This window comes from Herbihabitans rhizosphaerae (assembly GCF_004216555.1).
Taxonomy (GTDB): Bacteria; Actinomycetota; Actinomycetes; order Mycobacteriales; family Pseudonocardiaceae; genus Herbihabitans; species Herbihabitans rhizosphaerae.
Genome location: NZ_SGWQ01000004.1, coordinates 448,953 through 506,623, shown reverse-complemented (window position 1 = coordinate 506,623; position 57,671 = coordinate 448,953). Strand labels below are relative to the sequence as shown.

The 57,671-nt window shown below is 69.8% G+C and carries 55 protein-coding genes (2 of these 55 cut by a window edge); 16 read left to right on the top strand and 39 right to left on the bottom strand.

Annotated elements, in window-relative coordinates; genetic code table 11:
• Window positions 1–66 carry the 3' end of a hypothetical protein gene (locus EV193_RS15840; protein WP_130344868.1) on the top strand. The gene continues 444 nt to the left of window position 1, outside the view, so the window shows 66 of its 510 coding nt (coding positions 445–510); its start codon lies beyond the left edge, outside the window; the stop codon is at window positions 64–66.
• Window positions 63–773: a CAP domain-containing protein gene (locus tag EV193_RS15835; RefSeq protein ID WP_130344867.1), complete on the top strand. Its 711-nt coding sequence runs from the start codon at window positions 63–65 to the stop codon at window positions 771–773. Before EV193_RS15840 ends, EV193_RS15835 begins: the two co-directional genes overlap by 4 nt.
• 86 nt (window positions 774–859) lie before the next feature.
• On the opposite strand, the gene EV193_RS15830 is transcribed toward EV193_RS15835, so the two are convergent.
• The 15 genes from EV193_RS15830 to EV193_RS15760 all read right to left on the bottom strand — a co-directional run bounded on the left by EV193_RS15830 (window position 860) and on the right by EV193_RS15760 (window position 14,883).
• Entirely contained in the window at window positions 860–1,543 is a 684-nt protein-coding gene (locus tag EV193_RS15830; protein WP_130344866.1) for a response regulator, read from the bottom strand.
• Window positions 1,540–4,080 carry a sensor histidine kinase gene (locus EV193_RS15825; RefSeq protein WP_207222652.1) on the bottom strand — a complete coding sequence of 847 codons (2,541 nt, stop codon included), beginning with the start codon at window positions 4,078–4,080 and terminating at the stop codon, window positions 1,540–1,542. The genes EV193_RS15830 and EV193_RS15825 overlap by 4 nt, the downstream gene beginning before the upstream one ends.
• 21 nt (window positions 4,081–4,101) lie before the next feature.
• On the bottom strand, window positions 4,102–4,695 hold the full coding sequence (locus EV193_RS15820; protein WP_130344864.1) for a potassium-transporting ATPase subunit C: 594 nt from the start codon (window positions 4,693–4,695) through the stop codon (window positions 4,102–4,104).
• A 5-nt stretch (window positions 4,696–4,700) separates the two neighbouring features.
• The gene (gene kdpB / locus EV193_RS15815) at window positions 4,701–6,776 is read right to left on the bottom strand and encodes a potassium-transporting ATPase subunit KdpB (RefSeq protein ID WP_130344863.1); all 2,076 of its coding nucleotides are present in this window, start codon (window positions 6,774–6,776) and stop codon (window positions 4,701–4,703) included.
• On the bottom strand, window positions 6,773–8,434 hold the full coding sequence (gene kdpA / locus EV193_RS15810) for a potassium-transporting ATPase subunit KdpA (protein ID WP_130344862.1): 1,662 nt from the start codon (window positions 8,432–8,434) through the stop codon (window positions 6,773–6,775). Before kdpA ends, kdpB begins: the two co-directional genes overlap by 4 nt.
• Entirely contained in the window at window positions 8,434–8,535 is a 102-nt protein-coding gene (gene kdpF, locus EV193_RS33315; RefSeq protein WP_165401366.1) for a K(+)-transporting ATPase subunit F, read from the bottom strand. Before kdpF ends, kdpA begins: the two co-directional genes overlap by 1 nt.
• Before the next feature lie 236 nt (window positions 8,536–8,771).
• Entirely contained in the window at window positions 8,772–9,329 is a 558-nt protein-coding gene (locus EV193_RS15800; RefSeq protein WP_130344861.1) for a GNAT family N-acetyltransferase, read from the bottom strand.
• A 218-nt stretch (window positions 9,330–9,547) separates the two neighbouring features.
• On the bottom strand, window positions 9,548–10,654 hold the full coding sequence (locus EV193_RS15795; protein ID WP_130344860.1) for a DUF1700 domain-containing protein: 1,107 nt from the start codon (window positions 10,652–10,654) through the stop codon (window positions 9,548–9,550).
• A complete protein-coding gene (locus EV193_RS15790; RefSeq protein WP_130344859.1) occupies window positions 10,651–10,974 on the bottom strand; it encodes a PadR family transcriptional regulator in 324 nt (107 codons plus the stop codon). Before EV193_RS15790 ends, EV193_RS15795 begins: the two co-directional genes overlap by 4 nt.
• Before the next feature lie 96 nt (window positions 10,975–11,070).
• Window positions 11,071–11,931: a bifunctional DNA-formamidopyrimidine glycosylase/DNA-(apurinic or apyrimidinic site) lyase gene (gene mutM, locus EV193_RS15785; RefSeq protein WP_130344858.1), complete on the bottom strand. Its 861-nt coding sequence runs from the start codon at window positions 11,929–11,931 to the stop codon at window positions 11,071–11,073.
• 33 nt (window positions 11,932–11,964) lie between these two features.
• On the bottom strand, window positions 11,965–12,717 hold the full coding sequence (rnc, locus tag EV193_RS15780) for a ribonuclease III (RefSeq protein ID WP_130344857.1): 753 nt from the start codon (window positions 12,715–12,717) through the stop codon (window positions 11,965–11,967).
• A gap of 10 nt (window positions 12,718–12,727) precedes the next feature.
• Window positions 12,728–12,910, bottom strand: coding sequence for a 50S ribosomal protein L32 (rpmF, locus tag EV193_RS15775; RefSeq protein WP_130344856.1), 183 nt, complete (start codon window positions 12,908–12,910; stop codon window positions 12,728–12,730).
• Window positions 12,911–12,912: 2 nt separating this feature from the next.
• On the bottom strand, window positions 12,913–13,500 hold the full coding sequence (locus tag EV193_RS15770) for a YceD family protein (RefSeq protein ID WP_130344855.1): 588 nt from the start codon (window positions 13,498–13,500) through the stop codon (window positions 12,913–12,915).
• Window positions 13,501–13,608: 108 nt separating this feature from the next.
• Window positions 13,609–14,334, bottom strand: a complete 726-nt coding sequence (locus tag EV193_RS15765; RefSeq protein WP_130344854.1) for an SPFH domain-containing protein — start codon at window positions 14,332–14,334, stop codon at window positions 13,609–13,611.
• 123 nt (window positions 14,335–14,457) lie between these two features.
• Window positions 14,458–14,883 carry a guanyl-specific ribonuclease gene (locus tag EV193_RS15760; protein WP_130344853.1) on the bottom strand — a complete coding sequence of 142 codons (426 nt, stop codon included), beginning with the start codon at window positions 14,881–14,883 and terminating at the stop codon, window positions 14,458–14,460.
• A gap of 88 nt (window positions 14,884–14,971) precedes the next feature.
• Between EV193_RS15760 and EV193_RS15755 the strand changes: the two genes are divergently transcribed.
• A complete protein-coding gene (locus EV193_RS15755) occupies window positions 14,972–15,433 on the top strand; it encodes a GNAT family N-acetyltransferase (protein ID WP_130344852.1) in 462 nt (153 codons plus the stop codon).
• Here the strand turns inward: EV193_RS15755 and coaD are convergent.
• From coaD to EV193_RS15740, 3 genes are read right to left on the bottom strand one after another with little or no spacing between them, the layout of a single operon-like run.
• Complete coding sequence (gene coaD / locus EV193_RS15750; protein ID WP_130344851.1) at window positions 15,428–15,925, bottom strand: pantetheine-phosphate adenylyltransferase; 498 nt, start codon at window positions 15,923–15,925, stop codon at window positions 15,428–15,430. The genes EV193_RS15755 and coaD overlap by 6 nt on opposite strands.
• Before the next feature lie 53 nt (window positions 15,926–15,978).
• A complete protein-coding gene (gene rsmD / locus EV193_RS15745; RefSeq protein ID WP_130344850.1) occupies window positions 15,979–16,557 on the bottom strand; it encodes a 16S rRNA (guanine(966)-N(2))-methyltransferase RsmD in 579 nt (192 codons plus the stop codon).
• Between the two features lie 23 nt (window positions 16,558–16,580).
• Window positions 16,581–17,291, bottom strand: coding sequence for an SDR family oxidoreductase (locus EV193_RS15740; protein WP_130344849.1), 711 nt, complete (start codon window positions 17,289–17,291; stop codon window positions 16,581–16,583).
• Window positions 17,292–17,405: 114 nt separating this feature from the next.
• On the opposite strand from EV193_RS15740, the gene EV193_RS15735 reads away from it, so the two are divergent.
• The gene (locus EV193_RS15735; RefSeq protein ID WP_130344848.1) at window positions 17,406–19,526 is read left to right on the top strand and encodes a HelD family protein; all 2,121 of its coding nucleotides are present in this window, start codon (window positions 17,406–17,408) and stop codon (window positions 19,524–19,526) included.
• A 109-nt stretch (window positions 19,527–19,635) separates the two neighbouring features.
• Here the strand turns inward: EV193_RS15735 and EV193_RS15730 are convergent, their stop codons facing one another.
• The 6 genes from EV193_RS15730 to EV193_RS15705 all read right to left on the bottom strand — a co-directional run bounded on the left by EV193_RS15730 (window position 19,636) and on the right by EV193_RS15705 (window position 29,093).
• Window positions 19,636–21,177, bottom strand: a complete 1,542-nt coding sequence (locus tag EV193_RS15730; RefSeq protein WP_242613408.1) for an adenylate/guanylate cyclase domain-containing protein — start codon at window positions 21,175–21,177, stop codon at window positions 19,636–19,638.
• A complete protein-coding gene (locus EV193_RS15725; RefSeq protein ID WP_130344846.1) occupies window positions 21,174–21,995 on the bottom strand; it encodes an arginase family protein in 822 nt (273 codons plus the stop codon). Before EV193_RS15725 ends, EV193_RS15730 begins: the two co-directional genes overlap by 4 nt.
• Window positions 21,996–22,070: 75 nt before the next feature.
• Window positions 22,071–23,504 (bottom strand): S8 family peptidase, encoded by a 1,434-nt coding sequence (locus EV193_RS15720; protein WP_207222651.1) that lies wholly within the window; start codon window positions 23,502–23,504, stop codon window positions 22,071–22,073.
• A 381-nt stretch (window positions 23,505–23,885) separates the two neighbouring features.
• Complete coding sequence (locus EV193_RS15715) at window positions 23,886–24,443, bottom strand: GNAT family N-acetyltransferase (RefSeq protein WP_130344844.1); 558 nt, start codon at window positions 24,441–24,443, stop codon at window positions 23,886–23,888.
• Window positions 24,444–24,471: 28 nt separating this feature from the next.
• Window positions 24,472–27,849 carry a pyruvate carboxylase gene (locus EV193_RS15710; RefSeq protein ID WP_130344843.1) on the bottom strand — a complete coding sequence of 1,126 codons (3,378 nt, stop codon included), beginning with the start codon at window positions 27,847–27,849 and terminating at the stop codon, window positions 24,472–24,474.
• Between the two features lie 122 nt (window positions 27,850–27,971).
• Complete coding sequence (locus EV193_RS15705) at window positions 27,972–29,093, bottom strand: hypothetical protein (protein WP_130344842.1); 1,122 nt, start codon at window positions 29,091–29,093, stop codon at window positions 27,972–27,974.
• Window positions 29,094–29,225: 132 nt separating this feature from the next.
• Between EV193_RS15705 and EV193_RS15700 the strand changes: the two genes are divergently transcribed.
• From EV193_RS15700 to EV193_RS15685, 4 genes are all read left to right on the top strand, one after another.
• Window positions 29,226–30,689, top strand: coding sequence for a serine/threonine-protein kinase (locus EV193_RS15700; protein ID WP_165401365.1), 1,464 nt, complete (start codon window positions 29,226–29,228; stop codon window positions 30,687–30,689).
• Between the two features lie 174 nt (window positions 30,690–30,863).
• Window positions 30,864–32,075, top strand: a complete 1,212-nt coding sequence (locus tag EV193_RS15695; RefSeq protein ID WP_130344840.1) for an HNH endonuclease signature motif containing protein — start codon at window positions 30,864–30,866, stop codon at window positions 32,073–32,075.
• A 201-nt stretch (window positions 32,076–32,276) separates the two neighbouring features.
• On the top strand, window positions 32,277–34,541 hold the full coding sequence (locus EV193_RS15690) for an MMPL family transporter (protein ID WP_130344839.1): 2,265 nt from the start codon (window positions 32,277–32,279) through the stop codon (window positions 34,539–34,541).
• A 110-nt stretch (window positions 34,542–34,651) separates the two neighbouring features.
• Complete coding sequence (locus EV193_RS15685; RefSeq protein WP_130344838.1) at window positions 34,652–36,181, top strand: coiled-coil domain-containing protein; 1,530 nt, start codon at window positions 34,652–34,654, stop codon at window positions 36,179–36,181.
• Between the two features lie 17 nt (window positions 36,182–36,198).
• Here the strand turns inward: EV193_RS15685 and recG are convergent, their stop codons facing one another.
• Both recG and EV193_RS15675 read right to left on the bottom strand, forming a co-directional pair.
• On the bottom strand, window positions 36,199–38,388 hold the full coding sequence (gene recG / locus EV193_RS15680; RefSeq protein ID WP_130344837.1) for an ATP-dependent DNA helicase RecG: 2,190 nt from the start codon (window positions 38,386–38,388) through the stop codon (window positions 36,199–36,201).
• A gap of 1 nt (window position 38,389) precedes the next feature.
• Window positions 38,390–40,024, bottom strand: a complete 1,635-nt coding sequence (locus EV193_RS15675; RefSeq protein WP_341273165.1) for a DAK2 domain-containing protein — start codon at window positions 40,022–40,024, stop codon at window positions 38,390–38,392.
• A 174-nt stretch (window positions 40,025–40,198) separates the two neighbouring features.
• Between EV193_RS15675 and rpmB the strand changes: the two genes are divergently transcribed.
• Entirely contained in the window at window positions 40,199–40,390 is a 192-nt protein-coding gene (rpmB, locus tag EV193_RS15670) for a 50S ribosomal protein L28 (protein ID WP_130344836.1), read from the top strand.
• Window positions 40,391–40,451: 61 nt separating this feature from the next.
• Here rpmB and EV193_RS15665 read toward each other — a convergent pair whose 3' ends face one another.
• From EV193_RS15665 to EV193_RS15655, 3 genes are all read right to left on the bottom strand, one after another.
• Window positions 40,452–40,904: a luciferase domain-containing protein gene (locus EV193_RS15665; RefSeq protein ID WP_130344835.1), complete on the bottom strand. Its 453-nt coding sequence runs from the start codon at window positions 40,902–40,904 to the stop codon at window positions 40,452–40,454.
• A 110-nt stretch (window positions 40,905–41,014) separates the two neighbouring features.
• Window positions 41,015–41,692, bottom strand: coding sequence for a uracil-DNA glycosylase (locus EV193_RS15660; protein WP_130344834.1), 678 nt, complete (start codon window positions 41,690–41,692; stop codon window positions 41,015–41,017).
• A gap of 9 nt (window positions 41,693–41,701) precedes the next feature.
• Window positions 41,702–42,223 (bottom strand): gamma carbonic anhydrase family protein, encoded by a 522-nt coding sequence (locus EV193_RS15655; protein WP_130344833.1) that lies wholly within the window; start codon window positions 42,221–42,223, stop codon window positions 41,702–41,704.
• 98 nt (window positions 42,224–42,321) lie between these two features.
• Here EV193_RS15655 and EV193_RS15650 point away from each other — a divergent pair, with 98 nt between their 5' ends.
• Both EV193_RS15650 and EV193_RS15645 read left to right on the top strand, forming a co-directional pair.
• Window positions 42,322–43,275 (top strand): M28 family metallopeptidase, encoded by a 954-nt coding sequence (locus EV193_RS15650; RefSeq protein WP_130344832.1) that lies wholly within the window; start codon window positions 42,322–42,324, stop codon window positions 43,273–43,275.
• Between the two features lie 4 nt (window positions 43,276–43,279).
• Window positions 43,280–44,233, top strand: a complete 954-nt coding sequence (locus EV193_RS15645) for a M28 family metallopeptidase (RefSeq protein ID WP_130344831.1) — start codon at window positions 43,280–43,282, stop codon at window positions 44,231–44,233.
• On the opposite strand, the gene EV193_RS15640 is transcribed toward EV193_RS15645, so the two are convergent.
• Entirely contained in the window at window positions 44,206–44,709 is a 504-nt protein-coding gene (locus EV193_RS15640) for a GNAT family N-acetyltransferase (protein ID WP_130344830.1), read from the bottom strand. The two genes, EV193_RS15645 and EV193_RS15640, sit on opposite strands and share 28 nt — an antisense overlap.
• Window positions 44,710–44,739: 30 nt before the next feature.
• On the bottom strand, window positions 44,740–45,705 hold the full coding sequence (locus EV193_RS15635; RefSeq protein ID WP_242613407.1) for a thiamine-phosphate kinase: 966 nt from the start codon (window positions 45,703–45,705) through the stop codon (window positions 44,740–44,742).
• A gap of 107 nt (window positions 45,706–45,812) precedes the next feature.
• On the opposite strand from EV193_RS15635, the gene EV193_RS15630 reads away from it, so the two are divergent.
• Window positions 45,813–46,046 (top strand): Lrp/AsnC family transcriptional regulator, encoded by a 234-nt coding sequence (locus EV193_RS15630; protein ID WP_130344828.1) that lies wholly within the window; start codon window positions 45,813–45,815, stop codon window positions 46,044–46,046.
• Between the two features lie 19 nt (window positions 46,047–46,065).
• Window positions 46,066–46,626 carry a DUF3515 domain-containing protein gene (locus tag EV193_RS15625; RefSeq protein WP_130344827.1) on the top strand — a complete coding sequence of 187 codons (561 nt, stop codon included), beginning with the start codon at window positions 46,066–46,068 and terminating at the stop codon, window positions 46,624–46,626.
• A 13-nt stretch (window positions 46,627–46,639) separates the two neighbouring features.
• On the opposite strand, the gene EV193_RS15620 is transcribed toward EV193_RS15625, so the two are convergent.
• Together EV193_RS15620 and pdxR are read right to left on the bottom strand one after the other, a co-directional pair.
• The gene (locus EV193_RS15620; RefSeq protein WP_130344826.1) at window positions 46,640–47,740 is read right to left on the bottom strand and encodes a D-alanine--D-alanine ligase family protein; all 1,101 of its coding nucleotides are present in this window, start codon (window positions 47,738–47,740) and stop codon (window positions 46,640–46,642) included.
• Window positions 47,741–47,751: 11 nt separating this feature from the next.
• Entirely contained in the window at window positions 47,752–49,134 is a 1,383-nt protein-coding gene (pdxR, locus tag EV193_RS15615) for a MocR-like pyridoxine biosynthesis transcription factor PdxR (protein WP_341273164.1), read from the bottom strand.
• Window positions 49,135–49,239: 105 nt separating this feature from the next.
• On the opposite strand from pdxR, the gene EV193_RS15610 reads away from it, so the two are divergent.
• Window positions 49,240–49,899, top strand: coding sequence for a pyridoxamine 5'-phosphate oxidase family protein (locus EV193_RS15610; RefSeq protein WP_130344824.1), 660 nt, complete (start codon window positions 49,240–49,242; stop codon window positions 49,897–49,899).
• Window positions 49,900–50,094: 195 nt separating this feature from the next.
• On the opposite strand, the gene EV193_RS15605 is transcribed toward EV193_RS15610, so the two are convergent.
• The 4 genes from EV193_RS15605 to EV193_RS15590 all read right to left on the bottom strand — a co-directional run bounded on the left by EV193_RS15605 (window position 50,095) and on the right by EV193_RS15590 (window position 52,875).
• A complete protein-coding gene (locus tag EV193_RS15605) occupies window positions 50,095–50,559 on the bottom strand; it encodes a cysteine dioxygenase (protein ID WP_130344823.1) in 465 nt (154 codons plus the stop codon).
• A 271-nt stretch (window positions 50,560–50,830) separates the two neighbouring features.
• Window positions 50,831–51,049 (bottom strand): hypothetical protein, encoded by a 219-nt coding sequence (locus EV193_RS15600; RefSeq protein ID WP_130344822.1) that lies wholly within the window; start codon window positions 51,047–51,049, stop codon window positions 50,831–50,833.
• A gap of 95 nt (window positions 51,050–51,144) precedes the next feature.
• Complete coding sequence (locus EV193_RS15595; protein ID WP_130344948.1) at window positions 51,145–52,146, bottom strand: NAD(P)H-dependent glycerol-3-phosphate dehydrogenase; 1,002 nt, start codon at window positions 52,144–52,146, stop codon at window positions 51,145–51,147.
• Window positions 52,147–52,152: 6 nt separating this feature from the next.
• Entirely contained in the window at window positions 52,153–52,875 is a 723-nt protein-coding gene (locus EV193_RS15590; protein WP_130344821.1) for a lysophospholipid acyltransferase family protein, read from the bottom strand.
• Window positions 52,876–52,973: 98 nt separating this feature from the next.
• Here EV193_RS15590 and cofC point away from each other — a divergent pair, with 98 nt between their 5' ends.
• Entirely contained in the window at window positions 52,974–53,609 is a 636-nt protein-coding gene (gene cofC, locus EV193_RS15585) for a 2-phospho-L-lactate guanylyltransferase (RefSeq protein WP_130344820.1), read from the top strand.
• A gap of 323 nt (window positions 53,610–53,932) precedes the next feature.
• Here cofC and EV193_RS15580 read toward each other — a convergent pair whose 3' ends face one another.
• Together EV193_RS15580 and EV193_RS15575 are read right to left on the bottom strand one after the other, a co-directional pair.
• Window positions 53,933–54,808, bottom strand: a complete 876-nt coding sequence (locus tag EV193_RS15580) for a DUF222 domain-containing protein (protein WP_130344819.1) — start codon at window positions 54,806–54,808, stop codon at window positions 53,933–53,935.
• A 185-nt stretch (window positions 54,809–54,993) separates the two neighbouring features.
• The gene (locus EV193_RS15575; protein ID WP_165401364.1) at window positions 54,994–56,580 is read right to left on the bottom strand and encodes an LVIVD repeat-containing protein; all 1,587 of its coding nucleotides are present in this window, start codon (window positions 56,578–56,580) and stop codon (window positions 54,994–54,996) included.
• 240 nt (window positions 56,581–56,820) lie between these two features.
• Here EV193_RS15575 and EV193_RS15570 point away from each other — a divergent pair, with 240 nt between their 5' ends.
• A protein-coding gene (locus tag EV193_RS15570; protein ID WP_242613424.1) for an RNA degradosome polyphosphate kinase crosses the window boundary here: on the top strand, window positions 56,821–57,671 show its 5' portion. The gene runs 1,258 nt beyond the window's last position; only the first 851 of its 2,109 coding nucleotides appear in the window; the start codon lies at window positions 56,821–56,823; its stop codon lies beyond the right edge, outside the window.

The following is a 57,671-nucleotide window of genomic DNA, read 5'->3' as shown; positions in this document are numbered from 1 at the left end:
ACCAACCCGCCGACGACCAACAGCCTCACCACCAACAGCGGCACCACCAGCGGCGGAACTGAGTGAGCGGGTTACGGCCGCGCCACGCCTCGACCATCGCCGTCCTGATCGCCGCGCTCGGCGGTGCGGCCGTCGCCGCGACGGCCACCGCTGTCTCCGGCCCCGCCAGGCCGGTCGCCGTCGCCGGAATCGCCACGCCGGACCAGATCGTCGTGACCACGCCCCGGCCGAGTCCACGGCAGGCCGACCCGCCACCGACGCCCGCGACCACCGCGCTGCCCACCACGACAAGCCAGCCGACCACCAGCGCGCCGCCGCCTCCCAGCACGACCACGCCGACGCTCACCACCACGACCGGCACACCACCGCCGACGACCACCGCGACGAAGCCGCCACCCGGCCCGACGGGGATCGCCGCCCAGGTCCTCGACCTGGTCAACGCGGAGCGATCGCGAGCGGGCTGCGCGGCCGCACGGCTCGAATCGCGGCTCGTCGACGCGGCGGCGGGGCACAGCGGCGACATGGCCCGGCGCGGCTACCTCTCGCACACGACTCCCGAAGGCGTCACGTTCGACGTGCGGATCCGGCAGGCCGGCTACCCGAAGCCGGGCGCGGAGAACATCGCGCGCGGTCAGCGCACCGCCGAGCAGGTCATGAACAGCTGGATGAACTCGCCCGGCCACCGGCGCAACATCCTGGACTGCTCGCTCATCGCGATGGGAATCGCGTTGGACACCAACGGGTTCTACTGGACGCAGACCTTCGGCCGCTGAGCACCCGTTGGGGTTCGCCGGTCTTCAAGACCCACAAACCCCGGCCCGAGACGTCCACAACGACGGCAAACCGGTCGGGTGCACCGTCACAGCTCGAAGCGGTAGCCCATGCCCGGCTCGGTGAGCAGGTGCCTCGGCCGCGCGGGGGCGCGTTCCAGCTTGCGGCGCAACTGGGCCAGGTACACCCGGAGATAGTGCGTCTCGTCCGCGTAGGCGGGCCCCCACACGTCCTGTAGGAGCTGCTTCTGCGCGACCAGCTTGCCCCGGTTGCGCACGAGCACCTCGAGCACGCCCCACTCGGTCGGCGTCAGGTGCACTTCCTCGTTGTCCCGCAACACCTTCTTGGCCGACAGGTCCACGGTGAACGACTCGGTCTCGATCACCGCTTCCTCGTCGCCCGGCGCGGACACGATAGCCCTGCGCACGGCGGCGCGCAGCCGCGCGAGCAGCTCGTCCATGCCGAACGGCTTGGTCACGTAGTCGTCGGCGCCGGCGTCCAGCGCGCGCACCTTGTCCGGCGAGTCCACCCGCGCGGACAGCACGATGATCGGCACCGACGTCCAGCCGCGCAGGCCCTCGATCACCTCGGTGCCGTCGATGTCGGGCAGCCCGAGGTCCAGCACCACCACGTCCGGCTTGGTCTCCGCGGCCGCCCGCAGCGCGGAACCGCCGTCGTGCGCGGTGACCACGTCGTAGTCGCGCGCGGCCAGGTTGATCCGCAGCGCGCGCACGATCTGCGGCTCGTCGTCCACCACGAGCACTCTCGTCACCGCATACTCCCGTCCTCGGTGGGCAGCGAGATCACCACGGTGAGCCCACCGCCCGGCGTGTCCTCGGCACGAATCGTGCCACCCATCGCGTCGGTGAACCCTTTGGCGACCGACAGTCCGAGCCCGACCCCGCTGGTGGCGTCCCGGTCGCCGAGCCGCTGGAACGGCGCGAACGCCGACTCCGCCGTGCCCTTCGGCAGCCCCTTGCCGTTGTCCACCACTCGCAGCTCCACCTGGTCGGCGTGCGCCGACGCGCGCAGCGCCACCGGCGGCTCCCGCGGGTCGGATTTCCGTGCCACACCGGCGACTCCGTGCCGCAGCGCGTTGTCCACGACGTTGGCCACCACCCGTTCGAGCAGGCCGGCGTCGGCCAGCACGCGGGGCAGCGCCTCGTCCACGTCCACCGAGATCCGGTCCCGACCGTCCACACCGGACAGTGCGCGGGCCACCACCTCGTCATAGCCGACCGGCTTCACCCGGGGCGCCACCGCACCGGTGGCCAGCCTCGACGAGTCCAGCAAATTGTCGATCAGCCCGGCGAGCCGGTCGGTGGACTCCTCGATCGTCTCCAGCAGTTCCGCTTCGTCCTCTGTGGACAGTGAGATGTCCGGCGCGCGCAACGTGCCCAGCGCGGCCTTGATCGACGTCAACGGGGTGCGCAGATCGTGCCCGACGGCCGACAGCAGTGCGGTGCGCAACTCGGTCGCCTCCGCGTGCCGGCGCGCCTCGGCCGCGTCGGCCGCCATTCGCTGCTGCCGCAACGCCATCAGCGCCTGACCGGCGGCCGCCTCCAGTACCGTGCGGTCCGCCGCCGGCAGGGCGCGCCCGCGCAGCGCCAGGTGCACGTCCGGGGTCACCGCCACGTCGACGTCCGCCTCGTCGGGCTCCCGGCACGGCGTCGCGCCGACCCACGTCACCATGGCCCACGCGCCCTTGCGCCGCTCCAGCAGCGCCACCGAGGTGAGCCCGAAGTTCTCGCGCACCTTCTCGAGCAGCCGGTCCAACGGTTCCGGATGGGTGAGCACCGTGCGCGCGTAGGAGGCCAGCAGCGCCGCCTCGGTGCGCGCCCTCGCCGCCTGCTCCGCCCGGCGCGCCGCGCGGTCCACCACGAGGGCGACCGCGACGCCGACCACCACCATCGCGATCAGCGTCACCACGTTCTGCTGCGCGTCCACCGACAGCGTGTACAGCGGCTCGGTGAAGAAGTAGTTCAGCAGCAGCGCGGACAGCAGCGACGCGACCAGTGCCGGCCCGAGCCCGCCGACCAGTGCCACGGCCACGGTGGCCATCAGGTATCCGACCACGTTGGTGGACAGGATCAGTTCCTCCCGCAGCAGCACGCAGACCAGCGTCACCGCGGCCGGCAGCACGATCGCGAGCGCCCAGCCGAGCAGTGCCCGATCGGGCACCATCACCTTGGGCCACAAGCGAAAGCGGCGTCCGCGCTGCGCCTCGTCGTGGGTCACCATGTGCACGTCGATCGGGCCGGACTGCTGCACGACGGCCGCGCCGATGCCCTCGTCAAACAGCCGGGCCAGCCGCGAGCGGCGGGACGTGCCGAGCACGAGCTGCGTGGCGTTCACCCCGCGCGCGAAGTCCAGCAGCGCGGCCGGCACGTCGTCGCCGACCACCGTGTGGAACGTGGCACCGACGTCCTCGGCGAGCTTGCGCAGCCGGGCGATCGCGTACGGCGGCGCGCCGGCCAGCCCGTCGCCGCGCAGGATGGTCAGCACGAGCAGGTCGGCGCCGGCCCGCGCGGCGATCCGGCTCGCCCGCCGGATCAGCGCCTCGCTCTCCGCTCCCCCGGTGATCGCCACGACCACGCGCTCGCGCGCCTCCCAGGTGTCGGTGATCCGCTGCTCGGCGCGGTACCGCTGCAGCGCCACGTCCACCTGGTCGGCCACCCACAGCAGGGCCAGCTCGCGGAGCGCGGTCAGGTTGCCCGGCCGGAAGTAGTTGCCCAGCGCCGCGTCGATGCGGTGCGCCGGGTACACGTTGCCGTGCGCGAGCCGCCGGCGCAGCGCCTCCGGCGTGATGTCGACCAGCTCGAGTTGCTCGGCGCGGCGCACCACCTCGTCCGGCACGGTCTCGTGCTGCCGCGCGCCGGTGATCCGCTCGACCACGTCGTTGAGGCTCTCCAGATGCTGGATGTTGACCGTGGACAGCACGTCGATGCCGGCGTCCAGCAGCTCGTCGATGTCCTGCCACCGCTTCTCGTTGCGCGAGCCGGGCACGTTGGTGTGCGCCAGCTCGTCGATCAGCACCACGTCCGGCTTGCGCGCCAGCACCGCGCCCACGTCCAGCTCGGTGAACTCGTGCTCGCGATGCGTCATGTGCTTGCGCGGCACCACTTCCAGGCCCTCGATCAGGTTCGCCGTCTTGATCCGGCCGTGCGTCTCGACGAGCCCGACCGCCACGTCGGTGCCGCGCTCGGCGCGCCGGTGCGCCTCGCCGAGCATGGCGAACGTCTTGCCGACGCCGGGCGCCGCGCCGAGGTAGATGCGCAGCTCACCCCGGCGTGTGCTCTCCTGATCCACAGGCACAGTGTGCCCCTTCGGTTACGGTCCGACCGCCTGGCGCACGGCGAGGTTGAGCCGGGTCACGTTCACTCCCGGCTCACCGAGCACGCCGAGGCCGCGTCCGGTGGTGTTCTCCTGGACCAGCGCGCGCACCCGGTCCAGCGGCAGGCCCGTCTCGCGCGCCACCCTGGGCGCCTGCAGTTCGGCATACGTGACACTGACGTGCGGGTCCACACCGGACGCCGAGGCCGTCACCGCGTCGGCCGGAACCCGGTCCGGTGTGACGCCTTCCCGCGCCGCGACGGCGTCGCGCCGTTCCGCGACGGCCTTCACCAGGTCGTCGTGCCCGGCGCCCTTGTTGGACCCGCCCGAGGTGGACGGATCGCCGGTGGCCGACGGCCGGGTGTGGAACCACGGGTCCCGAGCCGGGTCGGCCGGCACCGGGTCGATGCCGATCAGCCCGGAGCCGACGGCCTGCCCGTTCGCCTCGATCACCGAGCCCTCGGCGTTGGCGTGCAGCCCCGGAATCCGGCTCACCGCCCACACGCCGAGCGGATACAGCACGCCGGTGAGCACGGTCAGTACGAGCAGCACCCGCAGCCCGGCCATCGTCTGGTGCCAGTACGTACGCATTCGAGTCACCCAATCCCTGGAACGAGCCGGACGACGAGGTCGATCAGCCAGATGCCGAGGAACGGCGTGACCACTCCCCCGACCCCGTAGATCAGCAGATTTCGCCGCAGCAGTGACGAGGCGCTGGACGGGCGGTAGCGAACTCCCTTGAGCGCCAAGGGAATCAGCGCCACGATCACCAGCGCGTTGAAGATCACCGCGGAGATGATCGCCGAGCGCGGCGTGGCCAGGCCCATGATGTTCAGCTCGCCGAGCTGCGGGTAGATCGCCGCGAACATGGCCGGCAGGATCGCGAAGTACTTGGCCAGGTCGTTGGCCACGCTGAACGTGGTCAGCGCGCCGCGCGTGATCAGCAGCTGCTTGCCGATCTCCACGATCTCGATCAGCTTGGTCGGGTCGGAGTCCAGGTCCACCATGTTCCCGGCCTCCTTGGCGGCCGAGGTCCCGGTGTTCATGGCCACGCCGACGTCGGCCTGCGCGAGTGCCGGCGCGTCGTTGGTGCCGTCGCCGGTCATCGCGACCAGCCGCCCGCCGTCCTGCTCGCGCTTGATCAGCGCCATCTTGTCCTCGGGCTTGGCCTCGGCGAGATAGTCGTCGACGCCCGCCTCCGCCGCGATCGCCTTGGCGGTCAACGGGTTGTCGCCGGTGATCATGACGGTCTTGATGCCCATCGCGCGCAGTTCGTCGAACCGCTCGCGCATGCCCTTCTTGACCACATCGGACAGTCGGATCACACCGCGCACCACGGCGTGTCCGCCCGCGATCTCCGCGCACACCAGCGGTGTGCCGCCCTCCGCGCTGATCTTGTCCACAGTGGACTTGACCTCGTCCGGCACGGTGCCGCCGTGCTCGATCACCCACGCGGTGATCGCCGACGCGGCGCCCTTGCGCACCAGCCGCTCGCCGAGATCGATGCCGCTCATCCTGGTCTGCGCGGTGAACGGCACGAACTCGCCGCCGACCTCGTCCACTGTGGACTCCCCACCGCACAACTCCACGATGCTGCGACCCTCGGGTGTCTCGTCGGCCAGGCTGGACAGCCGCGCGGCCTGGGTCAGTTCCTCCACTGTGGACTGTCCGGTCGGGATCAGCTCGGTGGCTCGCCGGTTGCCGTAGGTGATGGTGCCGGTCTTGTCCAGCAGCAGCGTGTCGATATCGCCCGCCGCCTCCACCGCGCGGCCTGAGGTGGCGAGAACATTGTGCTGCACAAGGCGATCCATACCCGCGATGCCGATCGCGGACAGCAGCGCGCCGATCGTGGTCGGGATCAGACAGACCAGCAACGCGGTCAGCACGATCACCGACTGCGTGTTGCCCGAGTAGGTCGCCATCGGCTGCAGGGTGACCACGGCGAGCAGGAAGATGATCGTCAGCGTGGACAGCAGGATGGTCAGCGCGATCTCGTTCGGCGTCTTCTGCCGCTCGGCACCCTCCACCAACGCGATCATTCTGTCCACAAAGGACTCGCCAGGCTTGGTGGTGATCTTGACGACGATCCGGTCGGACAGCACGGTGGTGCCGCCGGTGACCGCCGACCGGTCGCCGCCGGACTCGCGGATCACCGGCGCGGACTCGCCGGTGATGGCCGACTCGTCCACAGTCGCGATGCCCTCGACCACGTCACCGTCGCCCGGGATCACCTCGCCCGCCTCGACCACCACCAGGTCGCCGATGCGGAGATCGACACCTGGTACCCGCTCCTCCCCGCTGGGACCGTAGAGGCGGCGGGCGATCGTCTCCTTCTTGGTGCGGCGCAACGTTTCCGCCTGCGCCTTGCCCCTGCCCTCGGCGACCGCCTCGGCCAGGTTCGCGAACAGGACGGTGAACCACAGCCACACCGCCACGCCGATCGTGAACACGCTCGGATCGCCGATCGCGAACACCGTGGTGAGCACCGAACCGGCCCACACCACAAACATGACCGGGTTGCGCAGCTGGTGCCGAGGATCGAACTTGCGCAGCGCGTCGGGTAACGACTTGAGCAGCTGGCGCGGGTTGAACACCCCGGCGGCGACTCGCCCGGTGTTCTCGATGTGGCGGCGGTCGGCCTCCGCGACCGTCCGCTCCTGGGTGATCGTCATGCGAGTGCCTCCGCGATGGGACCGAGTGCGAGCGCCGGCACGAACGTGAGCGCCGCGACGAGGACGACGGTGCCGGTGAGCAGCGAGCCGAACAGCGGGCCCGTGGTGGGCAGCGTGCCGGCCGTGACCGGGACTTTCCGTTGTGCCGCAAGCAATCCGGCGAGCCGAAGTACCGCGATGATCGGGATGAAGCGGCCGAGCAGCATGCAGATGCCCAGCGACGCCTGGAACCAGTCGCCGGTCACCGTGATGCCGGCGAACGCGCTGCCGTTGTTGTTGGACGCCGACGCGTAGGCGTACAGCACTTCGGACAGTCCGTGCGCACCCGAGTTGGCCATGGCGCCGGACGTGTCCGACTGCGCGATCGCGATGCCCGAGCCGATCAGCATCACGGTGGGCATGGCCAGGATCGCGATCGCCGCGCAGGTCACCTCGCGGCGACCGAGCTTCTTGCCGAGGTACTCCGGCGTGCGGCCGACCATGAGGCCGGCGAGGAACACCGCGATGATCGCCATCACCAGTATCGAGTAGATGCCGGTGCCGACCCCGCCCGGCGTCATCTCACCGAACAGCATGTTCAGCATCGCGCCGCCGCCACCGAGGCCGGAATAGCTGTCGTGCAACGAGTTGACCGCGCCGGTCGACGTGCCGGTCGTGGAGTTGGCGAACAGCGCCGACCCGGGAATCCCGAATCGCTGCTCCTTGCCCTCCATACTGGCGCCGGCCAGCAGCGCCGCCGGCCCGTTCAGGTGCGTCTCCGCCCACCAGATCACGGCCAGCATGCCGGTCCACAGCACGCCCATCACCGACAGCAGCACGTAGCCCTGCTTGCGTTGTCCCACAAGGGTTCCGAACGTGCGGGTGAGCGAAACGGGGATCACCAGCAGCAGGAAGATCTCGATCAGGTTGGACCACGAGCTGGGGTTCTCGAACGGGTGCGACGAGTTCGCGTTGAAGATCCCGCCGCCGTTGGTGCCGAGCTCCTTGATCGCCTCCTGGCTGGCCGCCGGGGCGAGCGCGATCGTCTTGCCCTGACCGTCCACAGTGGACACGTCCACGCCGGAGCGCAGGCTCATCACCGTGCCCAGCGCCACCAGCACGATCGCGAACACGAACGCCATCGGCAGCAGGATCCGCACCACACCGCGGGTGAGGTCGACCCAGAAGTTGCCCAGCCGGTCGGTACTCGCGCGGGTGAACCCGCGGATCAGCGCGATCGCGACCGCGATCCCCACCGCGGCGGACACGAAGTTCTGCACGGTGAGGCCGATCATCTGGACGCTGTGGCCCATGACCGACTCGGGTACGTAGGACTGCCAGTTGGTGTTGGTGACGAAGCTGATCGCCGTGTTGAACGCGATCCCCTCGTCGACCGGGCCGCGGCCGAAGTTCCACGGCAGCAGGGTTTGCAGGCGCTGCACCAGGTACAGCAGCACGATGCCGACGGCGGAGAACCCGAGCACGCCGGCCGCGTAGGTCTTCCAGTGCTGCTGGGACTCCGGGTCCACCCGGACGATCTTGTAGACCGCGCGCTCGACGCGGTTGTGCTTGGTGCTGGTGTACACGCGCGCCATGTAGTCGCCGAGCGGGCGGTACACGGCGGCCAAGGCCACGACGAGGAGGCCGACCTGGAGCAGGCCGGCCGCGGTGTGCGACATCAGAACTTCTCCGGCCTGATCAGCGCGACGAACAGGTAGATGATCAACAGAAGCGCGACGACACCGCCGACGGTGTTCGCGAGCGCGCCGGTACCACTCACAGCTTCTCCAACCCGCGCAGGGCGAGAGCGAGGACGGCGAACCCGGCGATCAGCAGCACGGCGTAGGCCATATCGGCCATCGGTGCGGCTCCCCTCTGGGTGGACCGCCCCCATGGCGGCCCGGACCAGAAGATCGTGCACCCGTAAATGCCCAGCTTGAGGGTGCCTGACGGTTCCTTGATACCGCCCTCTCACGCCCTTGACGCGATCCTGACGCGCCAGGTGACAGCGGTCTCCTAGTTCTCGGCCACGACCCTGTCGAGATCGGGTTGACGCGCGGCCGGACGTGCGAGTGACCACACGGTGATCTGTGGTTTGCGTGGATGCGGGATGGTGCGCACGACTCGCCAGCCTTGGCGGCGGTAGTAGGCGATGAGGCCGAGGTTGCCGCCGTGTTGGTCGGTGAGGACGCCGCGGCGCACCCACCGCTGTCCGAGGCGTGCGGCACGATCGAGCGCCCAGAAGGCGATGACCATGCCCAGCGATTGGCCGGCGTGGTCCGGGTGGGTGACGGTGGACTGGAGGAAGATCGCGGGCTCGGCGCGTTCGTGCTCGGTCCAGCCGAGGTGCGGCGTCTCGTCCGTCGTGGTGACACCGATCAGGTCACCGGCCGGGTCGACCAGCACCCACACCGGCCAGTCCGGCTCGGCGATCTGGTCGGCGAGTGCCCGAGCGGAGTGCTCCCAGCCGCGCCAGCGGCCGAGCCCGTGATCACGCATCCAGGCGGACCGCGCGCGGACCAGGGCCTCGACCGCTGCGCGATCGGCCGGCTCGGCGGGGCGAATCAGATACACAACGCGTCCTCCTGCGACGCACCTTGCGTTGGACGCGCTGCGGGAAGCGCGCCGAGTCGCACCCGGACAGGCGCGCCGCCATCCACTTGCTCGCGACACCGTCACCGCGCTGTTGCAGGCGCAGCGCCGTCCCTCATCTGAGCTGTCGGCGTACGCGACCTGGATTGGTGCGTAACAGGACGAGCGATTCATGACGGTCAGGTGACCGCCGTCTCCGATCAGCGCGGCGGCGACGAGTTCGGCAGCGCGACCGAGAACGGAACGCCCGGAATCTCCCGGCAACTGCGCGCGACGCGGCTGTCGAAGGTGACCTTGTTACGCGGGAACCGGTTGTCGGTGCGCTCCTCGACCTTCGGCATGCCCCACGGGCCGCACACCTCGTGCCGCGCGTTGATCGGCTTGCCGTTCTGGTCGTACAGATAGAAGTCCGGGATCGGACGACCGCTTCCGTCGAACGCGTAGAGATTGTGGGTGTCCACGCCGTCGTGGGTGAGCCCGCGCGCGGAGTACACGACCGCGGGTCCCTGGCTCGCCTGCTTGAAAACAACGAACACACCGGTCAGGAGAATGCCCACGATCAATGCGTTCGCCGTTATCGCCAGCCATGGTGACCGCCGGTTCCTGGCGGCCCGCTTGCCGAAGTACACCGACCCGGGCAGGGCGAGCAACCCGACGAGCACGATCGTGCACGCCCACGCGACCGGTGAGCCGAAGGTGCTGACCGGAAGCGACACGACCGCGACCATCGCCAGTGCGCGGACCAGCCACCAACCTGGCTGCAACGAGCGAAGGTAGCCGCCGATCGGATGATCCGCGTCGTCGAGCGCCGACGTGGCCCGCCGCAGGCCCGGCAGCGCGGCGATCCTGGCCATGCGGCCGTTCCCGCGAACGAATACCACCGTGATCGCCAGCACCGTCAGACCGGCGGCGATCACCGCGAGCACCATCGTCCGCTCGGCCTCGCCGAGTGGGCTGATGCGCGTGAACATCCTGAACCAGACCAGGCCGAGATAGATTCCACCCAGTAGTACCGAGCCGACACCGATGAGCAGACCGAGCACGGCGAGCCGCGCACTCCAGTCCGCCGAAGCGGTCGCGGCGGTGTTCGGGTAGCCGGCGGCCGCGCGGAGCTCGGCGGCGTACTTCTCAGGCGTGCCAAGCCTTTCCGTCATCGCCTCGATCGTCGGCAGCTCCGCCGCGACGTCGACCAGTTGCGGCCGGACGTCGTCCAGGATCTCCTCCACCTCCGACGACGGAAGATCGCTCAGCGCTTTCTTGAGCGCGTCGACATAGCTTTCCACGGTGTCCACAGTGGACGAGTTCATTCGCTCTCCCCGATCAGTTCGTCCAGTGACGCGGCGAACTCACGCCACGTCTTCGTCGATTCGGCCAACCGCTGCCTGCCGAGTTCGTTGAGGCTGTAGTACTTGCGGTGCGGGCCTTCCTCGCTCGGCTGAACGTAGGAAGTGAGGAGGCCCGCGCGGTAAAGCCTGCGCAGGGTGCCGTACACCGAGGCGTCTCCGATCTCGGTGAGCGCGCCGTGGCGCAACCGGCGGAGCACGTCGTAGCCGTAGCCGTCCTTGTCCCGCAGCACCGCGAGCACCGCCAGGTCGAGCACCCCTTTGAGCAGCTGGCTGGTATCCATCCCACCTCCGTTAGTGCGCGAACGACGGTACTACACATTGCACAGTACCGCGCACAGCACCCCTGGCGATCGAACGGCTGGATGGTCAGCGGGTGTTCAGCGGGTGTGGGGCCGGCGTTGGCAGCGGGGGCAGGAGTAGGACGAGCGGTTCATGAACGGCTCGCGGCGGATGGGGCTGCCGCAGCGCCCGCACGGCAGGCCCTCCTGGCCGTAGACCGCGAGCGAGCGGTCGAAGTAGCCGGACTCGCCGTTGACGTTGACGTACAGCGCGTCGAACGAGGTGCCGCCCTGGCCGAGCGCCTCGCGCATCACGTCGGCGGCGTGCGCGAGTACCTCGGTGGCCTTCGCGGCGGGCAACTTCTCGGTCGGCCGGGCCCAGTGCAGCTTGGCCCGCCAGAGTGCCTCGTCGGCGTAGATGTTGCCGATGCCGGAGATCAGGTTCTGGTCCAGCAGCGCGCGCTTGACCTCGGTTCGCTTGCGCCGCAAGGCTTTCACGGTCGCCGGCAGATCGAAGGCCGGGTCCATGGGGTCGCGCGCGATGTGCGCGACCGGCACCGGCAGCACGGTCCCGTCGACCTCGACGGTGTCCTCGATGGACAGTCCGCCGAACGTGCGCTGGTCCACGAACCGCAGCTGCGGCCCGCCGTCGGCGAAGCGCAGCCGCACGCGCAGGTGCTTCTCGTCCGGCGCGTCGCCGTCCCGGATCAGCATCTGGCCGCTCATGCCGAGGTGCGCCAGCATCGCGGCGTCACCGTCGAGATCGGCCCAGAGGTACTTGCCGCGGCGGCGAGCCGCGGTGATCGTCTGACCGGCCAGACGCGCGGCGAAGTCGATGTCGCCGGCGATGTGGCGGCGGATCGCCCTCGGATGCAGCACCTCGACGCTGGTGATCAGCCGGCCGACGACATGCGCCTCGAGACCGCGGCGCACCACTTCGACCTCGGGAAGTTCAGGCACGCGGGCATTCTCTCCCTGAGCACCGACAACCGGTCAGTCCTCGACGTCGTCCTTCTTGGCGTCGGCCTTGACCTGCTCGGACAGCGTGCGCCAGGCGATCTCGGCCGCCTTCTGCTCGGCTTCCTTCTTCGTGCTGCCGTCACCGCCGCCGTAGGGCTGCCCGCCGACCAGCACGGTCGCGGAGAACTCCTTGCGGTGGTCCGGCCCCTCCTCGGTCACCCGGTACTCGGGCACGCCGAGGCCGGCCGACGCGGTCAGCTCCTGGAGACTCGTCTTCCAGTCCAGGCCGGCGCCCCGCAGCGGCGCCTCGGCCAGCAGCGGGTCGAACAGCCGGTGCACCAGATCGCGCGCGGTGTCGATGCCGTGCGCCAGGTACACCGCGCCGATCACGGCCTCCATGCCGTCGGCCAGGATGCTCGCCTTGTCCCGGCCGCCGGTCAGCTCCTCGCCCTTGCCGAGCAGCAGGTGCGTGCCGAGACCACCGTCACCGAGCGCGCGCGCGACACCGGCCAGCGCGTGCATGTTGACCACGCTCGCGCGCAGCTTGGCGAGCTGGCCCTCGGGCAGCTCGGGGTGCGTGCGGTACAGGTGATCGGTCACCACCAGGCCGAGCACGGCGTCGCCGAGGAACTCCAGCCGCTCGTTCGGCGGCAGGCCGCCGTTCTCGTAGGCGTAGGAACGGTGCGTCAGCGCAAGGGTGAGCAACTCGGTGTCGAGCTGGACGCCGAGCGCTTCGAGCAACGAACCGGGATCAACCGTGGGACCCCTGGTCGCCTTTCCCCCCATGCGCCCGGAATCAGGCGGGTTGGGTGACCTGGCGGCCGTCGTACTGCCCGCAAGTGGGGCAGGCGACGTGCGAGGGCTTCGGCTTGCGGCATGCCCGGTTCGAGCACTCGACCAGGTGCGGCGCACTCGCCTTCCACTGGGCGCGGCGCGACCGCGTGTTCGAGCGCGACATCTTCCGCTTCGGGACGGCCACGACTACTTCTCCTCAGGGTTGTCACGAGCCTCGCTGAACCGCTTCAGCGCGGCCCATCGAGGATCAATGGTCTCATGTCCGTGATCGGGCTCGAGATCGGCCCACTTGCCGCCGCATCCGGGGCAGAGCCCGGCGCAGTCCGGCGTGCACAGCGGCACCTGTGGCAGCGCGAGCACCATCGCGTCGCGCACCAGCGGCTCGAGATCGATCTTGTCGTCGACCAGGTGGGACACCTCGTCCTCGTCGGTCGTCGCCTCGGTGGTGCTGTCCGGGTAGGCGAACAGCTCGGTGACGTGCACCTCGATCTCGTCGGAGATCGGGTCGAGGCACCGCGAGCACTCGCCGGCGACCGACGCGCTCGCCGGGCCGGACACCAGCACGCCCTCGATGACCGACTCCAGCAGCAGGTCCACCTCGACGTCGGCACCCTCGGGAACGGCGATCACGTCGGCCTGACCCAGCCCGGCGGGCGCCGGCAGCGTGCGGCGATGCGCGCGCGAGGACCCCGGGCGGCGCCCCAGATCGCGGGTGTCGATGACCCACGGACCGTTGGCGACCCGGTGCGTGGTGCCGTGCCGATGCTCAGACATGGTGAACTCAGTGTGTCCTGTGCTTGTGTGGTCCCGCCGCGAACTGGCGATTGCCGTGCGGCCAACCGGGTCAGCTTACGCGATCGACCCGCCTCAGGTGAAATCCCGTCAGCGATCGTCGTAGTCGAACGGCGCGGCGGCCGCGTGCACGCCGTTCGAGCCGCCGCGCAGGTGCACCCTTCCGGTACCGACCGTGCGCAGTGTCTTGGCGAGCAGCTCCTCGAATTCGGCGAGCTTGCCGTCCACGTAGTTGTCGCACTCCGCGCGCTGGCGGTCCGACTCCGCCGAGGTGGCGTCCAGGACGCGCGCCGACTCCAGGTGCGCTGCCTGCACGACCTCGGTCTGCGAGACCAGGCGCGCCTGCTCGTCGCGCCCCTCCTCGACCGCGCGCTCGTAGGACGCGCGCCCGGCCTGGGTCATCCGCTCGGCCTCGGTGCGCGAGCGCCCGACCAACTCGTCGAACTCGGCGCGGCCCGCGGTCACCGTGCGCTCGGCCTCCTGGCGCGCGTCGGCGACCATCCGGTCGGCGTGCGCCCTGGCTTCGGCGATGATCCGCTCCGCCTCCGCCTTGGCCTCCGCGAGCGTCTGCTCCGACTCGGAGTTGGCCTTGCTGACCGTCTGCTGCGCCTGGTGCTCGGCCTTGCCGATCACCTCGGCCTTGTGGTCAAGGACGTCCTGCGCGTCGTCCATCTCGGGCGGCAGTGCGTCACGGACCTCGTCGAGCAACTCGAGGACATCACCCCGGGGCACGACACACCCCGACGTCATGGGAACCCCCCGAGCCTCCTCAACGATCGTGACGAGCTCGTCGAGCGACTCGAACACCCGATACACGTCAGACTCCTCCACCCCGGTGACACAAACTGGTGCGCACTGTCAACACTGCGCACCAGTGTGCATCGCCTGCCCCCCGACCGGGTGGACCTCGCTGGGCGTGTCCAGCCATCGGCACGCCGCTCAGCGTTCGCGGTCGATCAGCACGAAGGTCTCGTAGTGATCCTTGGTGTAGAAGTGCTCTCCGCCTTCACCGGTCACGATCCGCCGCGCACCCCGATCGTCGGAGCCGGGCGTCTTCACCGTGTACTCGTGGTAGTACTCGGACGGACATTGCGGCAGCAGGCCCTCGCGGTTCTGGAAGACCGTGCCGTCCTGCGGGTACGGGAACGGGCCGTCCGTCTCGATCAGCTTCTCCGTGTCGGTGGCCTCCGGGGGAAGCTGGCTCAACGGGACGACCGTGAATCCGGACGTGTCTCCGCACTCCGCGGCCGGCGCGGCGGGCACCGTGGTGTCGGCGTACGCCGCCGTGCCGAGGCCGAGTGCGGTGAGCACCGCGACGAGGACGGCGAGGGCGGACCTTGCTGCGCGTGAAGTGATGTTGGTCATGTCCCGACCGTAGGTGCGTTCCGTGAGCAGTCAACCACTCGCACGTGAACTCGCGGAAAGCGGTGGCGCGCAGTGGCATTCTCTGGGTATGACGCAGGAGCACCTGATTCGCCGCGCCACGGCGGCCGACATCCCGGCGATCGTGGCGATGCTGGCCGACGACCCCCTCGGCGCCGCCCGGGAGCGCCCCGGCGACCCGCGCTACCTCGACGCGTTCGCCGCGATCGACTCCGACCCGAACCAGTTGCTCGCGGTGGCCGAGGCGAACGGCGAGGTGGTCGGCACCCTGCAGTTGACCTTCACCACCGGCCTGTCCCGGCTCGGTGCCACCCGCGCCACGATCGAGGGCGTTCGGGTGCGCTCCGACCAGCGTGGCACCGGCCTCGGCCAGCGGCTGATCAAGTGGTGTGTCGAGCAGGCCGGGCAGCGCGGTTGCGCGATCGTCCAGCTCACCAGCGACGCCACCAGGAGCGACGCCCACCGGTTCTACGAGCGGCTCGGCTTCGTGGCCAGCCACGTCGGCATGAAGCTCAAGCTCGGCGCGTCATGACGGCTTTCCGGCGCCGCTCTCCGCGAGGCGCTTGACCAGCCTGGTGTACACCACCGGCGGCAGCAGGTGCGCCACGTCGCCGCCGTAGGTCGCCACCTCCTTGACCAGCGAGCTGGACAGGAAGCTGTTCACCGGGCTGGTCGGCATGAACAGTGTCTCCACGCCGGTGAGCTGGTTGTTCATCTGCGCCATCTGCAACTCGTAGTCGAAGTCGCTGATCGCGCGCAGGCCCTTCACGATCGCCTGGATCTCGTGCTTCTGGCAGTACTGCACGAGAAGGCCGTGCCACGAGTCGACGCGCACGTTGGGCAGGTGCGAGGTGATCTCGGCGAGCATCTCCAGCCGCTCGTCCACCACGAACAGGCCGCGCTTGCTCTTGTTGATCATCACCGCGACGACGACCTCGTCGAACAGGCCGGCGGCTCTCTCGATGATGTCCACGTGGCCGTTTGTCGGCGGATCGTAGGAGCCTGGACACACCGCGCGCCTCATGGAGCCGGACGCTATCAGGACAGAACGGGTCGTCCGACCTTCCGTGGCCCCGCTCACTCTTCGGTGAGGTGCTCGGCCCAGTGCAGCTCGGTGTCGCCGTAGCGGCGGGTGCGCGACGGCCGCAGCGGCACCGGCCACTCGGGCGCTCCGGACCGGCGGTCCCGCTCGACCACGACCAGCGTGCCGTCCACCGTCCACCCGTTGCGGGACAACAGGGTCAGCACCGCGGCGAGCGCGTCGTCGGCCACGGCGTACGGCGGGTCGGCGAGCACCAGGTCGTAGGACGTCTCGGCGGGACGGCCCAGCACGGTCTCCACCTTGCCGGTGATCACCTCGGCGTCGGATCCCAGCATGTCGAACCCCAGCGCGGAGACGTTGCGCCGCAGGACTGTCACCGCCCGCGCGTTGGACTCCACGAACGTCGCGGTCGCGGCACCGCGGGACAGCGCCTCCAGTCCGAGCGCGCCCGAGCCGGCGTACAGATCCAGCACCCGGGCGCCGTCCAGGTCCACGGCCGCCTCGATCGCGCTGAACAGCGCCTCGCGCACCCGGTCGGACGTCGGCCGGGTGCCACCGCCCGGCGGCACGTCCAGCCTGCGCCCGCCGGCCAGGCCCGCCACGATCCGTGTCACCCCGACAGTATTCCGGGCGGTGGTCAGACCGCCTGGCCGAAGGGGCGGACGACGACCGTGTTGATGTCGACGCCGTCGGGTTGGCCGATGGCCCACGCGATGGCGTCGGCGATGTGGTCGGCGGTCAACATCTGACCGTCGGGCGCACCTTCGGACCAGAACGGGGTGTCCACCCGGCCGGGAGCGATGAGCGTGACGCCGACGCCGTGCTCGGTGAGCTGCATGCGGGTGTTCTCGGCCAGTGCGGTCACCGCCCACTTGGTCACGCCGTAGAAGTTGCCGGGCGAGTTCTTGAAGCCGGCCACGCTGCCGACGAGCACGACGCGTCCGCGGTTCTCCTTGAGGGCGGGCAGCGCGGCCTTGATCAGCAGCGCCGGGCCGAGCACGTTGGTCAGCACCATGTCCTTGAGTGCCAGCGGGTCCGCGTCGGCGAGGCCGTCGAACACGGCGAACCCCGCGTTGGCGACGACGTGGTCCAACCGGCCGAACCGGTCGACGGTCTCGGTGACCGCCGCCTGGACGGCGTCGTACTCTCCCGCGTCGGCGATGATCGGCAGCGTCAGGTCCGCCCGGCCGATCTCGCCGGCCGCGACGGCGAGCCGCTCCCGGTTCCGGCCGGTGTAGGCCACCCGGTGCCCGGCGGCGACCAGCCTCTTGACGGTCGCGGCTCCGATACCCGTACTGCCGCCGGTGACGAGCGTGACCGGAGCCGCCGGATGCGATGCGTCAGTCAACTGAATCCTCTCGGTGATCTACCGTTGTGATCGGTGATCCTGCACGCTGGAGCGCACGCCAGGTCAAGTACCGTCATCTTCTTCGTGCGTATCGGAAGGCCCGAAAGAGGACGCGTGACGGACAACTCCGTGCACACCGACGAGATCGCCGTCGAACAGCGGCACGTCGATCGTGTTTACACGCGCGTGGACGAACTGCGCGCCGAGGCGGCAGCCATGCGGGACCGGGGTGACCGCCTGTCCCACGGTGCCCGCAACGAGGCGGTGTTCGAGCAGGCGGCGATGCTCTACGAGCGCGACGTCATGGTCGGCTACGCCAACCGGATCCTGCAGACCCTGGAGAGCGAGCACGAGGGGTTGGTGTTCGGCCGCCTCGACCTCACCGACGGTGAGCGCATGTACGTCGGCCGGCTCGGCGTGCGCGACGCCGAGTTCGACAACCTGGTGACCGACTGGCGCGCACCGGCGGCCGGCGCGTTCTACCGGGCGACCGCCGAGCAGCCCGAGGACGTGGTGCGCCGCAGGGTGATCCGCTCCACCGGCCAGCAGGTCGTGGCCATCGACGACGACCTGTTGCAGCCGGACCTGCAGCCGGCGGACATGCGGGTGGTCGGCGAGGGCGCGCTGATGGCGTCGCTGAACCGGGCGCGCGGCGCGACGATGCGCGACATCGTGGCCACCATCCAGAAGGAACAGGACGAGGTGATCCGCGCGCCGTGGCGGGGCGTCACCGAGATCACCGGCGGCCCTGGCACCGGCAAGACCGCCGTCGCGCTGCACCGCGTGGCCTACCTGCTGTACTCCGAGCGCCGCAGGCTCGGCGGCGCCGGCGTGCTCGTGGTCGGACCGTCGACGGCGTTCACCTCCTACATCTCCCGCGTGCTGCCGTCCATGGGCGAGGACACCGTGGAACTGCGCGCGCTCGGCGAGGTGCTCGACGGCGTGAAGGCGACCCGCGTCGATCCGCCGGAGACGGCGGCGATCAAGGGTTCGCTGCGCATGCGGCGACTGCTCAAGCGGGTCATCCGGGACACTCCGCCGGACGCGCCGGAACAGCTGCGGATCGTCTACAAGGGACAGGTGCTGCGGCTCGACGCGGCCGATCTGGCCGCCGTGCGCAAGTCGTTGCACGCCACCGGCCGGCCGCCCAACCGGTCCCGGGTGGACGCCGCCGAGGCGTTGCTGGAAGCGTTGTGGCGCAAGGCGGAGGCGTTCCTCGCCGACGAGGTGCCCGGCTTCTTCACGACCCGCAAGGAGCTGCTCCAGGACCTCGGCGAGCGGCTGGACTTCCACCGGTTCGTGGTCGTCTGGTGGCCGGTGTTGAGCCCCTCGGAGGTGTTGAGCTGGCTGTCCCACGACGCCACGCTCCGCCACGCGGCCGGGCGGCTGTTCTCGCCGGAGGAGCGGCGGCGGCTCGCCGAGTCGTGGGCCGACCCGGCCGCCGGACCGTCCACGTCGGACGTCGCGCTGCTGGACGAGCTGCGGGTGCTGATCGGCCCGCCGCCCAAGCGCAGGCGGCGCGCGCCGGACGCGGAGTACGAGCGCGGCTCCGGACCGCGCCGGCCGGACAACTACGACGAGTACTCGCACATCGTGGTGGACGAGTCGCAGGACCTCTCCCCCATGCAGTGGCGGATGGTGGGCCGCCGGGGCAAGTACGCGAGCTGGACGGTGGTCGGCGACCCGGTGCAGAGTTCGTGGCCGGACACCGACGAGGCCGACCGGGCACGTACCTCCGCGCTGGGCGCTCGCAGCACGCACCGCCGGTTCACCCTGCGCACGAACTACCGCAACTCGGCGGAGATCTTCGAGTTGGCCGCGCGGGTGGTCGCCGATGTCGCCAGGCCGGACGAGCTGCCGGAGGCGGTGCGGCGTACCGAGGTCACCCCGCGCGTCGGCCAACTGTCCACAGTGGACCCTCGATCGTCCACTGTGGACGCCGTGCGGGAGATGCTGAACGACGTGGACGGGACCGTCGGTGTGATCGCGTCGCTGGACCGGATCGACACCGTGCGCGACTGGCTCGCCGGGTTCGACGGGAACGACTACGGGGACCGGCTGCACGTGCTGGACGGCTTGTCCGCCAAGGGTTTGGAGTACGACGGCGTGGTGCTGGTCGACCCGGACTCGCTCATCGCCGAGTCGACCACCGGGCCGCGCGTGCTGTACGTGGCGCTCACCCGGGCGACCCAGCGGCTGACCGTGCTCGCGCGTGACGCGAACTGGCCTACCTGAACGGAACTGGCACGAATTCCTTCCATTTCGCCGGGCGCCGGCGACAGGAACCCGGCCAACCCCTGACGGCCGCGCGGCGCCTGCTGGCCGCCGTGGTGGACGCCGGGCACTACACCGGCGTCGCCAGCAGGGTCGGAGCAGTGCGGCCGCGCAGGGTGATCTCGTCCCCCGCGCGCCACCGGCTCGCCTCCTCCTCGCCGGCCAGCGACACCGCGCGCATCGACGCGACGAGCATGCCCGGCACGGACTTCGCCAGTTCGGTGAGCCGCGCGGCCTCGTTCACCGGGTCACCGATCACCGTGTACTCGAACCGCTTCTCGTCGCCGATGTTGCCGGCGACCGCGCGCCCGGCCGCGACGCCGATCCCGGCCTGACACTCCGGCACCTCGGCGCGCAGCCGAGTGGCCATCGCCCGTGCGGCCGCGAGTGCCGCGCCCGCGTTGTCGTCCAGCTCGTGTGGCGCGCCGAAGATCGCCAGTGCCGCGTCGCCCTCGAACTTGTTGATCAGCCCGTCGTGCCGGTCGACCTCGTCCACGACGACCGTGAAGAACCGGTTCAGCAGTGTCACGACGTCGGTCGGCGGCAGCGTGGCGGCCATCGTGGTGGAGCCGACGACGTCGACGAACAGCACCGCGACGTCCCGTTCCTCGCCGCCCATCTCCACCTCGCGGGACAACGCCGAGCGCGCGACCGCCTGCCCGACGTGCCGGCCGAACAGGTCCCTGATCCGCTCGCGCTCGCGAAGACCGGCGGCCATCTGGTTGAACCCGGCCTGGAGCTGGCCGAGCTCGGTGCCGTCGAACACCACCACCTCGGTGTCCAGGTCACCACGGGCCACCCGGGCCATCGCCTGCCGCACCGCGCGCACCGGCGCCACGACCGCACTCGCGACGAGAAACATCAGCAGCGAGCCGAACGCCAGGATCACCACGCCGACCACCAGGATCGTGACCGACAACTGCACCGGCGTGACACCGCCGCGCGTCCACACCAGCACCGCGCCGAGCATCAGCCCGATCACCGGCGCACAGGCGCCGAGCGCCCAGGTCAGCATGATCCGCACGGTGACGCCGCTGCGCCGCCGCCCGTCCGGCGACTCACCGGACAGCGCGAGCGCCGCGTACGGCCGCAGGAACAGCTCGCTGAGCAGGTAGCAGTTCGCGGCGACCACGAACCCGGTGATCGCGGTCGTGACGATGATCTTGGGTGCCACGTCCGGGTCGGCCACCAACGCCGCTCCGCCGAACAGCAGGACGGCGGCCACCCACAGGGCGACCTGCATGACGGTGAGCCGGAACGGCAGCCGCAGCGTCGCGCGCTGTTCGTGCGGCTGCGGCTCGCGTTCCTCCCTGGCCCAGTGCAGCGCGGAGAACGCGCGCCGGGTGATCCACACCAGGCCGACCAGCGTGGCGACCGCGACGTAGGCGAGCGGGCCGCCGAGCATCAACGCCCAGCCGTACGCGGCGACGATGCTGGGCCCAGGCAGCACCCACGCGAGCAGCACGATGGCGATCACCGCGCCGACCAGGTTGGCGATCAGCAGTGACAGGGTCAGCAGCGTCTGCACTCGCGCGCGCAGCCGGGCACCGGACTCGACACGCCGGCCGAGCAGCCGGGAGCCGAGCGGACGCGCCCCGCGCTCGGCGGTCACCGGTGCAGCACCTCGCCGAGCACCTCGAGTAGTGGGGCGAGCACGCGCAGCTCGGCGGCGTCGGAGGTGACGCACTCGGTGACCGCAGCGCCTACGACCGTCCATTGTGGACTCAGACCGCGCACGGCGTCCACCAGGTCGGACACGCTCCAGCCGTCCGGCTCCGGGTAGGTCATGCCGCCGAACTCGCCGGGGTCGAGCACGTCGAGGTCGATGTGCACGTACACCTGACGCGGGCCTCGGCGCCCGAGGTGCTCGGCCAGACCGGGCACCTCGTGCCGGTCCAGGATCGGGATCGGCCTGTTCGCGCCGGCCAGTTCGCGCTCCGCCGGGTCGAGGCTGCGGCTGCCGGCGAGCGCCACACGCAGACGGTCCACCCCAGGATCGGCGGTGAACTCCGGGTCGCCGTCGCCGATGATCGAGCGCAGCACCATGCCGTGGTAGGCCCCCGACGGCGAGGACTTCGGCGTGTTGAGGTCCGCGTGCGCGTCGAACCACACAACCGCGAGCCCCGGCCCGTGTTCGCGGCGCGCGCGGACGATCGGGACCTGGTCCACCGAGCAGTCGCCGCCGATGGTCAGCACCGGCTCGTCCACATCGGAAAGTGTGGCCGCGTGCACGGCGCGGGTGTCGAGCAGCGCGTCGCGGTTGGCGATCCCACCGTCGCGCGGACTGTCCACATCGGACACCGGGATCTCATGGACGCCGGTACCCAGCACCTCGCCGGCGAGGCGCGCGAGCGCGCGACACCCGGCCGGTAAGCCGGCCGCGGCGTCCACCAGTGCGCCACGGCGTTGCGGAACAGCGTGCACGATCATGCCGCCCAGTGTGCCGTAGATCGTGACGAAAACGGGGCCCGGCTGGTGCCGGACCCCGTTCTTGTGTCGTACCTGCTACTTCACAGCACCCACGGTCTTGGTGGCGTCGGCGAGGCCGGCGCCGCAACCGCCCTCACACTGACCGGGCAGCGGGCGCACGTTCTTCTTGAGCGCCTCCTCCACCTGGGCCGGCGTGATGTCCGCCTTCTTGCCGTACATCAGCGCGGCGAGGCCCGCGATGTGCGGCGCCGCCATGCTGGTACCCATGTACGGCTCGTAGTTCTCCTTGCCCGGGGTCTTGTCGCCGTCGTTCAGCGTGGACCAGATCCCGTTCTCCGGAGTGGTGATGGTGCCCGGCGGGTCGGTCGCCTTGCGGTTCTCGCCACCCGGCGCGGCCAGGTCGATCAGCTTGCCGAAGTTCGAGTAGAACGCCCGGTCGCCCGCACGGCTGCTGGCCGCCACCGAGACCACGTTGCCGCAGTTGGCCGGGTGGAAGTTGGCCACGTCGGAGTTGGAGTTGCCGGCCGCGACCACGACGGTCGTGCCGCGCTGCACCGCGCCGTTGATCGCGCGCTGCGTGGTGTTGTCGCACCGGCCCGCGCCGCCGAGGCTCAGGTTGATCACCTTGGCCGGCGTCTTGTTGGCCGGCACGTTGCCCACCTTGCCGCCGGAGGCCCAGGTGATCGCGTCGGCGATGTCCGCACCGGAGCCGCCGCACTTGCCCAGCACGCGGATCGGCTGGATCTTCGCGTCGTAGGCGATACCCGCGATGCCCGCCTTGTTGTTGGTCGCCGCCGCGATGGTGCCCGCGACGTGCGTGCCGTGCCAGGACGAGTCGCCGCCCTTCTCCTCGCCGCACTCGCCGTCGGCGTACCAGTCGCCGGGGTCGCTCGGGTCGGCGTCGCGGCCGTCACCGTCGACGCCGACCTCCTTGTCGGAGATGAAGTCGTAGCCGGGGACGATCTTGGACTCCAGCTCGGAGTGCTTCACGTAGCCGGTGTCGATCACCGCGACGACGACGTCCTTGCCGGTCGTGGAGGCCCACGCGCCCGGCACGTTCATGCCGGCCTTCTCCTCGTACAGGTCCCACTGCCGGCCGTACTCGGTGTCGTTGGGCTTCTCGCCCGGCTTCTGCGCCGGCGCCAGGGCCTGCCGGTGCACCCGGCGGTCGACCTCGACGTACTCCACGTCCGGGTCGGCCTGGAAGCGCTTGATGCTGGCGTCGACCTTGGCCGGGTCCGAGGTGCCGAGGTCCACCACGACCGCGCCGGTCCCGGTGCGGCGCGAGAACTTGGCGCCGGTGTCGGTGCTGCGGGTGGACACGTCGGCGGACGCGACGTTGTCGTCGGCCGACTTGGGGGTCGCCGCCTTGTAGCCGACGATCAAGCGAGCACCCTTCGCGGGCGCCGCGGCCTCGGCGGGGTCCGCGGATGCCGGAATGGCGACGGAGAGGACGCCACCGGCGACCGCGGCAGCCGAGAGGGCGGCCACGAGAACCTTTCGCTTCACGGTATTTCCTTTCGGTGCAGGGGGCACCAGCCGCCATAGCCCCGGCGGCGGTGTCGTACTCAGACAAATACCGTATGCGCGCGATCGGTACCGACAAAAGTAGTGAAGCTCCCGCTTCACGAGAAGCGTCCATCACGCGCCGAGCCGACGTGAGTACGCGCCGTTATCACCGGTTCGCGCTCGCACACGCAGGCAAAACGCCCAGTTCAGACACGACCGGTCGATATCCGGCAAGTCGATGCGTAAACGGGCGAAACCCGCGTGTGCGGCTATTCGAGCCGAACAGCCGCACGCGTTATCCGGGCATGCGAAAACATGAATGTGAATCCCATGGAATGGATTCGTTCGTGGCCGGAAGATAACGATTCGGCGACCGGGAGGTCACTGCCCGGTAGTGCGGCCCACCCACTCCGACGCGAGCATCGCGTAGACCACCTCGTCGGTCCACTCACCCTTGAGGTACTCGTTCTCGCGCAGGTGCGCCTCGCGCCGCAAGCCGAGCCGCTCCATCAGCCGGCACGACGCGGTGTTGCGCGCGTCCGCCCGGCCGAACGCCCGATGCGCGCCGAACTCCTCGAACGCCAGGCGCACCAGTTCGCGCGACGCCTCGGTCGCGTACCCCTTGCCCTGGAACCTCGGGTGGAACACGAAGCCGATCTCGACCTGTGCGCTCTCCTGCGACCGGTAGAACAGCGTGAGGTCGCCGAGCAGCTCGCCGGTCTCCCGGAGCACCACCGCGATGCTCAGCACGTCACCGTCCCGCGACGGCGCCCGGTTGGTGATCTTCTCGGCAAGCGACTCGCGCACCTCGTCCAGCGACCGCGGCTCCCACATCAGGTACCGGGTGACGTCCGGGCGGCATTGGATGTCGAACAGTGGCTTGAGGTCCTCCTCGACGAACGCGCGAAGCGTCAGCCGGGCGGTCTCGATCGGCAGCACTCGGCTGACCCTATCGGTCCCAGGCCCGTCACTCCAGGACGACGAGGAGATCTCCGCCCTCGACCTGCTGCACGGCACCGATCGCCACGCGCGACACCCGACCCGCCTTGGGCGCGGTGATCGCGGCCTCCATCTTCATCGCCTCGATGGTCGCGACCGTCGCGCCGGCCTCCACCGCGTCGCCCTCGCCCACCTGCAGCGTCACCACGCCGGCGAACGGCGCGGCCACGTGACCGGCGTTGGTCCGATCGGCCTTCTCCGCCACCGGAAGGTCGGACGCGACCGAGCGGTCGCGCACCTGGATCGGGCGCAGCTGGCCGTTCAGCGTGGCCATCACCGTGCGGATGCCGCGCTCGTCGGCGTCGCCGATCGCCTCCAGCTCGAACAGCAGGCGCACGCCGGGCTCCAGGTCGACCGGGTACTCCTTGCGCGGCTCGATGCCGTAGAAGAAGTCCTTGGTCGGCAGCACGCTGGTGTCGCCGAACTGCTCCCGGTGCGCCACGAACTCCTTGGTGGGCCCGGGAAACAGCAGCCGGTTCAGCGTGCCGCGCCGGTCGGACTCCAGCCCCTCGCGCTCCTCGGCGGTCAGCTCGGTGACCCCCTTGTGCGCCTTGCGCCCCTCCAAAGCCTTGGTACGGAAGGGTTCCGGCCATCCGCCCGCCGGATCGCCCAGCTCGCCGTGCAGGAAGCCGATCACCGAGTCCGGGATGTCGAACCGGCGCGGGTTCTCCTCGAACTCCTTCGGGTCCACACCGGCGCCCACGAGGTGCAGCGCCAGGTCACCGACCACCTTCGAGGACGGCGTGACCTTCACCAGCCGCCCGAGCATCCGGTCGGCCGCGGCGTACATCGACTCGATCTCCTCGAACCGGTCGCCGAGCCCGAGCGCGATCGCCTGGGTGCGCAGGTTCGACAACTGCCCGCCGGGGATCTCGTGGTGGTACACGCGGCCGGTCGGCGACGGCAGGCCCGCCTCGAACGGCTTGTACACCTTGCGCACCAGCTCCCAGTACGGCTCGAAGTCCGACACCGCCTGCAGCGACAGCCCGGTCTCCCGCTCGCCGTGGTCGGTCGCCGCCACGATCGCCGACAGCGGCGGCTGCGACGTGGTGCCGGCCAGCGACGCGGTCGCACCGTCCACGGCGTCCACACCGGACTGGATCGCGGCCAGGTAGGTGGCCAGCTGACCGCCGGCCGTGTCGTGCGTGTGCAGGTGCACGGGAAGGTCGAATTCCTTGCGCAGCGCGGAAACCAGCCGTGCCGCGGCCGGCGGGCGGAGCAGCCCGGCCATGTCCTTGATCGCCAGCACGTGCGCGCCGGCGCCCACGATCTGCTCGGCGAGTTTCAGGTAGTAGTCCAATGTGTACAGTCGCTCGCCGGGGTCGGCGAGGTCGGCCGTGTAGCACAGTGCCACCTCGGCGACCGCCGTGCCGGTCTCCCGGACCGCCTGGATCGCCGGGCGCATCTGCTCGACGTCGTTGAGCGCGTCGAAGATCCGGAAGATGTCGATGCCGGTCTTGGTTGCTTCGTCCACAAAGGACTGTGTCACCTCGGTCGGGTACGGCGTGTACCCCACCGTGTTGCGCCCGCGAAGCAGCATCTGCAGGCAGATGTTCGGCACCGCCTCGCGCAGCCTTTCCAGCCGCTCCCACGGGTTCTCGGCCAGGAAGCGCAGCGCCACGTCGTAGGTCGCGCCGCCCCAGCACTCCAGCGACAGCAGCTCCGGGGTCAGCCGCGCCACGTGCGGCGCGACGGCCAGCATGTCCTTGGTGCGCACCCGGGTGGCCAGCAGCGACTGGTGCGCGTCGCGGAACGTGGTGTCGGTGACGCCGACCGCCTTCTGCTCGCGCAGCCACCGCGCGAAGCCCTCCGGCCCCAGCTCGACCAGCTTCTGCTTGGAGCCGTCCGGCGGATCGACCGTGAGGTCCACCGGCGGGAGTTTCTCTTCCGGCGCAAGGGTTTTCGGCCGGTCGCCGTTCGGCTTGTTGACCGTCACGTCGGCCAGGTAGGTCAGCAGCCGGGTGCCGCGGTCGGCCGAGTGGCGAGCGGTCAACAGGTGCGGCCGCTGCTCGATGAACGACGTGGTGATGTTGCCGGCGATGAAGTCCGGGTCGTCCAGCACGGCCTGCAGGAACGGGATGTTCGTGGCCACGCCCCGGATGCGGAACTCCGCGACCGCCCGGCGCGCCCGCGCCACGGCAGCCTGGAACGTGCGACCCCGGCAGGACAGCTTCACCAGCATCGAGTCGAAATGCGCGCTGATCTCCGTACCGGCGTGCGAGGTGCCACCGTCCAGCCGCACGCCCGCGCCGCCCGGCGAGCGGTACGCGCTGATCATCCCGGTGTCCGGGCGGAATCCGTTGGCCGGATCCTCGGTGGTGATCCGGCACTGCAGCGCGGCACCGCGCAGGCGCATGTCCTCCTGCCGCAGACCGAGGTCCGCCAGCGTCTCCCCCGCCGCGATACGCAGCTGCGACTGCACCAGGTCGACGTCGGTGACCTCCTCGGTGACCGTGTGCTCGACCTGGATGCGCGGGTTCATCTCGATGAACACGTGCTGGCCGCGCTTGTCGAGCAGGAACTCCACGGTGCCGGCGTTGCGGTAGTTGATCTGCCTGGCGAACTTCACCGCGTCGGCACAGATCCGCTCGCGGGTCTCCTCCGGCAGGTTCGGCGCCGGCGCGATCTCGATGACCTTCTGGTGGCGGCGCTGCATCGAGCAGTCGCGCTCGAAGAGGTGGATCACGTTGCCCTCGCCGTCGGCGAGGATCTGCACCTCGATGTGCCGCGGCTCGACCACCGCCTGCTCGAGGAACATCGTCGGGTCACCGAAGGCGGATTCCGCCTCGCGCATGGCGGCTTCCAGCGACTCGCGCAACGCGCCCGCCGTCTCCACCCGGCGCATACCGCGGCCACCGCCGCCGGCGACGGCCTTGGCGAAGATCGGGAACCCGATCTCCTCGGCGGCGGCCACCAGTTCGTCCACATCGGACGATGGTGCCGACGACTTGAGCACGGGGACGCCGGCCTCGCGCGCGGCCGCGACCGCGCGCGCCTTGTTGCCGGTCAGCTCCAGGATCTCGGTGCTCGGGCCGACGAACGTGATGCCCGCGTCCTCGCACGCCTTGGCCAGGTCCGGGTTCTCGGACAGGAAGCCGTAACCCGGGTAGACCGCGTCCGCCTTGCCCCGCTTGGCCGCCTTGATGATCTCGTCGACGGACAGGTAGGCGCGAACCGGATGGCCCGGCTCACCGATCTCGTACGCCTCGTCGGCCTTCATCCGGTGCAGCGAGTTGCGGTCCTCGTGCGGGAACACCGCGACGGTCCCGGCGCCCAGCTCGTAGCCGGCGCGAAAGGCGCGGATCGCGATCTCGCCTCGATTGGCGACGAGCACCTTGCGGAACATGCGGGCCTACCTCCCGGTAAGTTCGGCGACGGAGGGCACGTTACCGGGTCGGTCTCGCTACTCGGGAGGACCGTTTCAGGTGACGGGCGCCATCGTGATCGATCAGGCGACCCCTGTTTGTGTCACCGCTCCGGCAGGGGTACCTCGATCCTTGCCGGCGGACCGGTCACCGCCCACTGCTCCTCGTTGCCGCTGTAGTAGCTGCAGCCGACCGTCCTCGGGGCGGCCGACACGACGGGCTTCTTCACCGTCGCCGGCACCTCGAACACGATCACGTGCTCGCTGTAGCGCTCCGCCTTCGAGTACGACACGTGCGCCGGGTACTGCGCGCCGGTCTCGTCGGTCGCGCTGAACGCGCTCGGCGGGACGACGCACGACTTCGCCCAGTACGCCCCCTCGGCCGGCTTGAACCGCAGCACCAGCCACGCCTTCTCCTTGTCGGCCGGCACGTTGCCGGTGGTCGGCGCGAAGTAGCTCAGCTCGGCCGACGGCTCGCCGAACACCAGCGCGCCCGGCCCGGCACTCATCTTGGAGTTCGGGGCGACCGTCACCTGGGACGGCGTCAGCGACTCCACCTTGATCGTGGGGCCGGACTCCGAGCGGTACAGCACGGTCGGCTGGTCGCCCTTGCGGACACCTTCGAGCAGGTCGAACTTCTGCGCGAGCCCGACGTACTTCAACTCCAGCTCGACGCTGCGACGGTCCTGCGGGACTCCCACGATGTAGGAGAGCGTGGCACTGTCGGTCGAGGTGTAGCTCGACAGCGCGGAGTCGAAGCCCGGCAGGCTGCGCTGGATGCCGTCCACCGCGACCGACGCAGTGACCTTGCCGCTGATGTCGTCCTTGCCCGCCTTGCGCGCCTTGATCTTGAAGGCCAGCAGCGATCCGCCCGGTTCCGGCACGTACCGGGTGCTCGACGACGAGCCGGACTCGACGGCGTCCGCGGTGCCGAACTCGAGCACGGCGGCGTCGATGCCGAAGTTGCGCAGCTTCCCGTCCTGCGGGCTCTTCAACTGCACGCCGTCCATCTTGTCGACCTTGGTGACCTCGCCGTTGCGGACCTGCTTGCCCTCGGCGGCACGCGTGGTCGACTTCGACGGACTGGTGGTCGTGCTGGACGGCGGACGCGAGCTCTCCTGCCCGTCGGCCTTCGGCGCGTCGTCCCCGCCGCAGCCCGCGGCGGCCAGGCCGATCACGGCGAGCACGATCGCGGCTCGCGCACCCGCGCGCGGTTGGCGCTGCATCACTACCCGTACCTCCGTACGTGCTTGTAACCCCAGGCACCTGTCCGACGCCGTTGCGCCCCGGACGGTTGCAACATCCTGCCAGTGGGGCGGAGATCGCGCCTCGCCGAGTCGCTTCTACGCTGTGCGCCCGTGAGTGATGCCGACCGCTGGACAAGAGTCACGCCGTTGGGCAGTGGCGCGTTCGGCAAGGTGCACCTCGCGTGGGACACCGAGGACCACCGCTGGGTCGCGCTCAAGGAGTTCGCCGGCAGCGACGAGCTGGGGCTGCTGCGATTCGTGATCGAGTCGCGGATCAGGGTGGAGCATCCGCACCTGGTGCGCACGCTGGCGTTCCGCCTGATCGACGACAAGGCCATCCTGGTCACCGAGCTGGCTCGCGGCGGATCGCTGCGCCAGCTCATGTCGCGGCACGGGAAGTTGCCGTGGCAGTGGGTGGCCGAGATCGTGGATCAGCTCTTGGACGCGCTCGCCCCGCTGCACGCCACTGGGGTGATCCACCGGGATCTCAAGCCGGCGAATCTCTTGCTGCGTGACGCGGGGGCGGCACGGCCGCATCTGCTGGTCGGTGACTTCGGCATCGCGACGTGGCGCACGGTGTCGCTGACCGGGATCGGCGCGGCGATCGGCACGCCGGGGTATCTGGCGCCGGAGTACCTGGACGGGCACTCGCCTACTCCGGCCACTGATCTGTTCGCCGTCGGGGTGCTGGCGGCGGAGTTGTTGGCCGGGCGGCGGCTGGTGCACATGTCCAACTCGTCCGCCGACATTCCGAGCGACTGGACACACGGGTTGCCGGTGGCGGACGACGTGCCGGCGCATCTGGCCGCTGTGCTGCGGCGGTTGGCTGATCCGGATCCGGCGCGCCGGTACGTCGACTGTGTGCAGGCACGGGAGGCACTGCTGGCCGCGGCGCCGCCGTCGGTGCGTGGCGGTGAGGCGATCGCGTCGGTGCATGCGGGCGATCTGTTGGCCAACCTGCCCGAGGGGTGGGCGGTGGAGGGGCCGACTGTCGGGCCTGCTGACGCGTTGACTGTGGTGCGGCCGCCCGCTGGTTCGCAGGAACTGACGCGGTGGGTGGTGCCGCGGCACGAGACCAAGGGCAACACGTCGCCGCGTTCTGGTGACGGCGAGTCCACGTGGGACAGGCCGCGGAAGGGACGGCGGCGGGCTGCCGTTTTGCTTGTGGCGCTGCTTGTGCTGGGTGGGGCTGGGGCGGCGGTTTACTTCGCTACTCGGGGGGCCTCTGTGGACGGTCGGGGAACGGCTGCCAACTCGGCGACCACGACGCAGCCGGCGGCGGAGAGCGGGACCGGGACGGTCAGCCCTCCGAGCGTCTTCACCGCAGTGAGCGCTGGCGAGTGCAGTCGGGTCGACATCGGGCGGCTGCGCACCGTCGCGGGCAAGCAGCAACGGTGTCAGCGAGTGCCGGGTGGCGGGCAGAACTGGATTCTCGAGCCGGCGGGCGGGTTTCCGGCGGCGTCGGCGCCTGAGGGGTCGTTTCCTGGTGAGAGGTGTGGCAATGATGGGGATCGGGCGTACAGCCCGGTTGGTCATCAGTTGCGGTGTCGGGGTGGGGTGTGGGGATCGGCTTAGTGGCCGTTCTTCGTTCTTTTAGTGCGCTTTCTGTCGTTTAGCTGCCGCGCTGGTCGCCCTCTTGTGGTTGTTCTCCGTGGAGGTGTCAGGGCGACCAGCTTGCCACCGGAATGGGGGACGCCATTTTCGTGGATGGTCCGGTAGAATTGTGGTGTGTTGATAATAGGTGAGGAAATGTCTTGGGACGCGGTCTTGGAGGCCGCGCCTCGAGTATTTGGTGAGCCTGAGTTTGATTTCTCCGATGGGCCGTTTACGCCGGATGAGGCGAGCACGGTAGCGGAGTTGGAAAATGTTCAGCGCGACAAAGCCGCGTTGTGCGCTGACGAGGTTCGACTATTGGCTCGGTACAACCAGTTGCGGGGTGGGGTTGAGAATGTGTCCGAGGAGATCGGGCAGGCGTTGAAGCGGTCACCCGGGCACGCTTCGCATCAGGTGACGATGGCCGAGGCGTTGGTGACCCGGCTCCCGGCGACCCTGTCCGCGCTCGGACGGGGTGTGATCGATTGGGCGAAGGCCCGGGCGATGTATGAGGTCACCCGCCCGTTGTCCGACGAGCACGCCGCCCGGGTGGAAGCCGCTGTGTTGGCGGATCCGCCGGACTACTACACCCCGTTTCAGCGCAAGGTGCGCTACTGGGTGAACAAGGTCGACCCCGACGGCGCCGAACAACGCCGCCTGGCGCGCCGCAAGGACCGGTGTGTCACCTTCAAGCAGGACGACGACGGCGAAGCCTTCCTCGGTATACGAGGGCCGGTCGAACAGCTCTACCCCGCCTACCTGCGGATCGACCAACACGCCCGACGGTTGAAGCAACAAGGCGACACCCGCAGCCTGGACAATCTGCGGTTCGATGTCGCCGTCGAGCACTTCTGCGGGGAGAACCAGTCCCACATCAAAACGATTGTGTGGGTCACCGTGCCACACACCACGCTGCTGGGTGTGCACGACAAGCCGGGTGAACTCTTCGGCGTCGACACACTCCCCGCACAAGTCGTGCGGCAACTCGCGGCCGACCAGAAATCCACCTGGCGACGAATACTCTACGACCCACCAACCGGGATGATCACCGACGTCGGCAGGAAACGCTATCCACCCGCCACGATGGCCGAAAACATCCGATTGCGATTCCGCAGATGCACCCACCCCGGATGCGACCGCCCAGCCACACGCTGCCACATCGATCACACCCTCCGCCACGCCGACCACGGCCGCACCTGCCTGTGCAACCTCAACCCACGCTGCGAACGCCACAACCTCTGCAAAGAGAAACCCGGCTGGCACGTCGAACAACCCCACCCCGACACCGTGATCACCCGCAGCCCACTCGGACACAAAACCACCGTCCGAGCCCAACCAATCGCCGACCCAGACCCACCGCCCTTCTGACCCCGGCGGGCTTTGTCCACTGTGGACCGGTGGGCTTAACACCACTCTGGTCCTGGTCCGAGCACCCGTGTGCCCGTGCTGCCGTGCGAGGACGATTCCCGGCAGCGGAAGAGCACGGGACTTGCCCGGGGAACTCTTGTGGGACAACGACTTTCACCCGTGCTCCGGCTTCCGCGTACCCGAATGCGCGAAGGAGCAGGCGTGAAAAGGCAACCAACCACTGTGCGAATCGCACGGTGGAGCGCGACCAATCCGTGGCGGGCGATCTGCTTATGGATCGTGTTCGTCGCGGTGGCGTCGACGAGCGGGCTGGTGGTCGGCAGTCAGAAGGCCGACATCGTGGACATGGGGGTCGGCGAATCCGGTAGGGCCGCCGAGATCGTGGACGAGGGGAAATTCGACCAACCCGCCGAAGAGAACATCCTGATCACCGCACGCACCGGCCAACTCGACCGGGGCAAGGCCGACGCGGCGGCGGCCGACGTGACCGAGCGGCTGCGGCGGCTGTCCGAGGTGTCCACGGTCGATCCGGCGGTCCAGTCACCGGACGGCAAGGCTCTCCTGGTCGGCGTGAAGTTGAGCGGCGATCCGAAGACCGCCACCGAACGAGTCGAGAAGGTGCTCGACGAAACCTCTGCCGCACAAGGGAAACACCCCGATCTGCTGATCGAACAGACTGGCAGCGCGTCGATCGGCGTCGGCATCAACGACCAGGTCGGCAAGGACATCGCCAGCGCCGAGCTGATCAGCATGCCGATCACCCTGATCATCCTGCTGATCGCGTTCGGCGCGCTGATCGCAGCCGGCGTTCCGTTGCTGCTCGCGCTGTCCGCCGTGGGCGCCTCGATCGGCCTCGCGGCACTCGCCTCACACGTCTTCCCGGCCGTGGACTCGGCGAGCAGCGTGATCATGCTGATGGGGATGGCGGTCGGGGTCGACTACTCGCTCTTCTACCTCAAACGCGAGCGCGAAGAGCGCGCCAAGGACATCAGCCATGTCAGCGCCGTCGAAATCGCGGCCGCCACATCGGGTCACGCCGTGGTGGTGTCCGGGTTCGCCGTGATCGTCTCCATGGCGGGGCTGTACCTCGCCGGCGACGCCGTGTTCAACTCGCTGGCCACCGGCTCGGTGATCGTCGTCGGCGTCGCCATGCTCGGCTCGCTGACCGTCCTCCCCGCACTGCTGGCCAAGCTTGGCCCTCGGGTGGACCGGCCGAAGGTTCCCTTGTTGTGGCGGCTGTCCAGCCGGCCTGACCGTGCACCTCGGTTGTGGCCCGCCCTCCTGCGGCCGGCATTGCGCCGCCCCTGGCTCACGCTGCTTCTCGGTGTCGCCGCGATGCTCGCGCTGGCCTGGCCCGCACTGGACATGAAGCTGCGCAACTCCAACATCGACGACCTGCCCAAGGACGTCGCCGCGGTGAGCGCCTACCACCATCTCACCGAGTCCTTCCCCACCAAGGGACACTTCCACGAGATCGCGGTGGCGGCCGACCCTGCACGCTCGGCTGACGTCCGTGCCGCGCTCGACCGGCTAGCACTGTCCACACAGGACAGCCCGCTGTTCTCGCACGGCGGGCCGGCCAAGATCGAGGTGTCACCCGACGGGCGGGTCACCACGCTCGCGGTGCCCATCCCGTTCGCGGCGGACGATCCGAAGGCGACCGAGTCGTTGAGCTTGCTGCGCGGCTCGTTGTTGCCGAGCACGGTCGGCGTCGTGGCCGGTGCGGAGTTCGCGGTCGGCGGCGATGTGGCCCGAGCCGTCGACTACGCCGACCACCAGGCGGAGAAGCTGCCCTGGGTGATGGGCTTCGTCCTACTGCTGACGTTCCTGATCATGGCCGCGACATTCCGCTCGCTCGTGGTCGCGCTGACCGCCCTGATCCTGAACATGCTGTCCGTGGCGAGCGCGTTCGGCGTGCTGGCACTCGTATTCCAGAACACCTGGGCGGAGGGGCTGCTCGACTTCACCTCCAACGGCGCGATCGTCGCCTGGATGCCGCTGTTCCTGTTCGTGGTGCTGTTCGGCCTCTCGATGGACTACCACGTGTTCGTGGTGAGCCGGATCCGCGAAGCCGCGCTGCGGGGACTGTCCACAAAGGACGCCGTGCGGGACGGCATCACCCGCTCGGCCGGCGTGGTGACCAGCGCGGCACTCGTGATGGTCTGCGTGTTCGCCGCGTTCGCCGCCGCCAGCATGATGGAGATGAAGCAGATGGGCATCGGCCTGTCCGTCGCCATCCTGCTGGACGCGCTGATCATCAGGGCGCTGGTGCTGCCCTCGGTGATGACGCTGCTGGGCAAGGCGAACTGGTGGCCGTCGAAGATGCCGCCCCGCCGCGCACTCGGCGTCCCGAACGATGTCACCCATCAGGTGGGCCGGCCGGCACCCCGGGTCACCGACGCGACGGTGCGTCTTCCCGTCGGTCGGCCGCAGCCGATCGTCGGCCCGCCCGGCGCACCGCGCTGACCACTGATGATCACGTTGGGCCCGGGCCTCTGACCGGGCCCAACGTGTCTTTTACAAAGCTTCACCGTAGCGGCGGTATCACCCGCCGGGGCGACCACTAAAGTAGCCGCATGTCCGCGAACGACGACACCGAGTCGTCCCCCAAGCTGCCTCATTTCGACACGGTCCTGCGCGGGTACAACCAGCGGCAGGTCAACGAGCGTGTCACCAGGCTGACGTATGACCTCAAGAACGCGACCAAGTCCCGCCAGGAGGCGCAGGCGCAGGTTGGCGAGCTGTCCAAGACGCTCGGCAGCGTGCAGCAGCAACTCCTGGAGACCAAGGCGCGGCTGAATCGACTCAGCGCGAACCCGGCGAGCACCGAGAGCATGACCGAGCGCGTGCGCTTGATGATGCAGCTCGCCGAGGAGGAGATCGCCGAGTTCAAGCGCCAGGCCGACGAGTACGCGCACAACACCAAGTCGGAGGCCGAGGAGTACGCCAAGCAGACGCGTTCCGACGCCGACCGCGCGGCCACCAACACCAGGACCGAGGCAGACGCCCGCGCCGCCGAGACCAGGCGTGCCGCGGAAGCCGCCGCCGGGAAGATCCAGCAGCAGGCCGAAGCGCAGGCCGCGAAGCAGCGCAAGCAGGCCGACGACATCGTCGCCAAGGCGGAGAAGCGCCGCGAGGAGCTGGAGACGGCCTACCGCGCTCACCACGACGAGCTGAACAAGCAGCACGAACAGCGCAAGGCCTCGCTGGTCGCCGAGCACGAGAAGCTCCTGTCCGACGCGCACGCGGAGAACGAGCGCAACGCCAGGGCCAACGAGGACCGGATCGCCGCACTGTTCGCCGAGGCGACTCAGCGGCGTGATGCGATGGACTCCGAGGCCGCCGAGCAGCGCGCCGCGCTGGAGCGCGAGCTGGAGAACTCGCTCGCCGCACAGGAGGACGAGGTCCGGCGCCGGATCGGCGAGCAGGAGGCGGCCGCGCAGGAGCGCAGCACCCAGCTCATCCTGGACGCCGAGCGCAGGGCGTCGGAGAGCGACGCCGCGCTGGCCGACCGCCGCGAGAAGATGGAGAAGCTGGTCGCCGACCGGGAGAAGGCGGCGGAGACGCAGGCGAACAAGCTGGTCGCCGAGGCGCAGCAGCACGCGGCCGGCATCGAGGAATCGATCGTCGCCAAGCAGCAGAACGTCGAGCGTCAGCTCGCCGAGCAGCGCGCCAAGTCCGACAAGCTCGTCGCCGAGCGGGAGAAGGCCGTTCAGGACCAGGCGGCCAAGCTCGTGTCCGACGCCGAGCGGCGGGCCGCGTCCATCGAGGACGAGATCGCGGCCAAGCAGCAGGCGGTGGACAAGGAGCTGTCCCGGCGCCAGGCCGACCTGCAGGCCAAGGAGAAGAAGGTCTCCGAGGAGACCGAGCGGCGTCTTGCCTTCGCGGACGAGCGCGAGAAGGCCGCCTCGGACCACGAGCGTCGGGTCTCCGAGCAGCTGTCGGCGACCTTCGCGGCGATGGACGAGGCACGCAAGCACTTCGCGGCGGCAACCAGCGGCCTGCAGGACAACTCCGGCGACGCCAAGTCGCAGCAGGCCAACAACCAGCAGGACGACAAGAAAAACTCCGCCGGGCAGCAGAAGCAGCCCGCGCAGTCCCGCTAACTCAGGGTCCCGCTAGCTCAGGCTTTCTCCAGGTACTCGGCGCGGTCGGTGTCCACCAGGTCGGACACCATCGCGGCGAGTCCTGGAGATCGGCGCAGCTCGGGGTCGTCGGCGATCAGCGCGGCGGCCTCGTGCCGCGCGGCGGTGATCGTCTCCTCGTCGCGCAGCAGCGAGAGCATCCGCAGCCCGGAGTTCTTGCCGGACTGCGACGCACCCAGGATGTCGCCCTCGCGACGCATCTCCAGGTCCACCCGGGACAGTTCGAAACCGTCCACAGTGGACGCGACGGCGTCCAGCCGCTCGCGCGTCGAGGTGCCGTCCGGCACGTCGGTGATCAGCAGGCACAAACCGGGCGCGCTCCCCCGGCCCACCCGGCCGCGCAGCTGGTGCAGCTGACTCACGCCGAACCGGTCCGCGTCCATGATCACCATGACCGTCGCGTTCGGCACGTCCACGCCCACCTCGATCACCGTGGTGGCCACGAGCACGTCCAACTCGCCGGCGGCGAACGCGCGCATGATCGAGTCCTTCTCGTCGGCGGGCAGCCGGCCGTGCAGCACGCCGAGCCGCAACCCGGCCAGCGGGCCCTCGGCGAGCATCGGGCCCACCTCGTTGACCGCCAGCGGCGCACGCCGTTCCTCTTCACTGTCCACAGTGGACTCTTCGGCGTCGACGTCCTCGCCGGCGGACGGCGCGTCACCGATCCTCGGGCACACCACGTAGGCCTGGTGACCCTTGGCCACCTCCTCGTGAATGCGCTGCCACGCCCGATCCAGCCATGACGGCTTCTCCGCCGCCGGCACGACGTTGGTGCCGATCGGCGAGCGGCCGCGGGGCAGCTCGCGCAGCGACGAGACCTCCAGATCGCCGTAGACGGTCATGGCCACCGTGCGCGGAATCGGCGTCGCGGTCATCACCAGCACGTGCGGGCTGGTGTCCTCGCCCGCCCGCGTGCGCAGGGCGTCCCGCTGCTCGACACCGAACCGGTGCTGCTCGTCCACCACGACGAACCCGAGGTCGGCGAACTGGACCGTGTCCTGGATCAGCGCGTGCGTGCCGACCACGATGCCGGCCGACCCGCTCGCCGCGTCCAGCAACGCCTGCTTCCGTTGCGCGGCAGGCAAAGAACCGGTCAGCAGGGCCAGCCGCGTGGCCTTCTCCGCGCCGCCCAACTCGCCGGCCATGGCGAGATCGCCGAGCATCTGGCGCACCGAGCGGGCGTGCTGTGCCGCGAGCACCTCGGTCGGCGCGAGCAGGGCCGCCTGCCGCCCGGAGTCCACCACCTGCAACATCGCCCGCAGCGCGACGATCGTCTTTCCACTGCCGACCTCACCCTGCAGCAGCCGGTTCATCGGGTGCTCGCCGGACAGATCGGCCGCGACCACCTCACCGACCTCGCGCTGCCCCTCGGTCAGCTCGAACGGCAGCCGCGCGTCGAACGCGTCCAGGATCGCGCCGTCCGTGCGCGGGCAGGCGGGCGCGGGCCGAGCCCCCGCCGCGAACCGCCGCTGCGCCAGCGCGAGCTGCACGGCCAACGCCTCGTCCCACTTCAGCCGCTTGCGCGCACGCTCGATCGCCGCCCAGTCGTACCCCATGTGCAGATCGCGCAGCGCGGTCGTCAGGTCGAGCATCTTGTGCCGGTCGAGCCATTCGGCGGGCAGCGGATCCTCCGTGCCGTCCCAGACGGCCAGCACCTGCTCGACACAGTTGGCGATGCGCCAGGACGGCAGCTTCTCGGTCGCCGGGTACACCGGGATGAGCGTGCGCAGGAACGTCTCGGAGGCGTCGACCCCGTCCTCGCTCTCCAGCACCTTGAAGTCCGGGTGGGCGAGCTGCAGCGTGCGGTTGAACCGCGTCACCTTGCCGGCGAACAGCCCGACCTCGCCGATGCGGAGCTTGTCCAGCCCCGTCACCCTCCGGAAGAACACCAGTTGTAGCTGACGCTCGCCGTCGGTGACGGTCACCTCGGTCATCTTGCCGGCGCGCTGCTGCATCCTGCGTTCGCGCTTGTTCACCACCCTGGCCATGACGGTGACGTGCTCGCCGACGTCGAGGCCGGCGATCCTGGTCAGATCACCGCGCTTGACGTACCGGCGCGGGTAGTGCCGCAGCAGGCCGCCGACCGTGTGGATGTCCAGCGCGGCGGCGAGTGCCTTCGCCGACTTCGTGCCGAGCAGGCCGTCCAGCTTGTCCTCGAAGGACACCATGTCATTCCACTCCGAACATGATCACCGCGTCGAGTTCACCGCCGTCGTAGCACACCAGGTCCGCCTCCGGGTGCTCGTGCCGCACGAACTCCTCCAACTCGGACGCGAGGCCCGCCGGAGCGCTCACGCCCATCACCGCCGTCACCAGCTCACCACCGGAGGCCAGCATCAGCCGCAGCACGCCACGCGCGGTGCCGACGGTCTGCGACTCACCGGCCGGGCCCGGCTCGATGATCACCACCTCGCCGTCGGCGAACCCGAGCACGTCACCAGCTTTGCAGGCGCCGACCCAGGTGATCGCCTCACCCTTGGCGATCATGACCTCACCGCGACGGGTGGCGGCCGCCGCCTCCGCCATCGACACCACGTCGTCCCCGGCGCGCCGCCGCGGATCGTGCACGGCGAGCGCGGCGAGCGCCTGCACCGGCGACGAACACGGCACCACGAGCACGTCCTGCCCGCCGGCCACCGCCCTGATCGCCGCCTCGTCGGCCACCGCGGTGAGACCGACATCGCCCGGCAGCACGGTCACCTGGGCCGCGCCGGTCTCGGTGATCACGTCCAGCAGCCGGTACGCGTCCGGCTCGTCGTCGGCGGCGGTGAACACCGAGGCGCCCTCGGCGGCGAACAGCTCGGCCAGTCCCCCGCCGCGCACCGCCACCACGACCGCGCGGTCGGACAGGAACCGGCTCGGCTGCTCCTGCGGACCGTCGGCGAACCGGGCCACCCTGATCTGGTGCGGACGGCCGGCCTCCACGCCGAACTCGATCGCGGTGCCGATGTCGTTGCAATGCACATGCACGGTCCACAGGCCGCGCCCGTCCCCGGCGACCGACACGCAGTCGCCCAACCCGGACAGCTCTTCCCTCAGAGTGTCCACTTTGGACTGATCAGTGACGTCCAGCAGGTACATCACCTCGTAGCCGTACGCCTCGGAGCCGGCCTCGCGCACGGTGATCGAGGTGTGCTCGTCGCTCGGCGCGGGCGGCACGATGCTCACCGCGTCCGGAGTCACCCGGCCCTCGGCCACGACGGTCGCCAGCGCGCGCAGGATCAGCACGACGCCGAGCCCGCCGGCGTCCACCACGCCGGCCTCGGCCAGCACGGCCAGCTGGTTCGGCGTCTCCGCGAGCGCCTTCTCCGCGGCGGCGACCGCGGCGGTCACCACCCTGTCCAGGTCGTCCGCGCCGGTGTCCCGACCGGCTCGCGCCGCCGCGCCGGCCACCGACAGCATCGTGCCGGGCACGGGGTCGCTCACCGCGCACGACGCCAGCTCGGCAGCCCGGTCCAACGCGCCGGCCAGCTCAGCCGGGCCGATCGCGTCCACAGTGGACAGCGGCTCGGCGAACCCGCGCAGCAGTTGGGACAGGATCACGCCGGAGTTGCCCCGGGCGCCGGCCAGCGCGCCCCTGGCGAGCACGGCGACGGCCGTGCCGGCGCCCGTGCGCTCGTCGGCCGGCGCGCGCAGCAGTTCCTCCAGGCCGGCGCGCACGGTGCCGAGCAGGTTGGACCCGGTGTCGGCGTCGGCGACCGGGTACACGTTGATCCTGTTGATCTCGTCCCGGCCGGCGTTGAGCACCTGGACGCAGCCGGCGGCCCACTGCCGGATCGCGGCGGCGTCCAAGGCCTGCAGCACGGTCACCCTCCTCTGGTGTCTGGGCGAGGGTAACGAGATATCACGGCCCCGGTTTGGAGCACTCGCGGCGCACCGGCTACGCTGTGCTAGCTGCCCGGCCGGCCCGGGCTCGTGTGCTGTGGCCCATCGTGGCCGTGCGCACCACTTCCGAGCAAACCTGAAGGAGTGTCTGACGTGGCTGCCGTTTGCGACGTCTGCGGCAAGGGGCCGGGCTTCGGCAAGTCGGTCTCGCACTCTCACGTGCGTACCAACCGCCGGTGGAACCCGAACATCCAGACCGTGCACGCGAAGATCGGCCCCTCGCAGAAGAAGCGCATGAACGTGTGCACCTCCTGCATCAAGGCGGGCAAGGTCGTTCGCGGCTGAGCCGTCTGACGAGGCTTGATCCGAGGCCCGGTGGGGACATCCCCCGCCGGGCCTCGATCTTTCACCCGGTCGTGGCGTAGCGGTGTGCCGCGAGCACGACCTTCTTCGCGATCTCCAGCTCGTCGCGATCGCGCGGGCCGTACAGCATCACGACGTTGACGACCGGCCCGTACAGCGGATGCCGTTCTCCCCAACCGGCGTCGATCAGCGAGGCTTGGTCCCCTGCGGACAGCGCCATGTGCAGGCTGCCGTCCCGGTGGACGTGCACGAATTCGGCGTCCAGGCGCGGCGGCAGCAGGACGGCTCCCGGCGCACCGTTCACGAAGAAGGCGAGCGAGCCCGGCTCGGAGATCTCGCTCGGCTTGATCACCGCGCCGTCGAGTGCGGTGGACATCCACGACTTCAGCTCGTCGGTGATCTCCGGTGGGACGTTCTGGCTGAGCTGGACGTGTGGCACTTCGGGTCCGGTGCGGGGCCGTTCGCCGGCTCGCCGGGGCAGTTCGAGTGTGGTCATACCGGCGAAGCTCTTGCCACGCTGCCTTGTGGTTCGACTTCGCCCACACAGGGATTACATAGAGAGCCAACTGTGACCCTCTGACACGGCCGCACTTGACGTCTTCAGCGCTACGGCAGCTTCCAGTCGACCGGCTCGCCGCCCTGCTTGGTCAGCAGCTCGTTCGCGCGGCTGAACGGGCGTGAGCCGAAGAAGCCGTTGTGCGCCGACAGCGGGCTCGGGTGCGCCGACTCGACGCACGGCACCTGCCCGAGCATCGGCCGCAGGTTGCGCGCGTTGCGGCCCCACAGGATCGCCACCAGCGGACCACCCCGGGCGGCCAGCGCCTTGATCGCCTGCTCGGTGACGTCCTCCCACCCCTTGCCCTGGTGGGAGTTCGGCTTGTGCGGCGCGACGGTGAGCGCCCTGTTCAACAGGAGCACACCGTTCTCCGCCCACCGCGACAGATCGCCGTTGGCCGGCGGCGGGTGGCCGAGGTCCTCGCAGTACTCCTTGTAGATGTTGATCAGGCTCTTCGGCAGCGGGCGCACGTCCGGCGCCACCGAGAAGCAGTGCCCGATCGCGTGCCCCGGTGTCGGGTACGGGTCCTGCCCCACGATCAACACTCGCACGTCGGCGAACGGCTGGGTGAACGCGCGCAGCACGTGTTCCCCGGCGGGAAGATACTGCCGGCCGGCGGCGATCTCCGCGCGGAGGAACTCGCCCATCTCGGCAACCTTGCCGGCGACGGGGGCGAGCGCCTCAGCCCATCCTGCTTCGACGATTTCACTGAGCGGTCGTGCGGCCACGGAGCGACCTTAGTCCAGGCGCCGCAGGCCCTCGCGATAGGTGGCGATGTTGTCCAGATACACCTGCACGATGCCGGCGGTCATCTCCTCGGGCACCACGTGACCCTCGCGCACCTTCGCCGGAACGCCGAGCGCCATGGACCGCGCGGGCACGTGCCCGTCGAACGACACGACACCGCCCGCGCCCAGCACCGCGCCATCTTCGATCACCGCACCGTTGAGCACCACCGACCCGGAGGCGATCAGGCACCGGTCGCCGATCACCGCGCCCTCGATGTGCACGTTGTGCCCGATCACGCAGTCGGAGCCGATCTTGGCGGGGTGGAACGACGTGCAGTGGATCACCGTGCCGTCCTGCACGCTGGTCCGCTCGCCGACCTCGACCGTGCCGGAGTCGCCGCGCAGCACCGCCTGCGGCCACACCGACGCACCGGCGGCGAGCGTGACGTTCCCGATCACCGTGGCGTCCGGGTGCACGTACGCGTCGGAGTGGATCGCGGGCTCGCGATCACCAAGGGCATAGATCGGCATATGCGGATACTCGCATTCCAGACGAACGTCGCTACCGGCGGGTGATCGGGCAATTCACCATCAGTGACCAGCATCACTGACACGTGGAGGACCGTCCCATGCGAGTGAATCGCACCCTCGTCTCCCTTGGCGCCGGGGTGCTCCTGACCGGAGCATTGCTCGTCGGCCAGCAGGCCGCGGCCGAATCGCCGAAAACCGTTGCCGCGCCGGACATCCCGGTGGCGAACGTGCAGGCCCATCTCGGTGAGCTGCAGAAGATCGGCGACGCCAACGGTGGTAACCGGGCCCACGGCAAGCCCGGGTTCAAGGCATCCCTCGACTACGTGAAGGGCAAGCTCGACGCAGCCGGCTTCACCACGGCGGTGCAGGAGTTCCAGTACAACGGCGGCACCGGCTACAACCTGATCGCCGACTGGCCCGGCGGCGACGAGAACAACGTGATCATGGCCGGCGCGCACCTGGACTCGGTCACCCGCGGTCCCGGCATCAACGACAACGGATCCGGCACCGCCGGCATCCTCGAGGTCGCGCTGACGGTCTCCCAGCAGCAGCTCAAGCCGGCCAACCACCTGCGCTTCGCCTGGTGGGGCGCAGAGGAGCTGGGCCTGATCGGGTCCTCGCACTACGTCGACAAGCTGTCCAGCGGCGACAAGGACAAGATCAAGTCGTACCTGAACTTCGACATGATCGGCTCGCCGAACGCCGGCTACTTCGTCTATGAGGGCGCCGACGCACCCAGCGGCTCGGTCGAGATCCAGCAGCTGCTGGAGAAGGGCATGAGCGACAAGGGCGTGCAGTCCGAGCTGACCGAGCTCGGCGGGCGCTCCGACCACGCGGCGTTCGCCAGGGCGGGCATCCCGGTCGGCGGGCTGTTCACCGGCGCCGAGGGGCAGATGACCTCGGAGCAGGCGCAGAAGTGGGGCGGCCAGGCCGGTCAGGCCTACGACCGGTGCTACCACCAGTCCTGTGACACCAAGGACAACATCAACGAGAAGGCGCTGGACGCCAACAGCGACGTGATCGCGCACGCGGTCTGGACGCTGGCCGGCTGATCCGGTGCGAAACAACCGGGCCCTGATCTCCGGCGGCCTCGGCGTGCTGCTGGCCGGCGCATTGCTCGTCGGCCAGCAGGCCGCCGCCGAGATACCGAGAACCGTTGCCGCACCGGACATCGCGGTGGCCAACGTGCAGGCCCATCTCGGCGAACTGCAGAAGATCGCCGACGCCAACGGCGGCAATCGCGCCCACGGCCGTCCGGGTCACAAGGCATCGCTCGATTACGTGAAGGGCAAGCTGGACGCCGCCGGCTTCACCACGGCCGTGCAGGAATTCCAGTACAACGGCGCCACCGGCTACAACCTGATCGCCGACTGGCCCGGCGGCGACGAGAACAACGTGATCATGGCCGGCGCGCACCTGGACTCGGTTACCCGAGGTCCCGGAATCAACGACGACGGCTCCGGATCGGCCGGCCTGCTCGAAGTCGCGCTCGCGGTGGCGAACGAGCAGTTCACACCGGCCAAACACGTGCGCTTCGGCTGGTGGGGTGCCGAGGAACTCGGCCTGATCGGGTCGTCGCACTACGTCCAGAAGCTGCCGAGCGGCGACAAAGACAAGATCAAGTCGTACCTGAACTTCGACATGATCGGCTCGCCGAATCCCGGCTACTTCGTGTACTCGGGCGAGGGCCATCCGACCGGCTCGGACGATCTGCGGAAGGTGCTCCAGGAGGGCCTGTCGAGCAAGGGCGTCGAGGCCCAGCCGGTACGGAAGGGCTCAGTGTCCGACCACGCCCCGTTCTCCCGGGCAGGTATCCCGATCAGCGGCCTGTTCACCGGCACGGACAACGAGATGACCGCCGAGCAGGCGCAGAAGTGGGGCGGCAAGGCCGGCGAGCCCTACGACCCGTGCTACCACCAAGCCTGCGACACCAAGGCCAACATCAGCGAGCAGGCACTGGACCGCAACAGCGACGCGATCGCCTACGCGGTCTGGGCGTTGGCCGGCTGATCCGACACGACCAGCAGCTTGCCGAGGTGGACGGCCGAGGAGTAGTCCTTGTACGTGCCGAAGCCGACCACCTCGGTGTAGCCGGCCGAGGTGTAGAGCTTGATCGCCTCCGGCTGCTGGTCGCCGGTCTCCAGGATCAGCCGCGTGTGCCCAGCCTCGGTCGCGGTGCGCTCCAGCGCGGCGAGGATTTCCCTTGCCAGACCACGGTTTCTGGCCTGCGGCGCGACGTACATCCGCTTCAGCTCGACGTCACCGGGCAGTGAGTTCGCGGTGTCGGCCGGCCGCCGCCAGCCGCCGCACGCCACCGCCTCGCCGTCGAGATACCCGACCAGGAACAGCCCCAGCGGCGGCGCGAACTGCGCGGGATCGACCGGCGTCGCGTCCTGCTCGCCGTAGCGGATCACGTACTCCTGCTGCACCTGAGCGATCAGCGCGACAGCATCAGTGTGCGTGTATGCAACGGCCTGAATATCCATACAGAGATTATGCCTCACGAGTCCACTGAATTACCGCCAATGTTCCCAGCCGGATCGGCCCTCGTAGGTCTCGCCGTCCACGGTCACGCCCTTGCCGCGCCGCACGGTGCCGATCGTGCGCCAGCCCTGCGGCACGGCGTCCGGCCCGGGGAACGTCGCGGCCAGCGCGTGGTCCTCTCCCCCGGTGAGCACCCAGTTTCGCGGGTCGGCGCCCAGCGCGGAGGACACGTCGATCAGTCTCTGGTGCACCTCGAGCAGCTTGGTCTGCACGTCGATGCCCACCCCGGACGACTCGGCGACGTGCCCGAGATCGGCGAGCAGCCCATCGGACACGTCGATCATCGAGGTGGCGCCCGCCTCGGCCGCCTGCGGGCCGGCGGGATACGGCGGCTCCGGCGACCGGTGCGCGCTCACCACGCTCACCGGCGAGCGGAAACCCCGGCCCAGCACGGCAAGCCCCGCCGCCGCCCAGCCGAGCCGGCCGGCCACCGCGACCACGTCGCCGGGCATCGCGCCGGCCCGGGTCACCGGCTCGCGGCCCTGCAGATCGCCCAGCGCGGTGATCGAGATCACCAGCGTGTCGCAGCGCACCACGTCGCCGCCGACCAGGCCGACCCGGGCGCGAGCCGCCTCGTGCCACAGGCCGGTGGTCAGCTCATCGATCATCGCGGTCGGGGTGCTGGACGGACAGGCCAAGCCGATCAAGAGCCCGCTCGGCGTGGCACCCATCGCGGCCACGTCGGCCAGGTTGACCGCCACCGCCTTGCGTCCGACCTGCTCGGGAGTCGACCAGTCGAGCCGGAAGTGCACGCCCTCGACCAGAACGTCCGTACTCGCCACGACCCGCCCGTCGGAGGCGACCACGACCGCCGCGTCGTCGCCCGGCCCGAGCAGCGTCGCGGCCGGCTGTGTGCGCCCGGAGGTGACCCGGCGAATGAGGTTGAACTCACCAAGATCGGCGACGGTTTCCGGCGCCTCGCGGTCCTCGGGTCGCACGACTGCCTCCGATGACAGATTGTGAATCGCCGGTCGATCCATTACTGCGGTACGTTGCTGGTCACGTTCCTACCTTGAGCAGACCTGTACAGACGAAGGGGCGCGCCGTGGTCCATGCATACATCCTGATTCAAACCGAGGTCGGCAAGGCCGCCGCGGTCGCCGCCGAGATCGGCGACATTCCCGGGGTCACCACCGCGGAGGATGTCACCGGGCCCTACGACGTGATCGTGCGGGCCGAGGCCGACAACGTCGACCAGCTCGGCCAGCTCGTGGTCGCGCGGATCCAGAACGTGGACGGGATCACCCGGACACTGACCTGCCCGGTGGTCCACCTCTGACGCGTGCTGTAGTTGCGGCGTGGCTGATCGAGAGCAGGCGTTCCCGCGCACCGCGGTGCTCACCGCGCTCGGGCTCGCCGTCCTGCTGGCCGTCGGTGTGGTGATCGCGGCGCAGGTGAGCGGTGGCGACGAGAACGCCGCGCCGCCGTCACCGACCCAGAAGCCGCCCCGCACCGGCCCGCTGCCCGTGGTGCCGGTGCCCGCGCCGGCCGCCGATTCACCGGACTGCGCGAGCCTGCTGCCGGCACTGCCGGCTGTCGTGGTGAGCAATGGCGAGCAGTGGCCGCGGCTGCCGCTCGCCGAGCCGGCACCGCGCGCGACCGCCGCCTGGGGCACGCCGACCGGTGATCCGGCGATCCTGCGCTGCGGGTTGGACCGTCCGGCCGAGTTGACGCCGACCTCGGCGTTGCGCGAGGTCAACGGGGTGCGCTGGCTGCCGGTGAGCCGTGAGGACGCCACCACGTTCTGGGCCGTGGACCGCGCGGTGTTCGTGGTGCTGACCGTGCCGCCCACCGCCGGCACGGGCGTGCTGCAGGACGTGTCGACCGCACTCGGGCGGGCGCTGCCCCCACGAAGGTGATCAGCGAAGGTGATCAGCGCAGGCCGGTACCGCGCGCGATCGCGGTGTCGATCATCGTGGCGAGCAGCGTCGGGTAGTCCACGCCGGTGACCGCCCACATCTTCGGGTAGGCCGAGGTGGCGGTGAAGCCGGGCATGGTGTTCAGCTCGTTGACGGTCAGCTCGCCGTTCTCGCCGACGAAGAAGTCCACCCTGGCGAGACCGGCACAGTCCAGCGCGCGGAATGCCCGGACGGCCACCGCGCGCAGGTTCTCCACCACGTCGTCGTCCAGCTTGGCCGGGATGTCCAGCTGCAGGCCCTCGTCGAGGTACTTGGTCTCGAAGTCGTAGAACTCCGCGCCCTCGGTGATCCGCACCTCCGCGGGCAGCGACGCCTCCACCCGCCCGTCGGGGAACTCCAGCACGCCGCACTCCACCTCACGGCCGACGATCGCCGCCTCCACGAGCACCTTCGGGTCGATCGCGCGTGCGGTGGCGATCGCCTCGTCCAGGTCGGCCCAGTCGGTCACCTTGGTGATCCCGTGCGACGATCCGGCGCGCGCCGGCTTCACGAAAACGGGCAGCCCCAAGCGATCCCGGGCTTGATCGTCCAATGTGGACTGTCCGCGCGGGACGACCTCGTAACGTCCGACCGGCAGCCCCTCGGCGATCAGCAGCTTCTTGGTGAACTCCTTGTCCATGGCGGCGGCGCTGGCCAGCACGCCGGCCCCGACGTAGGGCAGGCCGACCATCTCCAGCAGGCCCTGGATGGTGCCGTCCTCGCCGTAGGCGCCGTGCAGCACCGGGAACACCACGTCCACCTTGGACAGGACCTCACCCTCGCGGCCCTGCTCCAGCACCACGAGGTTGGTCGACGTCGGATCGGCGGGCAGGGTGAGCGCGGTGCCCGGGGACACCGCGGGGAGCTGCTTGTCGCGCAGCTCCAGCTCCTTGGGGTCGCTCGAACCGAGCACCCACGAGCCTTCCGGCGTGATTCCGACGGGCAGGATCTCGAACCGTGAGGGGTCCAGATTGGCCAGCACACTGCCTGCCGACACGCAGGAGATCGAGTGCTCGGTGCTGCGGCCGCCGAACACGACAGCCACCCTGATCTTGGAGTTTTCCCGCTCGGTCATGGAGCACGACCCTACCCGCCCGCCTCCCGGACGAGTTCCACCAGCGTCGGGACGGCCTGGGTCAGCTCCTCCCGCGAGCAGGCCGCGTATCCGAGCGCGATGCCGTAGCGGACCGAGCGGCCGGCGTGGTGGCGCGCGAGCCCGTCGAGCAGCAGGCCGCGTCGCCGGGCCCGCCGCAACAGCTCCCGCTCGGCCGCCTCGGTCGGCATCGGGAGCACGACGTGCGCGCCCGCGTCGTCGCCGAGTACCGACACTCCCCCGGCTCGCAGCGCGTCCACGATCAGCACCCGCCGCTCGGACAGCTCGCGCCGCAGCCGCCGCAGGTGCCGCCCGAGGTCGCCGTGCCTGGCCAGCTCGACCAGCACCTGCTGACCGGCCGCCGCCGGCCCGGTGCCGGTGGTCTCCCGGTAGGCCAGCACCTCGGCGATCACCGCCGGCGGGCCGACCATCCAGCCGATGCCGAGCGTGGGCGTGAGGATCTTGCTCGTGGTGCCGAGGTGCACCACCACGTCGGGCGCGAGCGCGGCCAGCAGCGGCAGCGGGGCCACGTCGTAGCGCAGTTCGCCGTCGTAGTCGTCCTCGATCACCAGCCACCCCTCGCGGCGCGCGCGCTCGACCAGGGCGACCCGGCGGCTGGCCGACATCCGCCCGCCGAGCGGGTACTGGTGCGCGGGCGAGCAGTACACCGCGCGGGTGTTCGCCGGCACCGCGTCAACGACCAGCCCGGCGTCGTCCACCTCGGTCGGGATAACCGTGATCCCGGCGGCCCGCAGCGCGCCGACCGCCCGCTGGTAGCCCGGCTCCTCGACGGCCACGGTGTCGCCCTGGCGGAGTACCGAGGCGCCCAGCTCGGCCACCGCGGAACTGGTGCCGCCGGTCGCCAGTACCGACTCGGCCGGAGTGTCCACTTCGGACGTTCCGACGCGCAATCCCCTGTGCCGCAACAGGTGTTCCGCAACAACCGCACGGTAGGCCGGCAGTCCGGCGCGCTCGGGCCGGCGTAACGGCGACAGGTCGGCCGCCGCGCGCCAGGCCCGCCGCCACGCCGCCTTGTCCACCCCGCCGACCCATGGCGATCCCGGGGTCAGGTCGATCGCGTCGGCCATGACCGGCTTCGGTTCGCTTCGCCGGGCACGCTGCCGGCGCGCGCCCGGCGGCTCGGTGGTGACGTAGGTGCCGGACCCGTGCCGGCCGGCGATCCACCCCTCGGCGTGCAGTTGCTCGTAGGCGGCGGCGGTGACGGTCCGGCTCACGCCGAGCTGTTCGGCCAGCGAGCGGGTGGACGGCAGCCGGTCGCCACTGCGCAGCCGGCCGTCCGCCGCGGCGTCCCGCACGGCGTCGGCGAGCTGCACGGCCAGCGGCGTCGGGGTCTCGCGGTCGAGTGTTACGGGCAACGTCGGAGCGGCGGTGGGATCGGGACGCGACACGACGAGTGGCCTTTCGAAACTCGACAACAGTGGCACTAGCTTGATGCCACTTCGCGTCCGACGCTAGCAGTTGTGACCACCGAGCCGCTCTCCCCGACCGACCGCAGCACGATTCGTCGCGGCAAGAACCGAGCGGTGACAGACCGCCGTGCGTTGTACTCCGTGCTCGACGCGGGGCTCGTCTGCCATCTGGCGTTCGTCGCGGACGGCGCGCCGGTGGTACTCCCCACCGGCTACGGCCGCGACGGCGAGACGCTGTATCTCCACGGTTCCACCGGGGCACTCAGTCTGCGGCTCGGCGCGGAGACGGAACTGTGCGTCAACGTGACCCTGCTGGACGGGGTCGTCTACGCCCGCTCGGTCTTCCACTTCTCCGTCAACTACCGGTCCGCGGTGGTGCACGGCAAGCCGAAGGTGCTGACCGACCGGGACGCGAAGCTGCATGGTCTGCGCGTGATCACCGAACACCTCGCGCCGGGTTCGTGGGACCACGCACGACAGCCGTCGAAGGTCGAGCTCGCCAAGACCGCGGTGCTGGCTCTCGACCTCGGCGAGGCCGCGGTGAAGATCCGCGACGGCGACCCCGTCGACGAACCAGAGGATGTCACCACGGAAGGCGTGTGGGCAGGCGTGCTTCCGCTGCGCCGGGCATGGGGCGCACCTGTTCCCGCTCCAGATCTCGCGTCCCCGACCGACGTGCCTTCACACGTCACTACGCGAGAAAAGCCTTAACTGGTGTCTGATAACTCGGGCAAGGCCGCCGCTCGTTCGGCTCCGCCGAAACGGGCTTGTGGTCGCTTTGCTCGGATAGTTGCGTCCGGAGGTGGTGGGCTGGGTTTCGTGGGTGGTTGCTAGAGACGCCTTCGGCGTGGCGGCGGTCGCCCTCGCCTTCTCAGGCCGACCTCGGCGCAGTTCTCAGACATGTTCTTAACTGTCAACGGGTTCCGGGCCGGTCAGCGCGTCCCGGTAGCTCGTCATCCGCCGCTCGGACCGGTACACGTGGATGGTGATCGCCGGGTCCACACCGGCATTGGTCACCTGGTGCACGTAGTTCGGCGCGAACACCCGCGACTGGCCGGTGGACAGCGTGTGCAGCACCTCGGCGCCCCGGCGGGCCACCCGTTCGGTGAGCACGCCGGAGACGACGGTGAACGCGCCGGTCGCCTCGCCGTGGTCGTGCAGGTCGGTGCCCTGGCCGGGCAGCCAGCTCATCAGCCACACCTCGTGCTCGTCGGTGTGCTCGACGAGTGCGCTGAACCGCTCGTCGGGGTCGTAGCGCAGCAGGTGGGCCCAGCGCGCGCGATCCTCGGCGAACGCGTGGGCGGTCAGGACGGGGTGGCTGGCCGCGCCGGTGCTCGTCGCGGCAATGGTGTTTTCGGGAACGGAGAACACGGGAGACTCTCTCGATGATGTTGCTGGCCGGCACCGCCGGACACGCCGGCGAGCCGAAGGACGGCTGGGATCACCGACAGAGACACAGCGCGCTGGCAACCCGGCCCAGGTCGATGTGACCTCGCCGGTCGCTCATGGCGCGCAGCAACATGCCGCGTATCCAAACAGCCGCCCCACCTGCGGTCAAACGGAGTCCACGTGCTGAGACAGCGCGGGACTCGCCAGTGCACAGCGCGGGACTCGCCGGTGCAGGGCGTGGGACTCGCGGGCGCTAGCCGAACAGCTCCACCGTGCTGAACGGGTCGCCGACGCGCGGGGCGCTCTCGTCGAGCTGGTCGAGCAACTGCATGTTGATCGCGCAGGCGCTCCGGCTGCCCGCTGTCGACGGCCCGCCGGCCCTCGGCGACCGGCAGGCCGCTGAGCCGGAAACCGTTGTCGCGGTACAGCTCCGCGGTCGCGATGTCGTGCAGTACCGCGCCGACACCGGCACGGTGACATCCCCACGGGCGCGGCTCCTCGGCTGTCCGATCCGACGTCACCAGCATGGCCGCACCGACCAGGGACCCCTCCCGGGCCGGTTACCCGCTACCGCTCCGGCTTGGTCTTGCGACCGATCAGCTCGCCGGCGACAGTCCTCGGGTCGAGCTGGTCGTGACACACCCGGTGTACCACGTCCGTGATCGGCATCTCCACGCCGTGCCGAAGCGCCAGCGCCCTGATCGACGAGCACGACTTCACGCCCTCGGCGACCTGTCCGTGCGCGGCCTCCAGCGCCTGCTCCAGCGTCTCGCCGCGGCCGAGCCGCTCGCCGAAGCTGCGGTTGCGGGCCAGCGGCGACGAGCACGACGCGACCAGGTCGCCCAGCCCGGCGAGCCCGGCGAAGGTGAGCGGGTCGGCGCCGAGTGCCGCGCCCAGACGGGCGGTCTCGGCCAGCCCTCGGGTGATCAGCGTGGCGATCGTGTTGTCGCCGAACCCGAGGCCGGTGGCCATGCCGCAGCTCAGCGCGATCACGTTCTTGCACGCGCCGCCCAGCTCGCAGCCGATCACGTCGGTGTTGGTGTACGGGCGGAAGTAGCCGGTGGTGCACGCCTCCTGCAGTTCGACCGCCCGGTCGTGGTCGACGCACGCGATCACGGCGGCGGTGGGCTGCTCCTGGGCGATCTCCGGCGCCAGGTTCGGCCCGGTGACCACGGCGACCTCGTGTTCGCCGACGCCGGCCACCTCGGTGATCACCTCGCTCATCCGCTTGAGGGTGCCGAGTTCCACGCCCTTGGCCAGACTGACGAGCGTGGATCCCTTGGGCAGCAAGGGTTTCCACGTCTCCAGGTTGTGCCGCAGGGTCTGGCTCGGTACGGCGAGTGCGACCGCGTCGGCGCCGTCCAGCGCGACCGCCGCGTCCGATGTGGACACCAGCTTGCCGGGCAGCCGGATCCCGGGCAGGTAGTCGGCGTTCTCCCGGCGGGTGTTGATCGCCTCGGCGATTTCGGGGCGGCGCGCCCACAGCACGACGTCACGGCCGGAGTCGGCGAGCACCTTGGCGAACGCCGTGCCCCACGACCCGGCGCCGAGTACCGCGATCCGCTCCAGCACGGCTCAGTCCTTGTCTTTCTCGCGCTTGGCCGAGGGCCGGTAGAACGCCTCGGGCACCGGCTCGTGCCTGATCTCGCCGAGCAGGTCCCGCACCCGTGTCATGATCAGGTCGGTGACCTCGCGCAGCACCTCGTTGGTGACCGGGCGGTTGCGGTACTCGGAGAGGTCGATGGGATCGCCGACCGAGGTGTAGAGCTTCTTGCGCGGCAGCGGGCGGAACTTCTTGGTGTAGCCGTTCCAGATGTGGTTGGTGCCCCAACGCGCGGCGGGGACGACCGGGATGTCGTTCTGCAGCGCCAGCCGGGCGACGCCGGTGTGGGCGCGCATCGGCCACCCGTCCGGGTCCTTGGTGATGGTGCCTTCGGGGTAGATCAGCACGAGCTTGCCGTTGGCCAGCGCCTCGTGTGCGGCCCTCAGGCTCTCCTGCGCGCTGGCCGTGCCCCGGTACACGGGGATGCCGCCGGAGCCGCCGAGGATCTTGCCGAAGATCGGTACGCGGAACAGGCTGTCCTTCGCGAGGAATCGCGGCACCCGCTTGTTGCGGTGCACGAAGACCGCGTCCACCGCGGGGTCCAGGTGCGAGACATGGTTCATGACGAGGAGTGCCGCCCCGTCGCGCGGGATCCGCTCCGTGTCGCGGTAGACGCTCTTGCCCATCCACGTCAGCGGGTAGAAGAGGACGGCGGCAGCGCCGACCCAGAATCCGCCCTTCTCGCGCTTGCCCAACTGGCTCCTCCTCGCGGTGACAGTGTGATCCCGGTGAGTCTCCCTGCGGCACACGGCCGCTGTCCACGCGGGTGCCTCCGATCAGCGAGGATGGTCATGTGAAACACACCGTCGACGTGCTGCTCGCGGTCAAGCCGCTCAGCCGCGCGAAGTCACGTCTGCGTGACGGGTACCCCGCTCCCGTCGGCGGACACGCGGGACTGGTGACGGCCATGGTGCTGGACACCGTGACGGCGGCGCGGCGTGCGCTCGGTGTCGGCCGAGTGCTCGTGGTGACGGACGATCATGCGCTGACCCAGCGGCTGCGCGAGCACGGAGTCGATTTCGTCGACGAGGGCACCGCCACTGATCTGAACGCGGCCCTGCGCCACGGCGAGCAGGTGCTGCGTGACCGAGGCCGAGGCGCGGTGATCGTCGGAGCCCTGCAAGCCGACCTCCCCGCACTCCGGCCCACCGAACTCGGCGAAGCACTGGCGTCGGCAGCCGGCCGGCGCGCCTACTGCGCCGACCACCACGGCGTCGGCACCACGTTGTTGATCGCGGCGCCCGGCGAGCCACTGGACCCGAGGTTCGGCGACGCCTCGGCGTTGGCGCACGCGGAGTCCGGCGCGGTGGAGCTGACCGGCTCGTGGCCGTCGCTGCGCCGGGACGTGGACACCGCCGAGGATCTGGCCGCCGCCAGTGCACTCGGCCTCGGCGAGCACACGGCGGCGGTGTACTCGCCGGCGCGCTGATCAGAAGGGTGGCGGGTCCGGATCGGCGATCGGCTCGGCGCGGACGGCGACTTCGTGTCCCAATGGGCTGCGGGTGATCACCACATCCGGTTCGGGTTGTTCGACCTGCCAGCCAGGCTTCTCCTTGCACAGGTTGTGCCGTTCGCAGCGTGGGTTCAGATTGCACAAACAGGTGCGGCCATGATCCGCGTGCCGGAGAGTGTGATCGATCTGGCACCGTGTGGCCGGCCTGTCACACCCGGGATGAGTACATCGGCGGAACCGCAATCGCACATTCTCGGCCATCGCCGCCGGCGGATACCGCTTCCTGCCCACATCAGTGATCACCCCGCTCGCCGGATCATAGAGAATTCGCCGCCACGTCGATTTCTCGTCGGCGGCCAACTTGCGCACGACTTGCGCGGGGAGTGTGTCGACGCCGAATAGCTCACCCGGCTTGTCATCACACCCAACAGCGTGGTGTGCGGCACGGTCACCCACACAATCGTCTTGATGTGCGACTGGTTCTCCCCGCACAAGTGATCCATCGCGACATCGAACCGCAGATTATCCAGGCTGCGCGCGTCGCCCTGCTGCTTCAACCGCCGCGCGTGTTGATCGATCCGCACATACGCGGGATACAACTGTTCGACCGGTCCTCGGATGCCGAGGAAGGCCTCGCCGTCGTCGTCCTGCGTGAAGGTGACACACCGGTCTTTGCGGCGCTGTTCGGCCCCGTCGGGGTCGACCTTGTTCACCCAATAGCGCACCTTGCGCTGAAACCGGGTGTAGTAATCCGGCGCATCCACCAACACACCCGCCTCCACCCGGGCAGCGTCCTCATCCGACAACGGCCGCGTCACCTCATACATCGCCCGAGCCTTCGCCCAATCAATCACACCCCGCCCCAACGCGGACAGGGTCTGCGGCAGCCGAGTCACCAACGCCTCAGCCATCACCACCTGATGCGAAGCGTGCCCCGGTGACCACTTCAACGCCTGCCCGATCTCCTCAGAGACGTTCTCGACCCCACCCCGCAGCTGGTTGTACCGGGCGAGCAGCCGAACCTCATCAGCACACAACGCAGCCTTATCCCGCTCAACAATCTCCAACTCCGCCACCGTGCTCGCCTCATCCGGCGAAAACAGCCCATCGCTAAAATCAAACTCAGGCTCGCCAAATACCCGAGGCGCGGCTACAAGAACCGCGTCCCAAGACATTTCCTCACCTATTACCAACACACCACAATCCTACCGCCGCCCAGCCCCAAAAACGTCACCCATTAAGGTGACCCACAAAGCAAAAGGCGTGCCCAAATCCCGTTGGCAAGGCGGTCGCCGGAACACCCGCGCACTGTGTCACACCAACCGGCGACCGCCGCGGCAGCCAAAACGCACAAAGTGCACTAACAGCACGAAAGAGAACCCGGCTCGCAAGGCCGACCCGCCATAGGACAAGCCATCCCCCAAACCGGATCCGGCACCACCGGCCGCACCGGCACCCGCGGCCGATCACCATCCCGAGCCGCCACCACCGGCTTAGCCTGCCCAGGCGACAACCGAAGCACGACCTCCTCCTGAGCAGCCATCGCCGTCGAAGCCCCAGGCGTCAGCTGCAAAATCTGCATCCCATGCGTCCAGTCCGCCACGAACGCGAACCCCTTGTACCACTTCGGCGTGAACGACTGCGCCCCCTCCGGCCGCCAGTACGCGATCTGCCGAGGATTGCGCGGATCGGAGACGTCGATGAACCGAGTCCCCTGCATGTAGTACGACTGCACCACAACCCGATCCTTCACGTCGAAATAGTGCGCCGAGCACGCGTTCTTCGGAATCGGACCAGTCCCGTCCTGATCGTGCGGCGACCAGATCCCCACGGTGTCCATGTAGTACGGCTGCTCCGGCGTGGCCCGCCACGAGTCACCGTCATGAGAGCCGCGCAGCGAGGAGATCACCAGCCGGCCCTTGTCCTGGCAGGTCTGGGAGAACGCCTCCTCGGTGGCCAGCACGAGACTGCCCGGCGGCGTCTGCCGCGACGGGATCGGCCCGTCGTGCAGCGTCGAGCCGACCGGGCGGAACGAGTTGTGGCTGAACGCGGTCGGCATGTCCGGCTTCGGCGACGCGCCGCCGGCGAACGGCACCGGGTGCGTCGCGGTGGCGAAGCGGAGGCGGTGCTGGACCGGATCCCAGCGCAGGCCGTCGGTCCAGTAGCCGCGAGTACCGCCGGTGCCGGCCACCCACGCCACGCCCTGCGCGTCCACCTGGACGTCGTGGGTCATGTGCGGCTGGCCCTGGTTGCGGTTCGTGTCGACGTACACGTCCGAGGTCACCGGGTGCGCGGGGTCGCGGATGTCGGTGACGAAGATCTTGCCGGTCTGCTGGTAGATGTCCGGAGGAACCGGCCCGCCGTCCGATCCGGCCGTCCACAGGTACCGGCAGTCGTTGACGCAACTGGTCGTGTGACCGGTGCCCATCGGCGCCCAGCTGATCACCTTGAGATTCGCCGGATCCGCGAAGGACAGGATGTACACGCCGGTCGGACGGTTCGGGCCGGGCGGGACACCGAGCGCGTTGCGTTCGCGCGCCATGAAGACGAGCTTGCGCTTGTGGTCGATCTCGACGTCCTCGTTCTCCCAGAAATTGTCCGCCGTCGGCTTGTCGCCGGGCAGGGCCAGCTCCTGGTTGGTGACGTGATCGAGTTCCACCGGTTTGTCCGGAGTGGACACGTCGAAGCTCTTGAGTCCGGTCTCGCCGGACAGCAGCATGACGTCGCGCCCACCCACGGTGGTGAAGTTGAACGACAGCCCGCCGACGGTGTTCGGCACCTGGTGCACCATGCGCACGTTGGCCGATGCCGGCGGCGGCGCCTTGTCCTCGGCCGGAGCCGGCGCGGGTGGCGGCGCCGGATTCTGGACGGCACCGGCCGTCCCCACTCCGCCGAGCCCGACGAAGCCCACGAATGCGGCGACCATGGCCGCCCGAAACGGTTTCATGGTGATCAGCGTCTCACCGCGTATTGGTCCAGACAAACATCGCTTCAGGCTGGTTTCAGCTTGGGACACCGACCATCCAGTGGAATTCACCCCAACGCCTGGGCGTCGCCATGTGGCGAACTCGGCTTCGTGGGAGACAATGTGCCCGTGGGTACCACCAACAACAACGACGGTCGGCAGACCAGCGTCGGCACGGCCGAGCCGGCTGCCGCCGCGCCGGCCAGTCCGCCGCCCGCCGATGTGCCGCCTGAGCAGCGTGGCGTGCCGTCCGCGCCGCCGGCCGTGACGCCGGTGGCGGCCACCGATCTGCCCGACGACCGGTACCTGAACCGCGAGCTGTCCTGGCTCGATTTCAACGCGCGCGTGCTCGCGCTCGCCGAGGACGCCTCCCAGCCGCTACTCGAACGCGCCAAGTTCCTGGCGATCTTCGCGTCCAATCTGGACGAGTTCTACATGGTCCGCGTCGCCGGACTGAAGCGCCGCGACGAGACCGGCCTGTCGGTCCGCAGCGCCGACGGGCTCACCCCGCGCGAGCAGTTGGCCTACATCTCCAAGCGCAACCAGGAGCTGGTCGAGCAGCACGCGGCCGCGTTCCACGAGCGGATTCGGCCGGAGCTGGCCAAGCACGGCATCACGATCGTGAGCTGGTCGGACCTGCAGGACAACGAGAAGCTGCGGCTGTCCAACTACTTCTCCGACCAGGTCTTCCCGGTGCTCACGCCACTCGCGGTGGACCCGGCGCACCCGTTCCCGTACATCTCCGGCCTGTCGCTCAACCTCGCGGTCACCGTGCGCGACCCGGAGGGCGGCACCGAGCGGTTCGCCCGGGTCAAGGTGCCCAACAACGTGCCGCGCCTGGTGTCGGTGAACGGCGCCGACGACACCGTGTTCCTGCCGCTGGAGGAGCTGATCGCCGCGCATCTCGGCGAGCTGTTCACCGGTATGGAGGTCACCGAGGTGCACGCGTTCCGGGTCACCCGCAACGCGGACTTCGAGGTCGAGGAGGACCGGGACGAGGACCTCCTGCAGGCGCTGGAGCGCGAACTGGCCCAGCGGCGGTTCGGCCCGCCGGTGCGGCTGGAGGTCGCCGC

Bases quoted from the DNA above. Each gene is read 5' to 3' on its own strand.
- EV193_RS15820 (WP_130344864.1), bottom strand. From the start codon at position 4,695: ATGCGTACGTACTGGCACCAGACGATGGCCGGGCTGCGGGTGCTGCTC.
- kdpB (WP_130344863.1), bottom strand. From the start codon at position 6,776: ATGACGATCACCCAGGAGCGGACGGTCGCGGAGGCCGACCGCCGCCAC.
- kdpA (WP_130344862.1), bottom strand. From the start codon at position 8,434: ATGTCGCACACCGCGGCCGGCCTGCTCCAGGTCGGCCTCCTCGTCGTG.
- EV193_RS15795 (WP_130344860.1), bottom strand. From the start codon at position 10,654: ATGAACTCGTCCACTGTGGACACCGTGGAAAGCTATGTCGACGCGCTC.
- EV193_RS15790 (WP_130344859.1), bottom strand. From the start codon at position 10,974: ATGGATACCAGCCAGCTGCTCAAAGGGGTGCTCGACCTGGCGGTGCTC.
- rnc (WP_130344857.1), bottom strand. From the start codon at position 12,717: ATGGGGGGAAAGGCGACCAGGGGTCCCACGGTTGATCCCGGTTCGTTG.
- EV193_RS15770 (WP_130344855.1), bottom strand. From the start codon at position 13,500: ATGTCTGAGCATCGGCACGGCACCACGCACCGGGTCGCCAACGGTCCG.
- EV193_RS15760 (WP_130344853.1), bottom strand. From the start codon at position 14,883: ATGACCAACATCACTTCACGCGCAGCAAGGTCCGCCCTCGCCGTCCTC.
- EV193_RS15755 (WP_130344852.1), top strand. From the start codon at position 14,972: ATGACGCAGGAGCACCTGATTCGCCGCGCCACGGCGGCCGACATCCCG.
- coaD (WP_130344851.1), bottom strand. From the start codon at position 15,925: ATGAGGCGCGCGGTGTGTCCAGGCTCCTACGATCCGCCGACAAACGGC.
- EV193_RS15725 (WP_130344846.1), bottom strand. From the start codon at position 21,995: ATGATCGTGCACGCTGTTCCGCAACGCCGTGGCGCACTGGTGGACGCC.
- EV193_RS15710 (WP_130344843.1), bottom strand. From the start codon at position 27,849: ATGTTCCGCAAGGTGCTCGTCGCCAATCGAGGCGAGATCGCGATCCGC.
- EV193_RS15705 (WP_130344842.1), bottom strand. From the start codon at position 29,093: ATGCAGCGCCAACCGCGCGCGGGTGCGCGAGCCGCGATCGTGCTCGCC.
- EV193_RS15695 (WP_130344840.1), top strand. From the start codon at position 30,864: ATGTCTTGGGACGCGGTCTTGGAGGCCGCGCCTCGAGTATTTGGTGAG.
- EV193_RS15685 (WP_130344838.1), top strand. From the start codon at position 34,652: ATGTCCGCGAACGACGACACCGAGTCGTCCCCCAAGCTGCCTCATTTC.
- recG (WP_130344837.1), bottom strand. From the start codon at position 38,388: ATGGTGTCCTTCGAGGACAAGCTGGACGGCCTGCTCGGCACGAAGTCG.
- EV193_RS15665 (WP_130344835.1), bottom strand. From the start codon at position 40,904: ATGACCACACTCGAACTGCCCCGGCGAGCCGGCGAACGGCCCCGCACC.
- EV193_RS15655 (WP_130344833.1), bottom strand. From the start codon at position 42,223: ATGCCGATCTATGCCCTTGGTGATCGCGAGCCCGCGATCCACTCCGAC.
- EV193_RS15650 (WP_130344832.1), top strand. From the start codon at position 42,322: ATGCGAGTGAATCGCACCCTCGTCTCCCTTGGCGCCGGGGTGCTCCTG.
- EV193_RS15640 (WP_130344830.1), bottom strand. From the start codon at position 44,709: ATGGATATTCAGGCCGTTGCATACACGCACACTGATGCTGTCGCGCTG.
- EV193_RS15620 (WP_130344826.1), bottom strand. From the start codon at position 47,740: ATGACCGAGCGGGAAAACTCCAAGATCAGGGTGGCTGTCGTGTTCGGC.
- EV193_RS15580 (WP_130344819.1), bottom strand. From the start codon at position 54,808: ATGTCTTGGGACGCGGTTCTTGTAGCCGCGCCTCGGGTATTTGGCGAG.
- EV193_RS15575 (WP_165401364.1), bottom strand. From the start codon at position 56,580: ATGAAACCGTTTCGGGCGGCCATGGTCGCCGCATTCGTGGGCTTCGTC.